Origin of the sequence: Streptomyces sp. MBT53, assembly GCF_016654115.1 — a bacterium.
GTDB lineage: Bacteria > Actinomycetota > Actinomycetes > Streptomycetales > Streptomycetaceae > Streptomyces.
Genome location: NZ_JAEQAZ010000017.1, coordinates 56090 through 113074 on the forward strand (window position 1 = coordinate 56090; position 56985 = coordinate 113074).

50 protein-coding genes (2 of these 50 only partly in view) are annotated in these 56985 nt (G+C 70.5%); 24 read left to right on the forward strand and 26 right to left on the reverse strand.

Going from position 1 to position 56985, the window contains the following annotated elements:
- From JHN45_RS09320 to JHN45_RS09340, 5 genes are all read right to left on the reverse strand, one after another.
- Positions 1 to 325, reverse strand: partial view of a CoA ester lyase gene (locus JHN45_RS09320; RefSeq protein ID WP_200711544.1) — the beginning only. The gene continues 647 nt to the left of window position 1, outside the view; the window shows 325 of its 972 coding nt (coding positions 1–325); its start codon is at positions 323 to 325; the stop codon falls past the left edge of the window.
- A complete protein-coding gene (locus JHN45_RS09325; RefSeq protein WP_201048660.1) occupies positions 322 to 2361 on the reverse strand; it encodes a protein meaA in 2040 nt (679 codons plus the stop codon). The genes JHN45_RS09320 and JHN45_RS09325 overlap by 4 nt, the downstream gene beginning before the upstream one ends.
- Before the next feature lie 17 nt (positions 2362 to 2378).
- A complete protein-coding gene (gene ccrA, locus JHN45_RS09330; RefSeq protein WP_307783062.1) occupies positions 2379 to 3722 on the reverse strand; it encodes a crotonyl-CoA carboxylase/reductase in 1344 nt (447 codons plus the stop codon).
- A gap of 418 nt (positions 3723 to 4140) precedes the next feature.
- Positions 4141 to 4950, reverse strand: coding sequence for a TetR family transcriptional regulator (locus tag JHN45_RS09335; protein WP_200711542.1), 810 nt, complete (start codon positions 4948 to 4950; stop codon positions 4141 to 4143).
- Between the two features lie 148 nt (positions 4951 to 5098).
- Positions 5099 to 6904 carry a 3-hydroxyacyl-CoA dehydrogenase family protein gene (locus JHN45_RS09340; protein WP_201048661.1) on the reverse strand — a complete coding sequence of 602 codons (1806 nt, stop codon included), beginning with the start codon at positions 6902 to 6904 and terminating at the stop codon, positions 5099 to 5101.
- Between the two features lie 340 nt (positions 6905 to 7244).
- Here JHN45_RS09340 and JHN45_RS09345 point away from each other — a divergent pair, with 340 nt between their 5' ends.
- On the forward strand, positions 7245 to 7820 hold the full coding sequence (locus JHN45_RS09345) for an adenylosuccinate lyase (RefSeq protein ID WP_201048662.1): 576 nt from the start codon (positions 7245 to 7247) through the stop codon (positions 7818 to 7820).
- Positions 7821 to 7837: 17 nt separating this feature from the next.
- Here the strand turns inward: JHN45_RS09345 and JHN45_RS09350 are convergent, their stop codons facing one another.
- The 4 genes from JHN45_RS09350 to JHN45_RS09365 form a co-directional block, all read right to left on the reverse strand.
- Positions 7838 to 8371: a GNAT family N-acetyltransferase gene (locus tag JHN45_RS09350; protein WP_201048663.1), complete on the reverse strand. Its 534-nt coding sequence runs from the start codon at positions 8369 to 8371 to the stop codon at positions 7838 to 7840.
- Between the two features lie 41 nt (positions 8372 to 8412).
- Positions 8413 to 8811 carry a RidA family protein gene (locus JHN45_RS09355; protein WP_201048664.1) on the reverse strand — a complete coding sequence of 133 codons (399 nt, stop codon included), beginning with the start codon at positions 8809 to 8811 and terminating at the stop codon, positions 8413 to 8415.
- Positions 8812 to 8877: 66 nt separating this feature from the next.
- Positions 8878 to 10458 (reverse strand): alpha/beta hydrolase, encoded by a 1581-nt coding sequence (locus JHN45_RS09360; protein ID WP_201048665.1) that lies wholly within the window; start codon positions 10456 to 10458, stop codon positions 8878 to 8880.
- A gap of 165 nt (positions 10459 to 10623) precedes the next feature.
- Positions 10624 to 11670: an Rv2578c family radical SAM protein gene (locus JHN45_RS09365; RefSeq protein ID WP_201048666.1), complete on the reverse strand. Its 1047-nt coding sequence runs from the start codon at positions 11668 to 11670 to the stop codon at positions 10624 to 10626.
- A gap of 168 nt (positions 11671 to 11838) precedes the next feature.
- Here JHN45_RS09365 and JHN45_RS09370 point away from each other — a divergent pair, with 168 nt between their 5' ends.
- The 4 genes from JHN45_RS09370 (at position 11839) to JHN45_RS09385 (ending at position 18401) form a co-directional block, all read left to right on the forward strand.
- A complete protein-coding gene (locus JHN45_RS09370) occupies positions 11839 to 12282 on the forward strand; it encodes an SRPBCC family protein (protein WP_200711535.1) in 444 nt (147 codons plus the stop codon).
- A 166-nt stretch (positions 12283 to 12448) separates the two neighbouring features.
- Entirely contained in the window at positions 12449 to 14839 is a 2391-nt protein-coding gene (locus JHN45_RS09375) for an MFS transporter (RefSeq protein ID WP_200711534.1), read from the forward strand.
- 150 nt (positions 14840 to 14989) lie between these two features.
- The gene (locus JHN45_RS09380) at positions 14990 to 17491 is read left to right on the forward strand and encodes a SpoIIE family protein phosphatase (protein ID WP_201048667.1); all 2502 of its coding nucleotides are present in this window, start codon (positions 14990 to 14992) and stop codon (positions 17489 to 17491) included.
- 181 nt (positions 17492 to 17672) lie between these two features.
- Entirely contained in the window at positions 17673 to 18401 is a 729-nt protein-coding gene (locus tag JHN45_RS09385) for a class I SAM-dependent methyltransferase (RefSeq protein ID WP_201048668.1), read from the forward strand.
- Between the two features lie 48 nt (positions 18402 to 18449).
- Here the strand turns inward: JHN45_RS09385 and JHN45_RS09390 are convergent, their stop codons facing one another.
- The 6 genes from JHN45_RS09390 to JHN45_RS09415 are packed head-to-tail and all read right to left on the reverse strand — an operon-like array spanning position 18450 to position 23364.
- The gene (locus JHN45_RS09390; protein WP_201048669.1) at positions 18450 to 19367 is read right to left on the reverse strand and encodes an SDR family NAD(P)-dependent oxidoreductase; all 918 of its coding nucleotides are present in this window, start codon (positions 19365 to 19367) and stop codon (positions 18450 to 18452) included.
- A 36-nt stretch (positions 19368 to 19403) separates the two neighbouring features.
- Positions 19404 to 20645: a cytochrome P450 gene (locus JHN45_RS09395; RefSeq protein ID WP_201048670.1), complete on the reverse strand. Its 1242-nt coding sequence runs from the start codon at positions 20643 to 20645 to the stop codon at positions 19404 to 19406.
- 49 nt (positions 20646 to 20694) lie between these two features.
- On the reverse strand, positions 20695 to 20889 hold the full coding sequence (locus JHN45_RS09400; protein ID WP_019071312.1) for a ferredoxin: 195 nt from the start codon (positions 20887 to 20889) through the stop codon (positions 20695 to 20697).
- An 18-nt stretch (positions 20890 to 20907) separates the two neighbouring features.
- Positions 20908 to 22125 carry an NAD(P)/FAD-dependent oxidoreductase gene (locus JHN45_RS09405; RefSeq protein WP_201048671.1) on the reverse strand — a complete coding sequence of 406 codons (1218 nt, stop codon included), beginning with the start codon at positions 22123 to 22125 and terminating at the stop codon, positions 20908 to 20910.
- Positions 22126 to 22169: 44 nt separating this feature from the next.
- Positions 22170 to 22910: an SDR family NAD(P)-dependent oxidoreductase gene (locus JHN45_RS09410; protein WP_200711528.1), complete on the reverse strand. Its 741-nt coding sequence runs from the start codon at positions 22908 to 22910 to the stop codon at positions 22170 to 22172.
- A gap of 58 nt (positions 22911 to 22968) precedes the next feature.
- Positions 22969 to 23364, reverse strand: a complete 396-nt coding sequence (locus JHN45_RS09415) for a carboxymuconolactone decarboxylase family protein (protein ID WP_200711527.1) — start codon at positions 23362 to 23364, stop codon at positions 22969 to 22971.
- 228 nt (positions 23365 to 23592) lie between these two features.
- Between JHN45_RS09415 and JHN45_RS09420 the strand changes: the two genes are divergently transcribed.
- Positions 23593 to 25221 carry an NAD(P)/FAD-dependent oxidoreductase gene (locus JHN45_RS09420; RefSeq protein WP_200711526.1) on the forward strand — a complete coding sequence of 543 codons (1629 nt, stop codon included), beginning with the start codon at positions 23593 to 23595 and terminating at the stop codon, positions 25219 to 25221.
- Between the two features lie 17 nt (positions 25222 to 25238).
- Here the strand turns inward: JHN45_RS09420 and JHN45_RS09425 are convergent, their stop codons facing one another.
- Positions 25239 to 25637: a nuclear transport factor 2 family protein gene (locus JHN45_RS09425; protein ID WP_201048672.1), complete on the reverse strand. Its 399-nt coding sequence runs from the start codon at positions 25635 to 25637 to the stop codon at positions 25239 to 25241.
- Positions 25638 to 25689: 52 nt separating this feature from the next.
- Entirely contained in the window at positions 25690 to 26088 is a 399-nt protein-coding gene (locus tag JHN45_RS09430) for a nuclear transport factor 2 family protein (RefSeq protein ID WP_200711524.1), read from the reverse strand.
- A gap of 157 nt (positions 26089 to 26245) precedes the next feature.
- On the opposite strand from JHN45_RS09430, the gene JHN45_RS09435 reads away from it, so the two are divergent.
- A complete protein-coding gene (locus tag JHN45_RS09435; RefSeq protein WP_200711523.1) occupies positions 26246 to 27295 on the forward strand; it encodes a cyclase family protein in 1050 nt (349 codons plus the stop codon).
- 66 nt (positions 27296 to 27361) lie between these two features.
- Here JHN45_RS09435 and JHN45_RS09440 read toward each other — a convergent pair whose 3' ends face one another.
- On the reverse strand, positions 27362 to 29350 hold the full coding sequence (locus JHN45_RS09440) for a pyruvate dehydrogenase complex E1 component subunit beta (RefSeq protein WP_200711522.1): 1989 nt from the start codon (positions 29348 to 29350) through the stop codon (positions 27362 to 27364).
- Positions 29351 to 29491: 141 nt separating this feature from the next.
- On the opposite strand from JHN45_RS09440, the gene JHN45_RS09445 reads away from it, so the two are divergent.
- Positions 29492 to 30205: a TetR/AcrR family transcriptional regulator gene (locus JHN45_RS09445; protein WP_201048673.1), complete on the forward strand. Its 714-nt coding sequence runs from the start codon at positions 29492 to 29494 to the stop codon at positions 30203 to 30205.
- Between the two features lie 49 nt (positions 30206 to 30254).
- On the opposite strand, the gene JHN45_RS09450 is transcribed toward JHN45_RS09445, so the two are convergent.
- The 3 genes from JHN45_RS09450 to JHN45_RS09460 all read right to left on the reverse strand — a co-directional run bounded on the left by JHN45_RS09450 (position 30255) and on the right by JHN45_RS09460 (position 33307).
- On the reverse strand, positions 30255 to 31409 hold the full coding sequence (locus tag JHN45_RS09450; RefSeq protein ID WP_201048674.1) for an acyl-CoA dehydrogenase family protein: 1155 nt from the start codon (positions 31407 to 31409) through the stop codon (positions 30255 to 30257).
- Between the two features lies 1 nt (position 31410).
- Positions 31411 to 32469, reverse strand: a complete 1059-nt coding sequence (locus tag JHN45_RS09455) for a 2,3-butanediol dehydrogenase (RefSeq protein ID WP_201048675.1) — start codon at positions 32467 to 32469, stop codon at positions 31411 to 31413.
- A 73-nt stretch (positions 32470 to 32542) separates the two neighbouring features.
- The gene (locus tag JHN45_RS09460) at positions 32543 to 33307 is read right to left on the reverse strand and encodes an enoyl-CoA hydratase-related protein (protein WP_307783063.1); all 765 of its coding nucleotides are present in this window, start codon (positions 33305 to 33307) and stop codon (positions 32543 to 32545) included.
- Between the two features lie 222 nt (positions 33308 to 33529).
- On the opposite strand from JHN45_RS09460, the gene JHN45_RS09465 reads away from it, so the two are divergent.
- The 3 genes from JHN45_RS09465 to JHN45_RS09475 all read left to right on the forward strand — a co-directional run bounded on the left by JHN45_RS09465 (position 33530) and on the right by JHN45_RS09475 (position 38894).
- Positions 33530 to 35065, forward strand: a complete 1536-nt coding sequence (locus tag JHN45_RS09465; protein WP_200711518.1) for a long-chain fatty acid--CoA ligase — start codon at positions 33530 to 33532, stop codon at positions 35063 to 35065.
- 3 nt (positions 35066 to 35068) lie between these two features.
- Positions 35069 to 35866 carry an SDR family NAD(P)-dependent oxidoreductase gene (locus JHN45_RS09470; RefSeq protein ID WP_201048676.1) on the forward strand — a complete coding sequence of 266 codons (798 nt, stop codon included), beginning with the start codon at positions 35069 to 35071 and terminating at the stop codon, positions 35864 to 35866.
- A gap of 250 nt (positions 35867 to 36116) precedes the next feature.
- Positions 36117 to 38894: an AAA family ATPase gene (locus JHN45_RS09475; protein WP_201048677.1), complete on the forward strand. Its 2778-nt coding sequence runs from the start codon at positions 36117 to 36119 to the stop codon at positions 38892 to 38894.
- 54 nt (positions 38895 to 38948) lie between these two features.
- On the opposite strand, the gene JHN45_RS09480 is transcribed toward JHN45_RS09475, so the two are convergent.
- Positions 38949 to 39350, reverse strand: a complete 402-nt coding sequence (locus JHN45_RS09480; RefSeq protein WP_201048678.1) for a hypothetical protein — start codon at positions 39348 to 39350, stop codon at positions 38949 to 38951.
- A gap of 200 nt (positions 39351 to 39550) precedes the next feature.
- On the opposite strand from JHN45_RS09480, the gene JHN45_RS09485 reads away from it, so the two are divergent.
- The 7 genes from JHN45_RS09485 (at position 39551) to JHN45_RS09515 (ending at position 47275) form a co-directional block, all read left to right on the forward strand.
- A complete protein-coding gene (locus JHN45_RS09485; protein ID WP_093630121.1) occupies positions 39551 to 40384 on the forward strand; it encodes a M55 family metallopeptidase in 834 nt (277 codons plus the stop codon).
- On the forward strand, positions 40377 to 41687 hold the full coding sequence (locus JHN45_RS09490; protein ID WP_201048679.1) for a M20/M25/M40 family metallo-hydrolase: 1311 nt from the start codon (positions 40377 to 40379) through the stop codon (positions 41685 to 41687). Before JHN45_RS09485 ends, JHN45_RS09490 begins: the two co-directional genes overlap by 8 nt.
- Before the next feature lie 15 nt (positions 41688 to 41702).
- Positions 41703 to 43655 carry a prolyl oligopeptidase family serine peptidase gene (locus tag JHN45_RS09495; RefSeq protein WP_201048680.1) on the forward strand — a complete coding sequence of 651 codons (1953 nt, stop codon included), beginning with the start codon at positions 41703 to 41705 and terminating at the stop codon, positions 43653 to 43655.
- A complete protein-coding gene (locus tag JHN45_RS09500) occupies positions 43652 to 44581 on the forward strand; it encodes an LD-carboxypeptidase (RefSeq protein WP_201048681.1) in 930 nt (309 codons plus the stop codon). Before JHN45_RS09495 ends, JHN45_RS09500 begins: the two co-directional genes overlap by 4 nt.
- Before the next feature lie 79 nt (positions 44582 to 44660).
- Entirely contained in the window at positions 44661 to 46418 is a 1758-nt protein-coding gene (locus JHN45_RS09505; RefSeq protein WP_201048682.1) for a CocE/NonD family hydrolase, read from the forward strand.
- A 43-nt stretch (positions 46419 to 46461) separates the two neighbouring features.
- The gene (locus JHN45_RS09510) at positions 46462 to 46710 is read left to right on the forward strand and encodes a LapA family protein (RefSeq protein ID WP_200715078.1); all 249 of its coding nucleotides are present in this window, start codon (positions 46462 to 46464) and stop codon (positions 46708 to 46710) included.
- A 13-nt stretch (positions 46711 to 46723) separates the two neighbouring features.
- On the forward strand, positions 46724 to 47275 hold the full coding sequence (locus JHN45_RS09515) for a GNAT family N-acetyltransferase (RefSeq protein ID WP_201048683.1): 552 nt from the start codon (positions 46724 to 46726) through the stop codon (positions 47273 to 47275).
- Here the strand turns inward: JHN45_RS09515 and JHN45_RS09520 are convergent.
- Positions 47247 to 47594: a DUF6204 family protein gene (locus JHN45_RS09520; RefSeq protein ID WP_200715080.1), complete on the reverse strand. Its 348-nt coding sequence runs from the start codon at positions 47592 to 47594 to the stop codon at positions 47247 to 47249. The two genes, JHN45_RS09515 and JHN45_RS09520, sit on opposite strands and share 29 nt — an antisense overlap.
- A gap of 144 nt (positions 47595 to 47738) precedes the next feature.
- Here JHN45_RS09520 and JHN45_RS09525 point away from each other — a divergent pair, with 144 nt between their 5' ends.
- Complete coding sequence (locus JHN45_RS09525; protein WP_201048684.1) at positions 47739 to 49712, forward strand: DUF5107 domain-containing protein; 1974 nt, start codon at positions 47739 to 47741, stop codon at positions 49710 to 49712.
- 52 nt (positions 49713 to 49764) lie between these two features.
- On the opposite strand, the gene JHN45_RS09530 is transcribed toward JHN45_RS09525, so the two are convergent.
- From JHN45_RS09530 to JHN45_RS09540, 3 genes are all read right to left on the reverse strand, one after another.
- Positions 49765 to 50112 (reverse strand): VOC family protein, encoded by a 348-nt coding sequence (locus JHN45_RS09530; protein WP_200715082.1) that lies wholly within the window; start codon positions 50110 to 50112, stop codon positions 49765 to 49767.
- An 82-nt stretch (positions 50113 to 50194) separates the two neighbouring features.
- On the reverse strand, positions 50195 to 51016 hold the full coding sequence (locus JHN45_RS09535) for a class I SAM-dependent methyltransferase (protein ID WP_201048685.1): 822 nt from the start codon (positions 51014 to 51016) through the stop codon (positions 50195 to 50197).
- Positions 51017 to 51094: 78 nt separating this feature from the next.
- A complete protein-coding gene (locus JHN45_RS09540) occupies positions 51095 to 52612 on the reverse strand; it encodes a bifunctional phosphatase PAP2/diacylglycerol kinase family protein (protein ID WP_201048686.1) in 1518 nt (505 codons plus the stop codon).
- Positions 52613 to 52731: 119 nt separating this feature from the next.
- Here JHN45_RS09540 and JHN45_RS09545 point away from each other — a divergent pair, with 119 nt between their 5' ends.
- The 5 genes from JHN45_RS09545 to JHN45_RS09565 all read left to right on the forward strand — a co-directional run.
- The gene (locus JHN45_RS09545; RefSeq protein WP_200715085.1) at positions 52732 to 53403 is read left to right on the forward strand and encodes a histidine phosphatase family protein; all 672 of its coding nucleotides are present in this window, start codon (positions 52732 to 52734) and stop codon (positions 53401 to 53403) included.
- A 65-nt stretch (positions 53404 to 53468) separates the two neighbouring features.
- Complete coding sequence (locus tag JHN45_RS09550) at positions 53469 to 55088, forward strand: ABC-F family ATP-binding cassette domain-containing protein (RefSeq protein ID WP_201048687.1); 1620 nt, start codon at positions 53469 to 53471, stop codon at positions 55086 to 55088.
- 31 nt (positions 55089 to 55119) lie between these two features.
- Positions 55120 to 55392, forward strand: a complete 273-nt coding sequence (locus JHN45_RS09555) for a DUF6158 family protein (protein WP_234469184.1) — start codon at positions 55120 to 55122, stop codon at positions 55390 to 55392.
- 114 nt (positions 55393 to 55506) lie between these two features.
- Positions 55507 to 56301: an RNA polymerase sigma factor SigF gene (locus tag JHN45_RS09560; protein ID WP_201048688.1), complete on the forward strand. Its 795-nt coding sequence runs from the start codon at positions 55507 to 55509 to the stop codon at positions 56299 to 56301.
- Positions 56302 to 56490: 189 nt separating this feature from the next.
- Positions 56491 to 56985: the 5' portion of a hypothetical protein gene (locus JHN45_RS09565; RefSeq protein WP_201048689.1), read on the forward strand. 99 nt of this gene lie beyond the right edge of the window; only the first 495 of its 594 coding nucleotides appear in the window; it begins with the start codon at positions 56491 to 56493; its stop codon lies beyond the right edge, outside the window.

Genomic DNA, 56985 nt, shown 5'->3' on the forward strand with positions numbered 1-56985 from the left:
CCTGCACCTTCGGCAGCATGATGCAGTCGAGGTTCTGGCCCGCGCCCTCGACGACCGTGACGACGTCGCGGTACGTCCACTCGGTCGTCCAGTCGTTGACGCGCACGACCCGCGTCTTGCCCGTCCAGTCGCCCTCGTTGAGGAACTTGACGATGGTGTGCCGCGCGTCGGGCTTGGCCAGCGGCGCGCACGCGTCCTCCAGGTCCAGGAAGACCTGGTCGGCCGGGAGGCCCTGCGCCTTCTCCAGGAAGCGCGGGTTGCTGCCCGGGACCGCGAGACAGGAGCGCCGCGGGCGAAGCCGGTTGACGGGGGCGGGCGTGGTCATGCGGGGACCTCCAAGGGGTCGAGCAGGGGGTCGAGCTTGTTCGCCTTCCGGATCTCGTCGACGATGCGGCCGATGATTCCGGTGATGTCGAAGTCCTTCGGGGTGAAGACCGCGGCGACCCCGGCAGCCCTGAGCTGCTCGGCGTCGCCATTGGGGATGATCCCACCGGCGATGACAGGTATGTCTGTGGCACCGGCCACACGGAGCCGTTCGAGCACGTCCGGCACCAGCTGGGCGTGCGAGCCGGACAGGATGGACAGGCCGACCGCGTGCACGTCCTCTGCGAGTGCCGCGTCCACGATCTGCTCCGGGGTCAGCCGGATGCCCTGGTACACCACCTCGAAGCCGGCGTCACGCGCGCGGACGGCGATCTGCTCGGCGCCGTTGGAGTGCCCGTCCAGGCCCGGCTTGCCGACCAGGAAGCGCAGCTTGCCGACGCCCATCTCGCGCGCCGTCACGTCCACCTTGCGGCGGACCCCGGCCATCGCCGAGCCCTCCTCCGCGGGGACCGCGACCGGTGCCGACGAGACGCCCGTGGGCGCCCGGAACTCGCCGAACACCTCCCGCAGGGCCCCGGCCCACTCGCCGGTCGTGACACCGGCGCGGGCGCACTCCAGGGTGGCCTCCATGAGGTTGTCCGTGCCCTTGGCGGCCTCCTTCAGCCGCTCCAGCGCCTTGCACGGGCGCGGGTGGTTGAACGGCGGCTGGTAACGCGTGTCACGCCACCGCTGCAACGACGCGACGACCCGGGCCTCGACGGCCGGGTCGACCGTCTGGATCGCTTGATCAAGGTCGGCGGTGAGTGGATTCGGCTCGGTCGTGTTGAAGATGTTGACTCCGACGATCTTCTCTTGACCGGACTCAATACGGCCCCGCCGCTCCGCGTGCGAGGACACGAGCTGCGACTTCAGATAGCCCGACTCGACGGCGGCCATCGCGCCGCCCATCTCCTCGATGCGGTCGATCTCGGCGAGGGACTCCTCGACCAGGGAGGCCACCTTCGCCTCGATGACGTGCGAGCCCTCGAAGATGTCCGCGTACTCCAGCAGGTCGCTCTCGTGCGCCAGCACCTGCTGGATGCGCAGCGACCACTGCTGGTCCCAGGGCCGGGGGAGCCCCAACGCCTCGTTCCACGCCGGGAGTTGCACGGCACGCGCGCGTGCGTCCTTCGACAGCGTCACGGCCAGCATCTCCAGCACGATCCGCTGGACGTTGTTCTCCGGCTGCGCCTCGGTCAGGCCGAGCGAGTTGACCTGGACGCCGTAGCGGAACCGGCGCTGCTTCGGGTCCTCGATGCCGTAGCGCTCGCGCGTGATCTCGTCCCAGATGCGGCCGAAGGCGCGCATCTTGCACATCTCCTCGATGAAGCGGACGCCCGCGTTCACGAAGAAGGAGATACGGGCGACGACATCGCCCCTGCGGTCCTCGGGGATCTGCCCGGACGCGAACACCGCGTCCAGGACGGCGATCGCCGTGGACATCGCGTACGCGATCTCCTGGACCGGCGTGGCTCCCGCCTCCTGGAGGTGGTAGCTGCAGATGTTGATCGGGTTCCACTTGGGGATGTGGTTGACCGTGTAGCAGATCATGTCGGTCGTCAGCCGGAGCGAGGGGACCGGCGGGAACACGTGCGTGCCCCGCGACAGGTACTCCTTGACGATGTCGTTCTGGGTCGTCCCCTGGAGCTGGGTGATGTCGACGCCCTGCTCCTCGGCGACGACCTGATAGAGCGCCAGCAGCCACATGGCGGTGGCGTTGATGGTCATCGAGGTGTTCATCTGGTCCAGGGGGATGTCCTGGAACAGCCGGCGCATGTCACCGACGTGGGCCACCGGCACGCCGACCCGGCCGACCTCGCCGCGGGCGAGGATGTGGTCGGAGTCGTAGCCGGTCTGCGTCGGCAGGTCGAACGCGACCGACAGACCGGTCTGGCCCTTGGCGAGATTGCGCCGGTACAGCTCGTTGGACGCCTCGGCCGTGGAGTGACCGGCGTACGTGCGCATGAGCCACGGCCGGTCTTTCTGGCGCTCAGTCATGTAGGGGACCTCAGCCCTCAGATGTTCCGGAAGCGGTTGATGGCGTCGATGTGCTGCGCGCGCTTCTCCTCGTCGCGCACACCGAGGCCTTCCTCGGGGGCGAGGCACAGGACGCCGACCTTGCCCTGGTGGAGGTTGCGGTGGACGTCGTAGGCGGCCTGGCCGGTCTCCTCCAGGGAGTACACCTTGGAGAGCGTCGGGTGGATCTTGCCCTTCGCGACCAGCCGGTTGGCCTCCCAGGCCTCGCGGTAGTTGGCGAAGTGCGAGCCGATGATCCGCTTCAGGGACATCCACAGGTAGCGGTTGTCGTACTCGTGGTTGAACCCGGAGGTCGAGGCGCAGGTGACGATCGTGCCGCCCTTGCGGGTGACGTAAACGCTTGCGCCGAAGGTCTCGCGGCCCGGGTGCTCGAAGACGATGTCCACGTCCTCGCCGCCGGTGAGTTCACGGATACGCTTGCCGAACCGCTTCCACTCGCGCGGGTCCTGGTTGTGCTCGTCCTTCCAGAACCGGTAGTCCTCGGCGTTGCGGTCGATGATCGCCTCGGCGCCCATCGCCCGGCAGATGTCCGCCTTCTGGGGCGAGGACACGACACAGATGGGGTTGGCGCCGCCCGCGAGCGCGAACTGCGTGGCGTAGGAGCCGAGTCCGCCGCTCGCGCCCCAGATCAGGACGTTGTCGCCCTGCTTCATGCCGGCGCCGTTGCGGGAGACCAGCTGCCGGTAGGCGGTGGAGTTCACGAGCCCCGGGGCGGCGGCCTCCTCCCAGGAGAGGTGGTCCGGCTTGGGCATCAGCTGGTTGGACTTGACGAGCGCGATCTCGGCGAGCCCGCCGAAGTTGGTCTCGAAGCCCCAGATCCGCTGCTCCGGGTCGAGCATCGTGTCGTTGTGCCCGTCGGAGGACTCCAGCTCGACGGACAGGCAGTGCGCGACGACCTCGTCGCCGGGCTTCCAGGCGTTGACGCCCGGGCCGGTGCGCAGGACGACGCCCGCGAGGTCGGAGCCGATCACGTGGTACGGCAGGTCGTGCCGCTTGGTCAGCTCGCTGAGCTTGCCGTAGCGCTCCAGGAAGCCGAAGGTCGACAGCGGCTCGAAGATCGAGGTCCACACGGAGTTGTAGTTGACACTCGATGCCATGACGGCCACGAGGGCTTCGCCCGGGCCGAGTTCGGGCACCGGGACGTCGTCCAGGTGGATCGACTTGCGGGGGTCCTTGTCGCGGGTGCTGAGGCCCGCGAACATCTCCGTCTCGTCCTTGTGCACGGTGATCGCGCGGTACGACTCGGGGAGCGGCAGGGCGGCGAAATCGGCCGGAGTCGAGTCCGGCGACTGGATCGCGGCGAGGATGTCCTTCACGGTCACGGTGTTGCCTCCGGCGAAGTGCGCCCTGAGGGAGGGGCGCCGATGGTTACGTCGGTGCTGCTGCTGAGGGTGGGTGGAGAGGTGCCGTCGGTTCGGCGGGTGGTGCTTCGGCAGCGCTTTGTGGCGCGGGAGGGTGCCTGTGACGCAGGCGTCCGGGCGCGCAGCCCAGTGGTGGGTTGCGGGGACAGCCGACGTACGGGAGATCTCTGTACGCCGGCCGCCCGGACACCTTCAACGTATGACACTGCGTGTCACCCCGCAAGGCACCGAGTGCCATGAATCGCTCTCAGGTGAAATCTTTACGTAACAAATGAGCGATGATCGATCGAACGGGGTCTGAAAGGTGCGTGAAAAGGGGCTCTGACATGCCAAAACGGCCACCCCGGAGGGTGGCCGTCATCACATGGTGCAGGGCGGGTCAGCGGTCCCTGAGTGCCTCTTCGATGGTCCGCATGACCTCATCCAGCGGGGCGTCGGTGCGGGCGACCGTCACCAGGACCTCACCCTGCTGGTGCACCATCGCCGTGGCCGGCTTGGGGGTCGTGGTGCGGCCGGCGCCGATGCCGCTGCCGAAGGTCTTCCGTACGATCCCGAAGGCGTGGTCGAGCTGTGCCTCGACGTCGCCCTGGCCGCCGGCCCGCAGCCAGCGCCGCAGCACGTGGTTGTGGGCGGTGACCACGGCCGAGGCGGCGACCTCGGCGAGCAGCGGGTCGTCGTTGGCGTCGTCGTCGTGCGCGTGCTCGTCGAAGTGGCCGAGGAGATAGCGGGTGAACAGCCGCTCGTAGCGGGCCACCGACGCGATCTCGGCCTCGCGCAGGGTGGGCACCTCGCGCGTCAGCTTGTAGCGGGCGACCGAGATCTCCGGCTGCGCCGCGTACATGCGCATGACTTCCTTGATGCCCCGGCACACCGTGTCGAGCGGGTGCTCGTGCGCGGGGGCGGCGTTGAGGACCGCCTCGGCCCGGATCAAGGTGTCGTCGTGGTCCGGGAAGATCGCCTCTTCCTTGGAGCGGAAGTGGCGGAAGAACGTCCGGCGTGCGACCCCGGCCGCGGCGGCGATCTCGTCGACGGTGGTCGCCTCGTACCCCTTCGTCGCGAACAGCTCCATCGCCGCGGCCGCCAGTTCGCGCCGCATCTTGAGGCGCTGGGCGGCGGCACGACTCCCCGCGGCACTCTCCGGTGCGTCGGGCGCGGCTGCGGTACGTGAGGGCTTGGCGGGCTGGGGCATGACCCGAACGTACTGCATGTGCGCAGCCTGCCGCGCACGTCGGGGGTTTCCCCCGCCCGCCAGGGGCAGGGGCCCTCCGGTGGGGTCGAGCAGCCCGCCCCAGTCCCCGTCGCCGTCCTCGTCGTCCCCGAACCAGTCGCCGGGACGATCAGCGGCGGGCATATTCGCGGAAGCCGCGGCCCGTCTTGCGGCCGAGGCAGCCCGCGGCCACCAGGTGCTCCAGGAGCGGCGCCGGAGCCAGGCCCGGGTCGCGGAACTCGCGGTGCAGGACCTTCTCGATGGCCAGGGAGACGTCGAGCCCGACGACGTCCAGCAGCTCGAAGGGGCCCATCGGGTAGCCGCCGCCCAGCTTCATCGCCGCGTCAATGTCGTCAAGAGATGCATAGTGCTCCTGCACCATCTTGATCGCGTTGTTGAGGTACGGGAAAAGCAGTGCATTGACGATGAATCCAGCTCGGTCACCACAGTCGACGGCATGCTTCTTGATCTTGACGCAGACCTCGTGAACTGTTGAGTGGACGTCAACATCCGTCAACACTGTACGGACGACCTCGACCAGCTTCATCGCCGGTGCGGGGTTGAAGAAGTGCATGCCGATCACGTCCTGCGGACGCGAGGTGGCACGGGCGCACGCGACGACCGGCAGCGACGAGGTCGTGGTCGCCAGGACCGCCCCCGGCTTGCAGACCTTGTCCAGCGTCGCGAACAGCTGCTGCTTGACCTCCAGATCCTCGGCGACCGCCTCGACGGCCAGATCGACGTCCGCGAACGCGTCGTAGGAGCCCGCCGGAGTGATCCGCGCCAGGGTCTCCGCGGCGGCCTCGGCGGTCATCCGCCCCCGGTCGACAGAGCGCGAAAGCGACTTGCCGATACGGGACTTGGCGACCTGCGCCTTCTCCTCGCTGCGCGCGGCGAGCACGACCTCGTACCCGGCCTTGGCGAAGACCTCGGCGATACCCGACGCCATGGTCCCGGAACCGGCGACCCCGACCGAGCGGACCGTACGGCCCGGGGTGAGCCGCGCGCCCTCCGGCGGGGTGAGCGCGTCTCGCACGACGGTCGCGCTGCCGGGTGCCTCGTAGGAGTAGAAGCCGCGGCCCGTCTTGCGGCCGGTCAGGCCCGCCTCGCTGAGCTGCTTGAGGATCGGCGCGGGGGCGTGCAGACGGTCGTGGGACTCGGCGTACATGGCCTCCAGGACCGTGCGCGCGGTGTCGACGCCGATCAGGTCGAGCAGCGCGAGCGGGCCCATGGGCAGTCCGCAGCCGAGCCGCATCGCCGCGTCGATGTCCTCGCGGGAGGCGTACTTCGCCTCGTACATCGCGGCGGCCTGGTTGAGATAGCCGAACAGCAGCCCGTCCGCGACGAAGCCGGGGCGGTCGCCGACCGCGACGGGCTCCTTGCCCAGCTCGATCGCCAGCTCGGTGACGGCGGCGACGGCGGTGGGCGCCGTCAGCACCGAGGAGACGACCTCGACCAGCTTCATCGCGGGCGCCGGGTTGAAGAAGTGCAGCCCGAGCACCCGCTCAGGCCGCGCCGAGTCGGCGGCAAGACGCGTGACGGACAGGGCGTTCGTGCCGGTCGCGAGAATCGTCTCGGTGCGCACGATCCCGTCCAGCTCACGGAAGATCTGGTGCTTGATCTCGTACGACTCCGGGGCCACCTCGATGACCAGGTCGGCGTCGGCCGCCGCGCTCAGGTCGGTGGAGGTGCGGACCCGGGCCAGGGCGTCGGTGCGCTCCTGCTCGGTCAGCCGGCCGCGCCGCACGGCGTGGGCGGTCGCGGTCTCCAGGGCGGCGACGGCGTGCGCGGTCGCGGCCTCGCTGACGTCGATGCCGACGACCTCGCGGCCGGCCCGGGCGAGGACCTCGGTGATACCGGTGCCCATGGTGCCGAGACCGACGACGGCAATGGTCTTGAACGGGGACAGGGGAGCGTCGGACAGGGGAGCTGCCATCGCGGGACTCCTGGAATGAGGGTGACGACTGGGAGCGCGCGCCGTACGCCGAAGGGGCGCACGGAGTGCGAGAAGGAGTGCGGGTGGTGCCGGGCAACGAGCGCACACGCCCGGCGAGTTGAGAGTTCCGACCGGCCCTGTCCCAAGCCGTGTCGTACTGCGGCACACGAGGTGCCGAACCGACTGCACTCGCCGCGGCTGCGTCACCAGGCCACGGCAAGGAGATACACGAGTGGGTAACTCGCTCACCTGAGCTTAACCGGTGGGTAACGAGCGCGCCAGCCCCCGGAGTTTGTGATGTAGGTCCCGTCTGTCCCGCGACCCCCATAGGCTCGGTTTCATGGACGAAGAGTTGCGATCACTCACGGAGCGCTTACGGCAGGAGTCGGGAGGAGCGGCGCCGTACGAGCGACTTGTGTCGACCGACGACCTCGACGAACTGGCGGAGGTGCTCACGGCCGTCGGACAACCGCTCTGGGCCCGGGAGTTGGCCGCGTTCCGGCTCGGCCTCGCGGGCGACCCGCGCGCCTTCGAGTCCCTCGTCCTGTTCCTCAACCACCGCGACCCACCGCGCTGCGCCTCCGCCGCGTACGCCCTGGCCCGCCTCGACGACCCCCGCACCGCCCGCGCGGCAGCCGCCCTCGCCACCAACGAACTCCGCGTCGCCTACGCCCTCCACCCCGTCCGACTCCTGGCCGACCTCCACGCCCCCGAGTCCGTCCCCGCCCTCATCACCACCCTGGAGCGACGCCTGCGCCCCCACGACCCGTACCGCCGCGTGGCCCTCGCCTGCGTACAGGGCCTCGGCGAACTGGGCGACCCCCGCGCCAGACCCGTCCTGAACGACGCCCTCGCCCACCCCGCACTGGCGGAGGCGGCGGTGCACGCACTGGGGCGGATTCCACGCCAGGGCTGAGCCCGCCTACCGCCCCCTCAACGCGTCAGCTTCCTTACGTACCGGATCTCCGGCACCAGGACCCCGTCCACCTCGTACGGCTCCTCCGTCCCGTCCGCCCGGAAGCCCGCCCGCTCGTAGAAGCGGCGGGCGCGGGCGTTGCCCCGGACCACCCAGAGGTACACGCGGTCGTGACCGAGGGCCGCGCACCGCCGTAGCGCCTCCTGCATCAGGGCCCGTCCGGTGCCGGTGTTCAGGTGGTGCGGGTCGAGGTAGATCGCGTACAACTCGGCTTCCCCGGTGCGGACTTCGCCGTCCCGGTAGGGCCCGAACGCGGCCCAGCCGACGATCTCCTCGCCCCGCTCGGCGATCAGGTTCACCACGCTGCCGTCACCCCGCGCGAAACGGGCCCGGCGGCGCTCGGCGTCGTCCTGCGCGCTGAGGGTGTCGAGGAAGGGCTGCGGCATGAGGCCCCGGTACGCGAACTGCCAGCCGAGGACGCGGATTTCGGAGACGCGGTCGCAGTCGGCGAGGATCATGGGGCGGATCTGAAGGGGGTCGGCATCGTCCATGGCGGGCACCCTAGGGACTCGGCCGCCGGGTCGGCGCCTGATTATTCGCCGATCACCGCGAACGCCTCGATCTCCATCAGGAACTCCGGTCGCACCAGCCCGGCTACCTGTACGGCCGACGCGGCGGGGAGCCGGTCGTCGGGTATGTGGGCGGCGCGGGCCGCGCGGATGGCCGGCAGGTGGGCCATGTCCGTGACGAAGAAGGTCAGTTTGACCACGTCGTCGAAGCCGGCGCCCGCTGCGGCGAGGCAGCGGCGGAGGTTCTCGAAGACCTGGCGGGCCTGGGCCGCCGCGTCGCCCTCGCCCACGAGCCTGCCGTCCTCGTCCAGGGCGAGCTGGCCGGAGATCGCGACGAAGCGGCCGGTGCCCATGACGACGTGCGTGTAGGCCGTCGCGGGGGCGACGCCGTCGGGGGCGGGAATCCTCGTCAGCTCACTCATGCGTCCATGGTGGACCATGGGTCTGACAACGAGGATTCCCGCCCCCGTGGGACCGTCAGGCGGGGCTCAGCCGCGGAAGCCCAACAGGCCGTGCAGCGTCGAACCGTGTGCCGTGCTCGTCGCCGACTTCGCCGTGGTCAGCGGTTTCGGGTCGGGCGTCTTCTGGCACACCGCGTCGACCTCGCCGCCGCTGCGCGGCACCGTGCCGTCGGTCAGATAGGTCGCCAGGTACTTGTCCAGGCAGGCGTTCCCGCTCAGCGTGATGCCGTGGTTGCCGCCGCCCTGCTCGACCACGAAGCTGGAGTCGGCCAGCAGCTGGTGGACCGTCGCGCCGCCCTGGTAGGGGGTCGCCGCGTCGTTCGTCGCCTGGAAGAGCAGCACCGGTGGCAGCTTGCCGTTGGCGATGTTGACCGGCTGCTCGGACTTCGTCGGCCAGAACGCGCACGGCGCGTTGTACCAGGCGTTGTTCCAGACCATGAACGGCGCCTTCTCGTAGACCGCCCAGTTGTCCTTGCGCCACTGGTTCCAGTCGCGCGGCCAGGACGCGTCTCGGCACTGCACCGAGGTGTAGACGCTGTACCCGTTGTCCCCCGAGGCGTCGATCGCGGCGAAGTTGTCGTAGGCCTCGACCAGGGGATCGGCGTTCTTGTCGTTCACGTACGCCGCGAACGCCTCGGCGAGGTAGGGCCAGTAGCCGTTGTAGTAGCCGCCCGGGATGAAGGTGTCCTCCAGTTCGGAGGCGCCCACCTTGCCACCCGCCGGCTTCTTGGCCAGCGCCTTCCGCATCGCGTACCACTTGGCCTCGATCCTGGCCGGGTCGGTGCCGAGCTTGTACGTGGAGTCGTACTTCGCGATCCACGCCATCAGCGCCTGCTGGCGGTCGTTGAAGGCGTAGTCCTGCCCGAGGTTGTCGTCGTACCAGACACCCGTGGGGTCGACGATCGAGTCCAGCACCAGGCGGCGCACGCGCTCCGGGTAGAGCTTCGCGTACACGGCGCCCAGGTAGGTGCCGTACGAGTAGCCGAAGTAGTTGATCTTCTTGGCGCCGAGTGCCGCCCGGATCGAGTCCATGTCCTGCACCGCGCTGATGGTGTTGATGTACGGCAGCACGCTCGCGTACTTCTTGCCGCAGGCCGCCGCGTAGGCCTCCACGCGCGTGAGGTTGGCCTTTTCCAGCACCGGGGTGCTCGGCACGGAGTCGGGGCGCACCGGGTTGAAGTAGCCGGGCTTGCAGTCCAGGGCCGGGGTGCTCTTGCCGACGCCGCGCGGGTCGAAGCCGATGACGTCGTACTGGGACGCCACCGCCTTGGGCAGCGAGGAGGCCACGAAGCCCGCGAGGGTCAGTCCGCTGCCGCCGGGGCCGCCGGGGTTGACCAACAGGGGTCCCTGGTACGTCTTCGCGGTGTGCGGGACCCGGGACAGGGCGAGCGTGATCTGCGTGCCGTGCGGGTTCGCGTGGTCGAGCGGCACCTTGACGCTCGCGCACTGGAGCGTCGGATAGCCGGTGGTGGCACAGCTCTTCCAGCCGAGCTTCGCCGTCTGGACGGTGGTCGTGGGATGCGTGGTGCTCGCGTCTGCGGGGAGAGCGGTGACCGTCCCGGCCACGACGACGGCGGCACCGCACAGTACGGCTGCGCGTTTTCTCATGAGTCCTCCCAGGACGGAGAGGCAGCCGACCGCGGTGCTCGCGGTCGCTCCTCGCCGCATAGTCCCGAAAAGCCGGGGCGGAAGAACCTGTTCATCCGATACTTGACCCAATTGGGCCGCCGGATGCGCTCGAACGCCCTCGGATCAGCTCATTGAGAAGCGCCTTCAGATCAGCGAGAGCTGCGTCGGCTCGCTCACCGGCTCGTCGACCGGGTCCGCCGGTTCGGGAATCCGGCGCGGCATGCCCGCGCGCGCGGGACCGATGCCGTACTCCTGCGCCAGGTCGTGGACCTGACGGGTGATCCGGCGCTGGTACCACTTCGGGGCGTACGAGCCCTCCGCGTACAGCCGCTCGTAACGGCGCACCAGATGCGGGTGGTGCTGCCCGAGCCAGGCCATGAACCACTCGCGCGCACCGGGCCGCAGATGCAGCACCAGGGGAGTCACGGAGGTGGCCCCGGAGGCGGCTATCGCCCTTACGGTGGCGCGGAGTTGGGCCGGGTGGTCGCTCAGGAAGGGGATCACCGGGGCCATCAGGACGCCGACGTCGATGCCGTGCTCGGTCAGCGTCCTTACGGTGTCCAGGCGCCGCTCCGGGGAGGGCGTGCCGGGCTCCACCGTGCGCCACAGCGCCGGGTCCGTGAAGCCGACCGAGACCGAGATGCCGACGTCGGTGACCTCGGAGGCCTGCACCAGGAGGTCCAGGTCGCGCAGGATCAGCGTGCCCTTCGTCAGGATCGAGAAGGGGTTCGCGTGGTCGCGCAGGGCGCCCAGGATGCCCGGCATCAGCCGGTAGCGGCCCTCCGCGCGCTGGTAGCAGTCGACGTTCGTGCCCATCGCGATGTGCTCGCCGAGCCAGCGCCGGGAGCCGAGCTGGCGGCGCAGCAGGTCCGGCGCGTTCACCTTGACCACGATCTGCGAGTCGAAGCCGAGGCCGGTGTCGAGGTCCAGGTAGCTGTGCGACTTGCGGGCGAAGCAGTACACGCACGCGTGGGAGCAGCCCCGGTACGGGTTGACCGTCCACTCGAAGGGCATGCGGGAGGCCCCCGGCACGCGGTTGATGATCGAGCGGGCCCGCACCTCGTGGAAGGTGATTCCGCGGAACTCGGGCGTGTCGAAGGTACGGGTGGTCACCGCGTCCGCGCCGAACAGCGCTACGTCGGCCGTCCGGCTGTGGCCGTCGGACTCCAGGGTGAGGTTCTCCCAGCGCATGACGCCTCCTAGGTAGGCCTGCCCCCCGAGTGAAACACTTGTTCGAATTACTGTGCAAGTGTCATTCCCTACCTCTTCCGACGCCCTGGGGTACCCCGATTTGGGTGACCGAGTGCGGGGGTGGTTGGCTTGCCCCGACCCCGAGAACGCAAGTCCTGGAGGAACGAAATGGCGCAGGTCGAGGCCACCACCGAGCGGGTCGTCGCAGCCGACGCGGAGAAGGTGTTCGACGCCCTCGCCGACTACACCGGCACGCGCGCGAACCTGCTGCCCGAGCAGTTCAGCGAGTACGAGGTGCGTGAGGGCGGCGACGGCGAGGGCACCCTCGTCCACTGGAAGCTCCAGGCCACCAGCAAGCGCGTCCGCGACTGCCTCCTGGAGGTCAGCGAGCCGACCGACGGCGAACTGGTCGAGAAGGACCGCAACTCCACCATGGTCACCACCTGGCGGGTCACCCCGGCCGGCGAGGGCAAGTCCCGCGTCGTCGTGACGAGCACCTGGAACGGCGCGACCGGTATCGGCGGCTTCTTCGAGCGCACCTTCGCGCCCAAGGGCCTCGGCCGCATCTACGACCTGGTCCTCGACAAGCTCGCCACCGAGGTCGAGAAGTAGACCCCAAGGGCCAAGCCTCCAGGGCGCGTTGACGCCCTGACTGCTTCCCTCACCGGTTCGAGTGGATCTCCGTTCGAGCCGGGCGTACGCCGTAACTCGTCACGCTTGCTCACAGTTGTCGCCTAAAGCGGGAATTGTGCGGCAGGCGCGACGAGGGGAGCGGTACGTGGGCGGGACGACTCTGGTGCAGGACGAACGGCCCTCGACGCCCCCGGAGACCCCGGTCCCCGCACCCGTCGAGAAGGCCGAACTCAGCCCGCGCCGCGTGCGGTTGGTCTTCCTTGGCCTGATGCTCGCGCTGCTCCTCGCCGCCCTCGACCAGATGATCGTCGCCACCGCGCTCCCGAAGATCGTCGGCGAACTGCACGGCCTGGAGAAGATGTCCTGGGCGATCACCGCCTACCTCCTCACCTCCACGGTCGGCCTGCCGGTCTACGGCAAACTCGGCGACCTCCTCGGCCGCAAGAGCGTGTTCCAGTTCGCGATCGCGGTCTTCGTGATCGGCTCCGCACTGGCCGGCCGCGCCCAGTCCATGGACCAACTCATCGCGTTCCGCGCGGTGCAGGGCATCGGCGCCGGCGGACTCATGATCGGCGTGCAGGCGATCATCGCGGACATCGTGCCGCCCCGGCAGCGCGGCCGTTTCATGGGCCTGATCGGCGCCACCTTCGGACTCGCCTCCGTGGCGGGCCCGTTGCTCGGCGGCTACTTCACGGACCACCTCTCCTGGAGGTGGTGCTTCTACATCAACGTGCCTTTCGGCGTGGTGACGTTCGCCGTCGTGACCGTCGTACTGAGACTGCCGAAGCCGACCGCGAAGGCGCGTCTCGACATCCTCGGGGCGCTGCTGCTGGCCGCCGCGTCAACGTGTCTTGTCCTGCTGACCAGTTGGGGCGGGACCGAGTACGCCTGGGGATCGCGCGTCATCCTCGGGCTCGGCGCGGGAGCCGTGGCCGCCGCCGTCCTCTTCGTCGTCGCCGAGCGGTTCGCGCCCGAACCCCTCATCCCGCTACGGCTGTTCAGGGACGCCGTCTTCAACGTCACCGCTCTGGTGGGCCTGGTGATCGGGGTCGCGCTGTTCGGGGCCGCCAGCTATCTGCCGACCTTCCTGCAGATGGTCGACGGGGCGAGCGCCACCGAGTCCGGACTGCTGATGCTGCCCATGATGGGCGGCATCGTCGGCGCGTCCATCGTCTCCGGCCAACTCATCAGCCACACCGGCCGGTACAAGATCTACCCGATCCTCGGCAGCGCGCTCTCCGTCCTCGGCATGTGGCTGCTGTCCCGGCTCGAAGTCGACACGTCCCGGCTGCAGTACAGCGTCTGGATGGCCGTCCTCGGCGCCGGCATCGGCCTGGTGATGCCCGTTCTCGTCCTCGCCGTGCAGAACTCCGTACGACCCGCCGACCTCGGCACCGCCACCAGCGCCAACAACTACTTCCGGCAGATCGGCGGCAGCGTCGGCGCCGCAGTCTTCGGCACCCTCTTCGCCGACCGGCTCACCGACGCCCTGCGCGACCGCCTCCCCACGCGCGCGGGGGCGGGCCTCCCCGACCCCGAGTCCATCACCCCACAGCTCGTCCACGCGCTGCCCCCGGCGCTGCGCGACAGCTACATCCGGGCCTACGCCGACGCGATGCCCCGGATCTTCCTCTACCTGGTGCCGGTGCTCGCCCTCGGCCTGCTCATCGCCTTCTTCCTCAAGGAGAAACCGCTGGTGTCCCACAACGCCCCCGCCGAGACGGCGGAGACCGCGCCCTTCAACTCCCCGATCCCGCAGGCCCGTTCGGCGTACACCCCCGGAATTCCCGTCTGCGGCACGGTGCAGCACCCCGACGGGACCGTCGTGCCCCGGGCCGCGCTCACCCTCATCGACGTCGCCGGGCAGCAGATCGGGCGCGGCGCCAGCGGAGCGGACGGGCGGTACGCGCTGTCGACGCCCGGCTCCGGGTCGTACGTCCTGATCGCGGCGGCCGGCGGGCACCAGCCGCAGGCGGTGTCGGTGACCGTGGGGGAGCGGCCCGTCGAACTCGATGTCGTCCTCGGCGGCGCCGGACGCCTCGCCGGGAGTGTGCTGACCGCGGACGGCACCCCGGTGCGGGAGGCCGCCGTGACGCTCACCAATGTGCACGGCGAGGTGGTGGCCAGTACCCGCAGCGGGCGCGAAGGCACCTATGTGATCAGCGAGTTGGTGGCCGGCGAGTACACCCTCGCGGCCAGCGCCCCCGCGTTCCGCCCGGCCGCGCTCCCCGTCAGCGTGCAGGCGTCCCGCGAGACCCGCCAGGACGTCGAACTCGCCGGCGGCGCCGTGCTGCGCGGCACCGTCAGGGCGAGCGGCGGGCGGCCCGTCGAGGACGCGCGCGTGACGCTCCTCGACGCGGCGGGCAACGTCGTCGACACCCTCACCACCGGACCCGACGGCACCTTCCGGTTCGTCGACCTGTCCTCCGGCGAGTACACGGTGATCGCCGCCGGGTATCCGCCCGTGGCCACCGTGCTCCAGGTGGCGGGCGGGGGACGCACCGAGCGCGATCTGCAACTCGGCCACGAGGACTGATCAGCCGCCCCACGGGGCGCGCAGGCGCACGCCGGTGCGGATTGGATGGAACCAATTCCAGGAATGCCGCACATCGCCACCGGCCGCCCCCGTAGCGTGGTGGGTGGCGGCACAGATCTTGCGGAGCCGTGGGGAGAGAGGGCCTGGGCCATGGACCGTGGCACCGAGCGGGAGGCGCCTCCCGGCCGCGGAGCCGGGGACGACGTGGTGAGCGAGCACACCGCGGCGGGCCGTATCCCGCTGGCTGTGATCCTGATCGACCGCGACGGACTCGTCTCGCACTGGAGCCGAGGCGCCCGACGGCTGTTCGGCACCACCAAGGAAGAGGCGATCGGCCAGACGGCCGTCGACCTGCTCCCCGTCTCCGGCGCCCTGCCCGACGAGGAGGAGACCAGCCCCTACGGCGCGTTCGCGTCCTACGACGGACTCGGCCCCGACCTGGAGTCCTCCCTCGACGGCCAGCTGTCCTACCCGGCCGCCGGACGCGCCCGCCTCACCGTGCCCGAGCGAAGCGAGATGGGGGTCACCCCGGCCGAAGGCTGGGGGAGGGACCGGGTGGACGTCCTGTGGTGGGCGTACCCGCTGGTCGGCCCCGGTCAGGAGCGGCTGCTCGTACTCGCCGCCGACGCGGACGGACTGCGCCAGGACCTCCCCGAGGCGGACGGCGCCTTCGAGCGCATAGCACCCGCCTTCGCCCACCACACCGACTTCTCCGGCGCCGACGAACTCGCCCGCAGGCTCCCCGAGATCCTGCCCAGCATGAGCGTCGACGAGAGCGCCCGCATCGTCGCCCAGGTACTCGAACTGGGCTACCCCGTCCTGGAGTTCAGCCAGAACGAGCGGGTGCCCGTGACCCCGGACTGGGGCGTCGCCCGCCGCGCCGAGCGCAAGGCGCGCCGCGAGCGGGCAGCGGCGGCGGTCGCCGAGGGCCTGCCGGTGCCCGAGGAGGTCGTGGACGAGCGCGAGGACCTCGAATACGTCGCCGTACGCGAGCGGTTGGAGTTCCTCAACGAGGTCAGCGGATGCATCGGCACCTCGCTCGACCTCGCCACCACCATCGTCGAAGTCAGCCGGGCCGTCGTACCCCGCTTCACCGATGTCGCCGGCACCTATCTGCGCGAACAGGTCGTCGCCGGCGAGGGGTTCCCGGACGGTGTGCCGGACACCACCACCATGTGGCACCGGGTCGCGCTGGAGCACACCGACGAACCCGGCCGCTGGGACGACGTCGTACCGGTCGGCGAGGCCATGCCGTTCCCCGCGCACACCCCGTTCTTCCAGTGCATGACCAGCGGCGAACCCGTCCTCGTGCCGCGCATCAGCGAGCAGATGGGGCACATGATCGCCTCGCAGTTCGAGAAGCGCGACATCCGGCCGCTGATCACCGGACGCTCCATGCTGGTCGTCCCGCTCAAGGCGCGCAATGTCGTCCTCGGCTTCATGATCCTGCTGCGCCACCCGGAGCGCGTCGAGTTCAACGACATGGACCGCGTCACCGGCGCCGAACTCGCCGCCCGCGCGGGCCTCGTGCTCGACAACGCCCGCATGTACACCTACCAGGAGAGTGTCGCCGAGACCCTCCAGGACAGCATGCTGCCGCACATCCCGGCACGCATGGCGGGCTGCGACATCGCCACCCGCTATCTGCCCGGCACGCTCCTCGGACGCGTCGGCGGCGACTGGTTCGACTCGGTGAAACTGCCCGGCGCCCGCACCGCCCTCGTCGTCGGCGACGTCATGGGCCACGGCCTCAACTCGGCAGCGATGATGGGCCAGTTGCGCACCGCCGTGCAGACCATGGCCGCCATGGACCTCCCGCCCGCCCAACTCCTGCGCAACCTCGACGACTTGGCCCAGCGCCTCGGCGACACCTATCTCGCGACCTGCCTGTACGTCGTCTACGACCCGATCGCGGGCGAACTCCACATCGGCAACGCGGGCCACATCCCGCCGGTGATCGTGCGGGCCCGGGACGGCCGCAGCGAGCTGCTCGACCTGCCCACGGGCGCGCCCATCGGCGTCGGCGGGGTGCCCTTCGAGGCGGTCCGCGTACGCGTGGAGCCCGGCGACCGGCTGGTGATGTGCACGGACGGTCTGGTCGAGGTGCGCGGCGAGGACATCGGCGTAGGACTCGCGACGCTGAGCGAGTCGGCCGCGCATCCGGCCGCGTCCATGGACGACGCCTGCGACACGATCATCCGCTCCCTCAACACCCGCGGTGGCCGCAAGGACGACGTCGCCCTCCTGATGGCCCGTCTGAACGGCATCGAGCCGGACGACGTCGCCGAGTGGCGGCTCGCCCTCGACCCGGCCGAGGTCGGCCGGGCCCGCGCGGTGGTCCGCGAACAGCTCCACGAGTGGGGCCTCGCCAAACTCGCCGACACCGCCGCCCTGTTGGCCGACGAACTGGTCACCAACGCCGTACGCCACTCTCACGGCCGCCGGATCGAACTGCGCCTGGTGCGCGGCGACACCCTGCTGTGCGAGGTGGACGACGACGATCCCACCCTGCCGACCCTGCTCAGCGCGGGTCCCGACGACGAGTTCGGGCGCGGACTGCACGTGCTCGGCACGCTCGCCCGTGAGTGGGGCGCCAGCCGTACCACCGCGGGCAAGACCGTCTGGTTCGAACTCACGCTGCCCCGCCGCTGAAGCCCTGCCTCGCCGCTGAAGCGCAGGTGACCGAGGGGGCGCGCGAGGCGCACATCGGCGTACACGTGTCGAATGAGCGGTGAAGGAATGCGCCGTGTGCTTGTGAGCGGGACCCGGGCGCGATAAACCGTACTGGCCCGTCACTTACGGCGGAACGGCCTTGCATCCTGGGGAGTTGGGCATGAGCGTGACCAGTCGGTACCGGGACGCCTGGGAAGGTTTCTGGCGCGAGGCGCCCGAGGAACAGGGGGCCGTCTTCTGGGACGCGTCACCGACACAGACGGTGGGACTCCATCTCGCCCTGTTCGAACCGAAGTTGCGCGACCCCGGCCTCCAGATGATCGACCTCGGCTGCGGCAACGGCACGCAGACCCGGTTCCTCGCCGACCGCTTCAACCATGTCATCGGCGTCGACCTGTCCGCCGCGGCCATCGACCACGCCCGGCACGCGGACCCTGCCGGGCAGGCGACCTACCGGCTGCTGGACGCCACCGACAAGACCGAGGTCGAGACGCTGCACGCCGAACTCGGCGACGCCAACGTCTACATGCGGGGCGTGCTGCACCAGGTCGACCCCGACGACCGGCAGCCGCTGGTGGACGGGATCGCCACGCTCGTCGGGGAGCGCGGCCATGTCTTCCTCGTCGAACTCGCCGAGGCCGCCCGCCCGATCATCGGAGGCCTGGCCCAGGATCCGGAGGGGCCGCCCGCGAAGCTCGCCCCGATCCTCCGCCACGGCATCGCCCCCGGAGAGGTGGCCGACGACGAGGTGCCCGAACTCCTCCGCGCGGCCGGCCTCACCATCCTCGCCAGCGGTGAACTCCCTCTGATCACCACCGAGTTCAGGCCCGACGGCGCGCGCATCGAGCTGCCGTCGAAGTGGCACATCGCGGGCCGCGCGACCAGCTGAGGCGACAGGGGGGAGGCGGGGCGGCTCACCGCCTCCCCCCTGCCCGTCCTATCCGAACTGGTGCTTGAGGAACGACCCGGACCACGCCATCAGGTCCGCGGGCACGTAGTACCCCTTCTCGTCGTTGATCGCGTCCCAGTTCTTCGCGACGTCCTCGACGGAGGCATCGCCCCGCTCGTGCGCGTACCCCTCCGTCGAGGCCAGGAAGACCCGCGCGAAGCGGCCCGCGCCGGCCGTGTAGATCTCGCCGCTCACCGGGACGCTCTCGTGCGCGAGGTAGGCCACCATCGGCGCCACCGCCGACGACGGCATGTACGGCATACCCGCCGCGGTCGCGGCGGGCTCCTCGTCGGGGCCGCCGCCCATCCGGGTCATCGCGGCCGGCGCGATCAGGTTGACCTTGATGTTGTGCGGCTCGCCCGCCAGCTTCGCGCTGCGTGCCATGCCGACCGTGCCCGCCTTCGCGGCGGCGTAGGACAGGTTGTTGTCCATGCCGAACATGCCGCTGGAGGTGGTGAGCACGACCCGGCCGTAGCCCTGCTCGACGAAGTGCGGCCAGGCGGCCCGCATCGTGTTGAAGGAACCGAGGAGGTGGACGGCCAAGTGCCGTTCCAGGTTGTCGAGTTCGATCTCCGGCAGGCCCGCGTAGCGGATGATCCCGGCGTTGTTGACGAGGACGTCGATCCGGCCGAAGTTCTCGATCGCGGTGTCGATGATGGCCTCGCCGCCCGCGGTCGTGGACACGTCGTGGGTGTCGGCGACGGCCTCACCGCCCGCGGAGACGATCCCGTCGACGACCTTCTGCGCGGGTCCGGCGTCCGAGCCCTCGCCCTCCATCGACCCGCCCAGGTCGTTGACGACGACCTTCGCCCCGCGCTCCGCCAGCAGACGGGCGTAGGCGCGGCCGAGGCCACGGCCCGCGCCGGTGACGACGGCGACGCGTCCTTCGAAGCCGAACTCGCTCATGGGTGACTCCAGTTGTGTGCGGGAAAGCGTGGGTCGCTACCAGGTGACCGGCAGCTCGTGAATGCCGTAGGCGAGCGCGTCGTCCCGGCGGAACCTCAGCTCGTCGAAGCCGACGGCGAGGCGCAGGGTCGGGACGCGGCGGTACAACGTGCCGTAGACGACCTGCAGTTCGATGCGGGCGAGCTGCTGGCCGAGGCACTGGTGGATGCCCCAGGCGAAGGCGTGGTGGTGCCGGGCCTCGCGGGTGATGTCGAACTTCTCCGGCTCGGGGAAGGCCGCCGGGTCCCAGTTGCCGGCCGGCAGCGCGGCGATGATGCCCTCGCCGGCCTTGATGGTGACGCCCTCGATCTCGATGTCCTCGGCGGCGATCCGCCGCTGCCCGAGGGCCGGGATCGTCAGATAGCGCAGGATCTCCTCGACCGCGTTCGCGACGACCTTGGGGTCGTCCGTCTCGCGCAGCAGGGCGAGTTGTTCGGGGTTCTGCAGGAGCAGGGCGGTGCCCAGGGTGATCATGCTGGCGCTGGTCTCGTGACCGGCGATCAGCAGGATCATGCACAGCATGACGGCCTCGGGCAGCGTGACCTCGCCCGCCTTGATCCGCCCGGCGAAGTCCGAGATGACGTCGTCGCTCGGCTCCTCGATCCGCTTCTGGAGCAGCCCGGCCAGATAGCCGCCGAGCGCCTCCATGGCCGCTCGGTCCTGCTCGGCGGTCTTGTCGCTGCGGGTCGCCAGCGAGGCGTGCTCCTGGAAGAACGCGTGGTCCTCGTACGGCACTCCGAGCAGCGCGCAGATCATCAGCGAGGGCAGCGGCAGCGCGAGCGCCTCCACCAGGTCGACCGGTTTCGGGCCCGCGAGCATGGTGTCGATCAGCTCGTCGGTGAACCGCTGGATCTCCGGCCGCAGCTTCTCCATCCGGTTGCGCGTGAACGGAGCCGTCATCATGCGGCGGATCCGCGTGTGGTCGGCGCCGTCGGCGTTGAAGATGGTCAGCGGGTGGTGGGGGGAGTTCTCCGCCATGGCCTGGTTCGGGTGCGGGAACCCGGCCTGCTTGTCGTTCGAGCTCACGCGCGGGTCGGACAGGATCACGCGCTGCGCGGCGTGCCCGGTCACCAGCCACGGGGTGCTGCCGTCCCAGAGCCGGCCCCGGGACACGGGCGCCGTCTCGTTCAGGGCGCGCAGCCCGGCGGGCGGGGCGAAGGGGCAGCCGCGGTCCCGCGCGCCGGGGTAGTCGAAGAGCTCCGCGTCAGGGGCGGCGAGTTCCGTCTCGGCCTCGGACATGGTGGTTCCTCCAGATGAGGGTGGGGTGGGGGGAAGACAGCGGCTGGGGTCATTCCTCGATACGGATCGCGAGCGCCGGGCACACGGCCGCCGCGTTCCGTACGTCGTCGGCCAACTCGGCCGGCGGGTTCTCGTCCAGCAGGACGACGATGCCGTCCTCGTCCCGCTGGTCGAACACGTCCATCGCGGCGGCGACGCACTGCCCGGCGGCGACGCATTTGTCCTCGTCGACGACAACCTTCATGACAACTCTCCTGATCGTTCAGTGGGCCGGGGAGGAGACGGGGGCGGGGGAGGAGACCGAGTCGACGATCTCCTGACGGCGCTGCCTGGCCTGCTTGGGCATGTTCCAGCCGAGGATCCCGGTCACCCGGCCCCCGCTGCGGTACCGCGTGACGAACCGACGGGTCGTCAAGTCGCCGTCCACGACGTCGACTTCGGCGTCGGCCGGCAGGAAGCCGTGCACCTGGAGCTTGGCGTCGAACTGGTCGGTCCAGAAGTACGGCACCGGCTCGTACGGTCGGTCCTCACCGAGGATCGCGCCGGCCACCGCCATGGCCTGCTCGGTGGCGTTCGTCCGGTTCTCCAGCCGGATCAGCCGGCCGAGCTGCTCGTGGTGCCAGCGGGCCACGTCACCGACGGCGTAGATCCCGGGCGCGGCCTGGCAACGCGAGTCGCACACCACGCCGTTGTCGAGTTCCAGCCCGCTGTCGGCCAGCCACTCCGTCGCCGGACTCGCCCCGATCGCGACGACCACCACATCGGCGGGCAGTACCTCGCCGGTGCTCAACTCGACGCCGGAGACGCGCCCTTGGGCGCTGGTGAACCCCGAGACGCCGTTCCCGAGCCGGAGCCGGACGCCCCGCTCGGTGTGCAGCTCCGCCAGCAGCCCCGACACCAGCGGGCCCACCTGAAGGGCCAGCGGTCCGGTGAGAGGCCCGGCGAGAGTGACGTCCAGGCCCAACGTCCGTGCCGTGGCGGCGATTTCGGAGCCGAGGACGCCCTCACCGACGACCACCAGACGTGACCCGGCGAGCAGATCCGTGCGCAGGGCGAGCGCGTCGTCGAGGGTGCGCAGCACATGCACACCGGTCAACTCGCCCTGCCCGGGCAGCACTCGGGGCCGTACACCGGTGGCGATCACGATCGCGTCCGCGCTCAGCTCGCGTCCGGACTCGGTGCGCACGGTCCGGGTCGCCGTGTCGAGACCGACCGCCGGATCGCCGTACACGAACTCGGCGTCCAGGCCGGTCAGCATGTCCTCGGTGCGCAGCGCGGCCCGGTCGGGCTCCCAGGCGCCGGAGAGGATCTGCTTGGACAGCGGCGGCCGGTCGTACGGGGCGTGCGGCTCGGCGCCGAGCACCGTGATCCGGCCGGTGTACCCCTTGCGGCGGAGGGCCTCCACCGTGGTCAGCCCGGACGCGGAGGCGCCCACCACCAGCACGTGGGCCACGGCCCCGGTGTCGTCCTCGATGCTCATGTGCGGCTCCGTTGCAGCGTCGTTGCGATGTACTTTGCGGGTGCTCACACGAGGTAGCGTCCGCCGTTGGTGCTGAGGGTCTGGCCGGTGACGTAGGACGCTTCCTCGGAGGCGAGGTAGGCCACCGCGTAGGCGACGTCCTCCGGCTGCCCGGCGCGCTTCATCGGCATGGTGGCGGCGGCCGCGTCCACGTCGACGGGGCCCTGGCGGACCAGCGGGGTGTCGATGAAGCCGGGCGGCACGTGGTTGACCGTGATGCCCTTCTCGATGTACTCGATCGCGAGGGCGCGGGTGAGGCCGATGACACCGCCCTTGGAGGACACGTAGTGCGCCATGGCGGGTGCGCCGGTCTGGGTGGAGGACGAGGAGATGTTGATGATCCGGCCCCAGCCCGCCGCGAGCATGTCGGGCACGATCTCCTGGGTGACCAGGAACGGGCCCTTGAGGTTGATCCCGATCATGCGGTCCCAGGACGCCTCGGAGATGCTGGTGAACGGCTCGTAGGCGGTGATGCCGGCGTTGTTGACGAGGATCGTGATCGGACCGAGGTCCTCGCGGGTGCGGGCCGCGGCCGCTGCCACCGCGCCGGCCTCGGCCGCGTCGCCCGAGACGGCGATCGCCGTACCGCCCGCCTCCTGGATGGCCGCCGCGGTCTTCTCGGCGCCCTCGGTGTTGAGGTCCCACACCGCGACCGCGGCTCCCCTGGCCGCGAGCACCTTCGCGATCGCCTGGCCGATGCCCCGGCCGCCGCCGGTGACGACCGCGACCTTTCCCTGCAGTGACATGTGCGCTCCCTTGCGCTCGTGCGCGGTGCCGGAGAACGGGCACCGGTGGTTCGTCCGGCTATTCGCCCAGGGCCTCGCGGGCCGCGGTACGGGCCGCCACGGCCTTGGGGAAGCCGGTGTACCCGGCGGAGTGGTAGATGACCTCGGCCAGCTCGTCCCTGGTCACCCCGTTGGTCAGGGCGACCCGGACATGGGTCTTCAGCTCGGTCTCGGCGCCGAGCGCGATCAGGATGCCGAGGGTGACGAGGCTGCGGTCGCGCGGGGCCAGACCCTCGCGGCCCCACAGCGCGCCCCACACGGTGGACAGACCGATCTCGACGAGATCCTCGCCGAACTTGCCGTCCCGCATGTCGAGATCGCCCTCCGCGGGCACCACCCCGGGCAGCGCGGCACGAAGGGCTTTCAGCCCCGCGGCGCGCAGATCGGTGGTTTCCTTGACGTCTTCGACGCTCATGCGTGACTCCCGGTGCATGCGGATTGCATTCGTCCCAAACGAAAGTTAGATCAAACGGTCGGTACAATCAATGCCTGTCGCGGATATGGCTGGTCCAAGCTCTCTCCGTCATCGCCATTGATCGGGCCAAGCCCCTCATCTACTCTCGGTCTGAATATTCGACCGACTGGTCGAACTATCAAACCAGGCTCATGTGGGAGCCGCAGCCCCAGTCACCATGGAGCGCAAATGAGCGAATCTTCGAAGCCGGCGGTCCAGGACCGGGTCGACGTCCTCGTCATCGGGGCCGGCGTCACCGGCATCTACCAGCTGTACACCGCCCGCGAGGCGGGCTTCTCGGTGCGGCTCCTCGAAGCGGGCACGGGTGTGGGCGGCACCTGGTACTGGAACCGCTACCCGGAGGCGCGCTTCGACTCCGAGAGCTACACCTACGGCTACCTGTTCTCGAAGGAGCTGTGGGAGGAGTGGGAGTGGTCGGAGCGGTTCGCGGGCCAGCCCGAGATCGAGCGCTACTTCAACCACGTCGTCGACAGGTTCGACCTGCGCCGCGACATCCGCACCGGCGTCAAGGTCACCTCGGCCGTCTTCGACGAGCCCTCCGGCACCTGGACCGTCCGCGGCAGCGACGGCACCGAGGTCAGGGCCCGCTACGTCGTCGCGGCCACCGGCAACCTCTCCGTGCCGTTCATCCCGGGCATCCCCGGCCGTGAGGACTTCCGCGGCGAGCAGCACCACACCTCGCGCTGGCCGAAGACCCCCATCGACTTCACCGGCAAGCGGGTCGCGCAGATCGGCACCGGCTCCAGCGGGGTGCAGATCATCTCCGCGATCGCCGACGACGTAGCACAGTTGACGGTGTATCAGAAGGACGCCGACTGGCTCACCCCGCTCAACAACGCGCCGATCACCGCGGAGGAACAGGCCGAGCTCAAGGCCAACTACGAGTCCATCAGGGACACGTTGAACACGTCACCCAGCGGCTTCCTGCACCAGATCGTCATGCGCTCCGGCCTCGACGACAGCCCGGAGGACCGCCAGGCGTTCTACGAGGAGCGTTGGAACGGTCCAGGCTTCACCAAGCTCACCGAGCACTACATGGACATGCTGTCGAACGAGACCGTCAACGCGGAGTGGTGCGCGTTCATGGCCGACAAGATCCGCAGCATCGTCAAGGACCCCGAGACCGCCGACAAGCTGATCCCCAAGGGGCATGGCTACGGCGGCCGCCGGCCCCCCTTCGGCACCGGCTACTACGAGACGTACAACAAGCCGAACGTCTCCCTCGTCGACATCAACACGACGCCGATCACCCGCATCACCGAGGACGGCATCGAAACCGCCGACGGTGTCGAGGAGTTCGACATCATCATCTGGGCCACCGGCTACGACTTCGGCACCGGCGCCCTCAACAGGCTCGGCGTACAAGGCCGTCAGGGCCTGTCGCTCAAGGAGTACTGGTCGGACGGCCCGCGCACCTACCTCGGTGTCGCCACGGCCGGCTTCCCCAACTTCTTCTTCCCCGGCGGCCCGCACGGCGCGACCGGCAACAACCCGCGCTACGCCGGCGACCAGGTGGAGATCATCACCGACGCCATCGTCCACGCGCGCGACCACGGCTACGACGTCGTCGAGGTCACCGAGGCCGCCGAGGAGGAGTGGACGGACAGCATGAACAACAGCAAGATGTCCTCCTTCCTGGAGAGCAGCTACTTCTACGGCGGCAACATCCCCGGCAAGCCGGTCAAGCAGCTCCTCAACCCGACGGGCCGCTGGGCGCTCCAGGAGGCGATCAACACGGTCAAGCAGAACGACTTCCCGACCTTCGTCCTCACGAAGGCCGAGCAGCCGGACGCCTGAACGCCCGGACGCNCGCGCTACTCCGCGAAGGTCGTGACCCGCTGCTTGAAGAGCCAGGTGCCGTCCTCGCGCCGCAGGACGTCGTCGTAGCGCCCGACCATCTGCACGGTCCAGCCCGCCTCGCCGCGCGCGAAGAACGCCAGGTTGCTGGTGGCCGTCGCCTCGTCCTCGGTCGCCGAGGTGACGACGGTGTTGGCGATCAGGTGCAACTGCGGTGCCTGGGGCGAGAATCCGCCGAAGCCCTGCCGTATCGCCTCCCGCCCTTCGAACTTGGCCATACCGACGATCTCGGCGACGCCGTCGTCGGTGTACAGGGCGGCGATGTCGTCGGTGCGTCCGGCGTCCAGGGCTTGGGCGTAGGCCGCGATGGCGGTCTGTACGGCAGCCGTGACGGACGGGTCGATCGAGGTGGTCATCTCACTCCAAGGTCTGGGTCAGGAAGGTCAACTGGCTCGCTGAGGGCGGCTGTTACGCCTGGTACGTCGTCTTCCTGCGGTGCAGCAGCCAGGTGCCGTCCTGGCGGCGCAGGGTGTCGTCGTAGTGCCCGACCACGCCGATCGCCCAGCCCGCCTCGCCGCGCTGGAGGAAGGCCACGTCGCTCAGCGCGCGGGCCTCGTCCTCGCCCGTGGACGTCACGACGGTGTTGGTCACCAGGTGGAGCTGCGGCTGGACCGGCTCCCATCCCTTGAAGGCCGCGTGGATCGCGTCGCGCCCCTCGACCGGGTCCATGCCCGGTATCTCCAGGACGGCGTCGGGCGTGTACAGGACGGCGATGTCGTCGGTGCGGCCGGCGTCCTGGGCCTGGGTGTGCGCGCCGAGCACGGCCCGTACGCCCGCCACGACCCACGCCTGTGTGGATTCGCTCATTCTTCGCTCCAAGGTCAGGGTGTTTCGACCACTCAGTCTATTGATGAGTCGAAGATAAAGGGAGGGGGGTGCGCCGGATTCGTTGACCGATCGGTACAATCACAAATAACATGCGGGCGGCTGGTCAACGGGGACTGTCGCCGAAGGAGGCGTGATCATGACGAAGCGTTGGAAGCAGCGTCCGCCGGGCTCTACGTGGGGCGATTGGGGCGATGACGACGAACTGGGCCGCATCAACCTGCTCACCCCCGAGAAGGTGCTCCAGGGGGTCCGCGAGGTCGAGCACGGCATCAGCTTCAGCCTGAGCCTGCCGCTCGACTATCCGGGCGGGAGCGAGCTGAACCAGCGGCGCTACCCTCCGATCCTGCGGCCCACCGAGGACCTGGAACACAAGCAGGACGTCTTCTACAACATCAAGGCGCGCGAGCACTTCTCGCCGCACCTCAGGGACGTCTGGTCCGACGACGTGGTGACCCTGTGGCTCCAGTACTCGACCCAGTGGGACGCACTCGCCCACCAGGGCCAGGAGTTCGACGCCGACGGTGACGGCGTCGAGGAGGCGGTCTACTACAACGGCTACCGCGCGGACACCGACATCGTCGGACCGCAGGAGGACGCCAAGGGCGACGGCAGCGGCACCCTCGGCTTCGCCCGCCATCTGGGCCTCGAGCACATGGCGGAGCACGGGGTCCAGGGCCGGGGCGTCCTGGTCGACCTCGCCCACCACCTGGGCAACACCTGGCAGCCGGTCAACCTGAAGACCCTTCAGGAGATCATGGCCGCGGACAACATCGTCGTCGAACCCGGCGACATGCTCCTCCTGCACACCGGCTTCGACACCGCGGTCCTCGGCTGGGGCAAGAACCCGGACCCCGTGGGCATCCACACCACGGCCTCCTACCTCGACGCGTTCGACCCGGCGCTGCTGGAGTGGATCGCCGACTCGCAGATCTCGGCGCTGATCTCGGACAACTACGCCGTCGAGGGCGTCGGCGTCGGCCCCGAGGACAACACCCCGCACTCGCTGCTCCCGATCCACAACCTCTGCCTCTTCAAACTGGGCGTCCCCCTGGGCGAGTTGTGGTACCTGGAGAAGCTCGCGGCCTGGCTGCGCGAGCATGACCGCAGCCGCTTCCTGCTCACCGCGCCCCCGCTCAACCTGCCCGGTACGCAGGGCAGTCCGCTGACACCGGTCGCGACCGTCTGACCGCCTGACAGCCGCTACGACGGGAAGGGCCCCCAGAGATTCTGGGGGCCCTTCCCGTGCGCCTCGTCATACCGCGGCGATCCGGCGGACCGTGTCCGCGATCGTGTCCCGCGAGGGCAGCCAGACGTGCTCCAACGAGGGTGCGTATGGCGCCGGGACGGACGGCGGGGCCACGCGGGTGACCGGGGCGTCCAGGTGCCAGAAGCCCTCGTCGACGGCCATCGCGGAGAGTTCGGCGCCGACGCCGAAGTCCCGTACCGCCTCGTGCGCGATGACGAGACGGTTGGTCTTGGCGAGGGAGGCGAGGACGGTCTCGCGGTCCAGCGGGGCGATCGTGCGCAGGTCGATCACCTCGACGCTGATGCCCTCACCGGCGAGCAACTCGGCTGCCGCCAGGGCGTCCTGGACCATCCGCGACCAGGAGACGAGGGTGATGTCGGTGCCCTCGCGGATCACCTTCGCCTTGCCGAGGGGGATGAGGTGGTCGGCCGGAGGCTTGGGGCCCTTCAGGCCGTACTGGAGCCGGTTCTCCACGAACACCACGGGGTTGGGGTCCTGGATCGCGGCGCGCAACAGGCCATACGTGTCAGCCGGGTTGGACGGCATCACGACCGTCAGCCCGGGGATGTGCGCGAGGATGGCCTCCAGGCTCTGCGAGTGCTGGCTGCCCGAGGAACGGCCGGCGCCGAACTGCGTGCGGACGACCAGGGGCATGGAGGCCCGGCCGCCGGTCATGAAGCGGAGTTTGGCGGCCTGGTTGAGGAGCATGTCGAGGCAGACGCCGATGAAGTCCATGTACATGATCTCGACCACCGGCTTCATCCCGGCCATCGCCGCCCCCACCGCCGTACCGACGATGGCGCTCTCGCTGATCGGCGTGTCCCGCACCCGGCCGGGGAAGGCCTGCGCGAGTCCGCGCGTGAGTCCGAAGACGTTGCCGCCCGCGCCGACGTCGATGCCGGCGACGAACACACTTGGATCGGCGGTCAGTTCGTGCTCCAGGGCCAGTCGTACGGCGTCCATGGAGCGGAAGATCTCGGCGTCGGCCGGGAGCGGCGCGGGCTCGGGGATGGGGAGGCGGGGCGCGGAGACGTAGTCGTGCAGGGTCTCGGGGGCGGGTTCCGGCAGGCTCCTCGCCCAGTCGATCGCCGCCTCGATCTCCTTGTCGATCTCCTCGTCCACGGCGTCGGCAGCCGCCGAGTCGAGCTGGCGGCGGGCGATCAGCAGCGGGTCGCGTTCCTTGGCGGCGGCGACCTCCTCGGCGGGGCGGTAGCGCTCGGGGTCGCCCTCGTAGTGGCCGTGCCAGCGGTAGGTCTCGGCTTCCAGCAGGACCGGGCCGCCGCCCGCGCGCAGCCGCGCGACCAGTCCGGTCATGGTCTGCGCCACCGCCAACACGTCGTTGCCGTCCACGTGTTGGTACTCGATGCCGTATCCGGCGGCGCGCGCGGAGAGCGGCGCGCGGTGCTGCTCGGACTCGGGGGAGAACTCGGAGTAGTGGTTGTTCTCACAGAGGAAGACGACGGGCAGATCCCATACGGCGGCCAGGTTCACGGCCTCGTGGAACATGCCCTGGGCCACCGCCCCGTCCCCGAAGAACGCCACCACCACGTCACCGGCCGCGCGGAGTTTCGCGGCGGTCGCGACCCCGGCGGCGATCGGGAGGCCCGCGCCGACGATGCCGTTCGCGCCGTAGATCCCGAGGCCGGGGTCGGCGATGTGCATCGAGCCGCCGCGGCCGTGGCAGGTGCCCGCGTCCTTGCCCATCAGCTCGGCCATCATCGACGCCGAGTCCAGGCCCTTGGCCAGGACGTGGCCGTGGCCGCGGTGGGTGGAGGTGATGCCGTCGCGGGCGCCGAGCGGCCAGCAGGCGCCGACGGCGCTCGCCTCCTGGCCGATCGACAGATGCAGGAAGCCCGGGATCTCCGTCGCCTTGTAGAGGTCGGAGGCCCGCTCCTCGAAGCGGCGGATGCGGCGCATCCGCCGGTACATCTCCAGGAGCTGGTCCGTCCGCGCGGTGCCGGTGGCGGTTCCGATGTGGTGCGATGCCTGAGTCATACGGTCCTCGCTTTAATGTACCGTTTGGTCTAGCAAACTAGAGCGACGTCCCCGGGGCCGCTTCCCCCAGGCGTGCCGCAGCGCGGCGCCTGTGCGGGCCCGGGACAGCACGCACGTCGTCACAGCCAGGGGAGAGAAGACATGCCACGACCGCCGGGTCATGGGCCGGGCTTCGAAGTCAGACGCCAGAAGATCATCGACACCGCGGCGTCCCTGTTCGCGCAACAGGGCTACGCGGCGACCTCCATCAACGACCTGGGCCGCGCGGTCGGGCTCGCCAAGGGTGCCCTGTACTACTACATCGGCTCCAAGGAGAACCTGCTGATCGAGATCCAGTCGCGGGTGCTCGGCCCGCTGCTGGCCCGCGCCAAGGAGATCGCGGCCCTCGACGAGGTGCCGCTGCTGCGGCTGCGCCTGCTGTCCGAGTCGCTGCTGACGATCATCTTCCGCCGGCTCGACCACATCTGGGTCTACGAGCACGACTACCGCAGCCTCAGTGGCAAGGAGCTGGAGATCGTGCTGCGGCAGCGCGCCGACTTCGAGCACCTGATCACCGGCCTGCTCACCGACGCCGTGGAGGAGGGGACCTTCCGTGCGGTCGAACCGCACCTGGCCACCCTCCAGTTCCTCAACCTGCACAACCACACCTACCAGTGGGTGCGGCCGGGCGGCAGCTGGGACGCCGCGTTCCTGTCCGGCGAGTACTGCGCGACCCTGTTCCGCGGTTTCGCCGCGTCCGTCGGCGACTTGCCCGATGTCGAGGCGCTGGCCGCCGAGTTCAAGCGGGGCAGGCCCGAACTGCCCCTGGATCCCGAGGCGTTGTGGGAGTCGGAGTCGGTCTCCGTCGCGAGCTGACCGGATCCGCGGTGCGCCGCCGCTTCGGCGCACCGCGGGACCCGTCGCCTCACGCGCCCTTGACGAGGGCCCTGGCGATGACATTGCGCTGGATCTCGTTCGTGCCCTCGCCGATCTCCAGGATCTTGGCGTCGGCGTAGAAACGGGAGATCTCCGACTCGCGTACGTACCCGTAGCCGCCGTGGATCTGAACCGCCTGCGAGGCGGCCCGGTTGGCGACCTCGGACGCGTACAGCTTGGCCATCGCGGCCTCCGTGCTGTGCGGGCGGCCCTGGTCGGCGAGCCACGCGGCGCGGTACACCATCCAGCGGGCCGCCTGGTACTCCGTACCGATGTCCGCGATCTTGTGCGCCACGGCCTGGAAGTCGGAGAGCGGACGCCCGAACTGGTGCCGTTCCTTGGCGTGTTTGATCGCGAGGGCCAGCGCCGCCTTCGCGAGCGAGAGGCCCAGCGCGGCCACGCTGATCCGGCCGCCGTCGAGCACGGACAGGAACTGCCGCAGCCCGTTGCCCTCCTCGCCGATCAGATGGTCGTCGGAGACCCAGCAGTCGGTGAACACCAACTCCCGTGTGTCCATGGCGTGCCAGCCGAGCTTCTTCAGCTTCGCGCCGACCGTGTAACCGGGCGTGCCCGTCGGGACGTAGAAGGTCGCGTAGCCCTTGCGGCCGTCCGCGCCCTTGCCCGTCGTGGCCAGCAGGGTGACGCCCTGGCTGATGTCGGTGCCCGCGTTGGTGATGAACATCTTCGTGCCGTTGATCACCCAACCCCCGTCCGCGCGGCGGGCGGTGGTCGCGATACCGGCGGCGTCGGAGCCGGCGTCCGGCTCGGTCAGCCCGAACGCGCCGATCGCCTCGCCCTTCGCCAGCGGGGTCAGCCAGCGGTGCTTCTGCTCCTCGGTGCCGTACGCGAGCAACGGCAGCGTGCCGATCGTCGAGTGCGCGTTCCACGAGGAGGCCACCGACTGGTCGGCGGCGCCGAGTTCCTCCATCACCGCGACATAGGTGACCGTGTCCGAGCCCGCCCCGCCGTACTCCTCCGGCACGAGCATGCCCATCAGGCCGAGTTCGCCGAGCTTGGTGAAGATCTTGGTGGGGAAGATCTCGTTCTCGGACCACTCGGCCGCGTGGGGCGTGATCTCGTTGGCCGCGAACTCGCGGACCATGTCCTGGAGAGCGAGGGTCTCCTCGGGCAGGTCGAAGTCCATGTCACAGTCCCTTCGGGGTCAGCAGCACCTTCAGGTGCTTGGCCCGGTCGGCGGCCAGGTCCTCGAAGACACCGGCTCCTCCCGAGAGCGGAAAACGGCCGGTGATCAGGGCGGAGGCGTCCAGCCGTCCGGTGCTCATCAGATCGATCACGCGCGGGATGTCGAAGTTGTAGCCGAGCGTGCCGACCACCGACCGCTCGTAGAACACGAGTTGGCCCATGTCGAACTCGACGCTGCCGTGTCCGACGCCGGCGAGTACGACCCGTCCGCCGCGCCTGACGATCGACACGGCCTGGCCCGCGAGGGCGGGTACGCCGGTCGCGTCGATCACGACGTCCGGGCCGATGCGGTTCGTTCGCACGAACACCTCGCGCCGTACGTCGCTCGCGCGCGGGTCGAAGGCCTCGGTGACGCCGATGCCGAGCAGCATCTCGCGGCGCCCTGCGAGGGGTTCGCTCACGAACAGGCCCGCGGCGCCCGCGATCTGGGCGGCCAGGACGACTGCCACGCCGATCGGGCCGCCGCCCACCACGAGAACGTTGTCGCCTGGTTTGACGCCGGCGCGGGTCACTGCGTGCAGGCCTACTGCCAACGGCTCTGCCACGGCGGCGAGTTCGTCGCTGACGTTGTCCGGGAGGCGGGTCAGGCCGGCCAGCGGCACGGTGACGCGTTCCGCGAAGCCGCCGGGGGAGGCGAGGCCCACGGAGCCGCTCTTGGGGCAGACGTGGTACTCGCCGCGCGTGCACCAGAAGCAGGTGCCGCAGCGCCAGACGGGGTCTGCGGTTACTCGGTCGCCGACCTCGATGCCGGGTACTGGTGTGCCCAACGCGGTTACTGTGCCGCTGAGTTCGTGGCCGAGGGCGAGGGGTGGCTTGGTGCCGGTGAGAGGGTGGGGGCCCTCTCGGATCATGTGGGGGCCTTCTAGGTACTCGTGCAGGTCTGTGCCGCAGACTCCGCACCAGGACACTTCTACGACGGCTTCGTGTGGGGCTGGGTCCGGTGGTTCGGGTACCTCTTCGAGACGTAGGTCCTGTGCACCGTGCCAGACGAGTGCCTCCATGTTTGTCCACCCCTTTCATGTCGATTTTTGGCTGCCGGCCGGTGGGGGCTGGTCGCGCAGTTCCCCGCGCCCCTTAAGGGGCGCTCTTCTTAGGCCTGTTGAGAAATGAGCGGAGGCCCGTCGTCGCGTCCTCTGTGCCGAACACCCCTGTGAACAAGGCGCGTTCAAGAGCCAGGCCCGCCGACATACCCGCGTCCGTGCCGTGGTCCACCGCCTCTTTGATCGCCTCCAGGGCGGCCGGTGGGCCCTCGGACAGTTGGCGGGCGTAGGTCTGGGCGGCCTTCAAGGCATCGCCCACCGGGACGACCTCGTCCACCAACCCCAGCCGTAGCGCCTCGTCCGCCTTCACTCTGCGGCCGGTCATCAGGAGGTTCTTCGCTCGGGACGGGCCGATCAGACGCGCGAGGCGTTGTGTGCCGCCCGAACCCGGCATGATGCCCAGCTGGACCTCCGGCTGGGCGAAGATCGCGTCCTCTGCCGCCACCCGGTAGTCCGCGGCCAGGGCCAGTTCCATGCCGCCGCCCAGCGCGTAGCCGGTGACCGCCGCGATCACCGGCATGGGCAACCGCGCCACCTCGTCGAAAGTGCGCTGCAACGCGCGGTTCCAGCCGCGTATCTCCTCCGGGCCCATCGCGGCCAGGGCCTTGATGTCGGCGCCCGCGGCGAAGAGCCGTTCGCCGCCGTAGAGGACTACGGCCCGTACCGAGGGGGAGTCGGCCAGCTCGCGTACGCGGGCGGACAGCTCCTCTCTCTGCAGGGAGTCGAAGGCGTTCATCGGCGGGTTGTCGAGGCGGAGCGTGACGACCGGACCGTCGGTGTCGAGCCGGATGCGTGGCACGTAGAACCCTCCTCGTCGGCGGAAGCGGCGGAAGCGGCGGCACGTGCGCCCGGGTGGTTGTCGATGCGCACGTGCCGTCGTAAAGTGCGGCTCATAGGTTTTATAGACCAAGGGGTACACTAAATTATGTGAGTGGGCAACCGACCGGTCGGGATCCGGTTTGCCCCATGAGCCGTGGTCGAGCCGTGTTCAGCGCCGAACACCACAGAGCGAGAGTGAGCCGTGCACAATTTCGCGAGCATCCTCGATTACCACCTGGCGCAGCGGCCCGAGGCCGTCGCCGTCGTCCAGGACGAGCGTTCTCTGACCGTCCGTCAACTGCATGAACGGGTGAACCAGTTGGCGGCCGGCCTGGCGGAGCTGGGCGTCGGGCGCGGCGATGTCGTAGGTCTGCTGCTCTACAACCAGCCCGAATTCCTGGAGCTGGTGTACGCCACCAACCGGCTCGGCGCGGTCTTCCTGCCGCTCAACTACCGCCTCTCGGAAGAGGAGTGGCAGTACATCCTGGGGCACGCCCAGGCCAAGGTGATCGTCACCGAGCCGGAGTTCGTCCGGGCGGTGGAGCGCAGCGCCGGGTGTCTGACCGATCTGGAGCACCGGGTGCTGATCGGCGGGGGCGAGCCCTCCGAGGAGCCGTGGACCGACTACGAGGAGTTGCTGGCCCGGCACAAGGGGGAGCGGGTGGAGCCCGTGGACGTCGAACTCGACGATCTTCAGCGGCTCATGTACACCTCGGGGACCACCTCACGGCCCAAGGGCGTTCGGATCACCTACGGGAACCTTGAGGCGAAGAACCTCGCGCACATCGTCCACTTCGGTCTTACGGCGGCGGACACCACGCTGGTGTGCGGGCCGCTCTACCACGTGGGCGGGCTGGACATGCCGGCCCTCGGGGTGCTGCACGCGGGCGGGAGTGTCGTACTTCAGCGGAAGTTCGACCCGCAGGGCGTGCTGGACGCGATCGAGAAACACCGGGTCACCAATGTGTGGCTGGCGCCCGCCATGGTCAACGCGGTGCTTGAGGTCCCGGATCGTGGGGAGTACGACACCAGCTCGGTGCGTTTCATTCTCGGCGGTGGTGAGAAGACACCCGAACCGGTGCTGCGGCGCATCATGACCGCGTTCCCCAACGCCTGGTTCGCCGACGCCTACGGGCTGACCGAGACCGTCTCCGGTGACACCTTCCTCGACCGCGAGCACTCGCTGTCCAAGCTCGGGTCGGTCGGGCGGCCCGTGCCGCAGACACGCGTGCGGATCGTCGACGACACGGGCGTCGAGGTTCCGGCCGGTGAGCTCGGGGAGATCACGCTGCGCGGGCCGAAGGTCTTCGCCGGGTATTGGAGGGATGAGAAGGCCACGGCCGCCGCGCTGCGGGACGGCTGGTTCCACACCGGTGACATCGGGCACGTCGACGAGGACGGCTTCCTCTATATCGACGACCGGAAGAAGGACATGATCGTCTCGGGCGGAGAGAACATCGCCACGCCCGAGGTGGAGCGTGTGCTGTACGAGCACCCGGCCGTTCTGGAGGCCGCCGTGGTCGGGCTCAACCACCCCCGGTGGGGTGAAGTCCCGCGCGCCTTCGTGGTGTTCAGGCCCGGCGAGGACGCCGGCGTGGAGGAACTGAGGGAGTTCTGCCGGGCCCGGCTCGCCAAGTTCAAGGTGCCGGCCCGCTTCGACATCGTCGACGAGCTGCCCCGTACCCCGTCCGGCAAGGTCCTCAAGCGGACCCTGCGCGACATCCCCGCGGAGGGCTGAGCCATGGCGGAATCCAAGGACGTGAACGACGCGAACGACGTGAATGCCCAACTCCGGCTCGACGGGCGGACCGTGTGGGTGACGGGTGCGGGGAAGGGGCTCGGGCGGGCGATCGCCGTCGCGCTGTCCCAGGCCGGGGCGACCGTGGCCGCAACCGCCCGTACCGCGGCGGACCTTGAGAGTCTGGAGGCCGAACTCGCCGCCCATGGCGGCAAGGTGCTGGTGCTGCCCGGCTCGGTCGCCGACTCCGCCGTCGTGCGGACCGTCGTCGAGCGCATCATCGACGGCACCGGCCGTCTCGACGCGGTCGTCAACTGCGCCGGTACGAGTCCCCACTTCACCCGCAGCGAGCGCGTCACCGACGAGGACTGGCAGCAGGTCATCGACGTCAATCTCCAGGGCACCTTCTACTGCTGCCGCGAGGCGGGGAAGGTGATGCTGGAGCAGCGTTCGGGTTCGATCGTCAACGTCTCCTCGGTGCACGCCCGTACCGGCTTCGAGCGGATCGCCGCCTACGCGGCCAGCAAGGGCGGGGTCGAGGCGCTGACCAAGTCCCTCGCCGTCGAGTGGGCCGACCGCGGGGTGCGGGTCAACGCCCTCGCGCCCGGCTACTTCCACACCGACCTCAGTTCGGGGCTGCTGGCCAGCCGCTGGGGCGAACGCATCGTCGACAGCACGCCGTTGGGCCGTGTGGGAGATGTGGAGGAGCTCGGCGGTGCCGCCGTCTTCCTCGCCTCGGACGCCTCGCGGTTCGTCACTGGGACGACCCTCACGGTGGACGGCGGGTGGACCGCGCGGTAGGAGGCGGATCGACCGCGCGGTCGGGGCGGGCGGACCGTACGGCAGTTGGCCGATTCGCCTGCGGTGGCTGGGGCTTCAGGTGTGCACGGGGGCGCTCGTCCGTGCGCCGTTCTGTCCGTGAACTGGCTTGAAGAAGCCCGGCCACCCCGGCATCGTGAAGTCGGGGGACGCGGTCCGAATCGTTGGTGGCAGTGCGACTTCGTGGCCTGAACTCTTCCGTTGACGCGGTGCTCAAGGGGGAGGGATCCGCATGCCGGGACGGATGCCCGAAACGGTGTTTCTGGGCCGTGAGGACGAACTCGCGCGGATGGCCGCCCGGTTGCGCCGCGCCGGGCACAGCGAACCCCAGGTCGTGGTCGTCGACGGACCCGCGGGGATCGGCAAGACCTCGCTGGTGCGCAGGTTCCTGAAGGATCTGGGGGCGGCCTACCGGGTGCTGCGGGCCAGCGGCTCGGAGGGCGAGGCGGATCTGCCGTACGGCGTACTGGCCCAGCTGGTGGCGGGCCTCGCCGACGAACCGGACGCCCCACTGCGGGACTTGAACGGCTGCGGGCGGGCCGGCTCCGCACTGCCGGATCCGATCGGCGTCGGCTCCGCGCTCATCGACGCCCTCGGCCGGGCCCAGGACCGTTCCCCGGTCGTCCTGGTCATCGACGACATGAACTGGGCCGACACACCCTCGCTGCACGCGCTCACCTTCGTTCTGCGCAGGCTGCGCGTGGACCGGGTGCTGACGCTGCTGGCGGCCCGCGACACCGTCGACCCGCGACTGCCCGCCGGACTGCGCCGTGTCCTGGCCGAGGACAGCACGCTCAAACTGACGCTGGACGGACTCGGCGTCGACGAACTGGCCGAATTCGGCCGCGCGTTGGGCACGGCCCCGCTCTCGCGGCGGGCCGCCACCCGGCTGCAGGCGCACACCCACGGCAACCCGCTGCACACCCGCGCCCTGCTCGACCAGGTCCCCCGTGACGTCCTCGCGGCGAGCGACGCGACCCTGCCGGCCCCGCGCAGCTACGCACGCCTCGTCAACGACGGACTGGCCGCATGCACCTTCCCCGCCCAGCGGTTGGTGGCCGCGGCCAGCGTGCTCGGTATGTCCAGCCCGCTCCACAAGGCCGCGCGGGTCGGGGAGGTGGCCACCCCGCTGGACGCCCTGGAGGAGGCGGTGGCCGCCGGACTACTGGCCGAGGAACCGGCCGTGGACCTGCCCCGCGCGACCTTCGCCCATCCACTCCAACGGGCCGCCGTCTACCAGGGGTTGGGGCCGCGCCGGCGCTCGCATCTGCACGAGGCGGCGGCCCGGCTCGCGGACGAACCCGCCGAGGCGCTGCGCCACCGGGCCCGCGCCGCCGTCCAGCCCGACGCGGGCCTCGCGGACGAACTGGCCGCGTACGCCGCCCGGCAGGCCGACGAGGGCGCCTGGTCGGCCGCTGCCGCCTACCTCATGTCGGGTGCCCGACTGACCGCCGACCGCACCCGCGCCGAGGAACGCACCGTCCAGGCGGTGGAGTACCTCCTGCTCGCGGGAGACGTCGGCCAGGCCGTCGAACTCACCGACACCGTACGGGCGTTGCCGCGGACCGCGCAGCAGCAGTACGTGCTCGGACGCCTCGCCCTGGAGTCCGGCCGCCAGGACGAGGCCCGCCGGGAACTGACCGCAGCCTGGCGCAGCCGGAGCGCCGACACCGAGCCGGAGACCGTGCGCTGCGTCGCCGAACAGATGGCCTGGTTGTGTCTCATCCAGAGCGACGCGCGCGGCGCGGTCAGCTGGGCCCGCCGGGGACTCGACACCGGACCCGGCGACCGGGCCTCGCTCCTGCGCGACGAACTCACTCTCGCGCTCGCGCTGACCGGACGGTTCGACGAAGGGCTCAAAGCCGTCGCGGACCTGCCCGAACACGGCCCCTACTCGGGCGCCAAGGAACTCGACGGACTGTTCGCGCGCGGCGCGCTGCGCATGTGGAACGGGGAGTACGACGCCGCCTGCCGCGACCTGAGCGAGTCCTGCGCCGCGCACCGCAAGGGCGGTCTGCCGTCGGTGGTCGCGCCCTCCCTGGGCTATCTCGCCGACGCCGAGTACCGCGCCGGACGCTGGGACGAGGCCATCGCCCACAGCACCCAGGCCGTGTCCCTGGCCGAGGACACCGACCACAAGTCGATGCTGGCCCTGGCCCACGCGGTCGCCGCGTACCCGCTCGCGGGCCGCGGCGACTTCCCCGCCGCGCGGGAGCACGTGCGGTGTGCGATCGAGTACGCGAACCGGCTCGCCGACGCCAACGACCTGGCGTACGCGATGAGCGCGCTGGCCCTGCTGCGGGCCGCCGAGAGCGACCACGCGGGCGTGGTCGAGGCGCTGAGTCCGCTGCTCGGCCCGGAACTCGCCTACCGCGACGCCATCGACGAACCCGGGGTCTTCCCGTGGCGCCACCTCCTCGTCGAGGGCCTGGTCCGCACGGGCCGTACGCGCGAGGCCGAGGCGGTGCTCGTGCCGTACGAGACGCTGGCCGAGGCCCGTGGCCGCCGGCCCGACATGGCCGCCGCCGCCCGCTGCCGCGGCATGGTCGAAGGGGCGCGCGGCGACACCGACGCCGCCGAGCGGGCCTTCCGGGCGGGACTGCGCCACTGCGGCCAGGACACCACCTGCTGGGAGCGGGCACTGCTGCACCTCGCCTACGGCGCGTTCCTGCGCCGCGGCTCCAAGCGCGGTGCCGCCGCCGTCGAACTCGACGTTGCCTGGGCCGCGTTCACCCGCCTGGACGCCGTGCCCTTCCTGGAGCAGTGCCGTACGGAACTCGCCGCCTGCGGACGCGCCTCGGCCCGCCCGCGCACCGCCTCCCACTCGGTGCTCACCCCGCAGGAACTCACCGTGGGCAACCTCGCCGCCCAGGGCCTGAGCAACCGGCAGATCGCCCGGGAGCTGGCCCTCAGCATCAAGACCATCGAGTACCACCTCGGGCACATCTACGCGAAGCTCGGCCTCACCTCACGCGTGGGCCTCGTCGCCGCCCTGGCTCCCGCACCTTGAGAGCCCGCCGGCCCGGGGCATCCCCCGGGCCGGCCCACAGCGCTGCCCTCGTGCCTACGGCTCGATCAGGAACATCTCGCTGGTCTTGAAGTCGGCGTCGAAGTTCCGCACACCGACGAGGAGGTAGGCGTACACCTGGCACAGATGCCCACCGCGTCCCGCCAGCGCGGCCGGCTCCACGGTGTAGAGGAACGCCTGGTCCTCCTGCGGCCAAGTGGCGTCCATGAAGGCGCCGTTCGTGGGTCCTGCCACCTTGAAGGGGATGTTGTCGTTCGCGGTGATGTCACGGACGAGGATCTCCACCCGGTACTTGCCGCCGCCCCCCAGGAGCGTCGATCCGCACTCCCCCTCCAGGACGATCTCGATCTCCCCGTTGGCTTCGAACGTCACGTCGGCGATGGTGCTCTTGGGCCGTCGGGTGAACACCCGCGCCAGTTCGGCATTGTTCGGTCCCATGGTCGTCTCCCTCGCGTTCCCCGAAGACGGCGAGCGGCTCGCGGATGGAGCGGCTTCGACCGTCACCTGCACGCGGACTCTAGGAACGGTCCAGGGTGCCGCGCCCCAGAGGCGAGGTCGGGGATAACCCTGGCGTGGGGACACCAGGGGGTGCGGCGCTTCCTGGTGGGCCGCATCGTCGGCGCGTAACGTGACGCAGCATGAAGATCCTCATCAGCGCCGACATGGAGGGTGCCACCGGCGTCACCTGGCCCGCCGACGTGTTGCCGGGGACACCGCAGTGGGAGCGGTGCCGTTCGCTGTTCACCTCGGACGTGAACGCCGCCGTCCTCGGCTTCTACGACGGCGGAGCCGACGAGGTGCTCGTCAACGAGGCGCACTGGACGATGCGCAATCTGCTCCTTGAACGGCTGGACGAGCGGACGCAGATGCTCACCGGGCGGCACAAGTCGCTGTCCATGGTGGAGGGCGTGCAGCACGGCGACGTCGACGGCATCGCGTTCGTCGGCTACCACGCGGGCGCCGGCATGGAGGGCGTCCTCGCCCACACCTATCTCGCCAACTCGATCACCGGGGTGTGGCTGAACGACGTCCGCGCGAGCGAGGGACTGCTCAACGCGCATGTCGTCGCCGAGTACGGGGTACCGGTGATCCTTGTCACGGGTGACGACGTGGCCTGCGAGGACGCCCTCGGGTACGCGCCCGGGGCACTGAAGGTCGCCGTCAAGGACCATGTGTCGCGGTACGCGGCCGTGTGCCGGACACCGGCCAGGACGGCCGCCGACATCCGCGCGGCGGCGAAGGAGGCGGCGAAGCTGGCGGTCCGTCAGGAACCGGTGCGGGGCGGTCCGTTCACCGTCGCCCTCGAATTCGACGCCGAGCATCTCGCGATGGCCGCCACCGTCGTGCCCGGTGTCGAGCGGGTCGGGGAGCGGAAGGTCGCGTACACCGGCGACACCATGTACGAGGGGATCCGAACCTTCAAGGCGGTCACCACGATCGTCTCGGCCGCGGTGGAGGAGCAGTATGGCTGACATCGACGCGCGGGCCCTGGACGAGGTCGTCACCTTCACCTCGGACCTCATCCGCATCGACACGACCAACCGGGGCGGCGGCGACTGCCGGGAGCGCCCCGCCGCCGAGTACGCCGCCGAACGACTGGCCGGCGCGGGCCTCGAACCCATCCTCTTGGAACGCTCCAAGGGCCGCACCAACGTCGTCGCCCGCATCGAGGGCACCGACCCCTCGGCGGACGCGCTGCTCGTCCACGGTCACCTCGACGTCGTACCGGCGCAGGCCGAGGACTGGACCGTGCACCCCTTCTCCGGCGAGATCCGCGACGGCGTCGTGTGGGGGCGCGGCGCGGTCGACATGAAGAACATGGACGCGATGATCCTCGCCGTCGTCCGCGCCTGGGCCAGAACGGGCGTACGACCGCGCCGCGACCTCGTCATCGCGTTCACCGCCGACGAGGAGGCCAGCGCCGAGGACGGCTCCGGCTTCCTCGCCGACCGGCACCCCGGGCTCTTCGAGGGCTGCACCGAAGGCATCAGCGAATCAGGGGCGTTCACCTTCCACGACGGCGGCGGCCGGGAGATCTACCCCATCGCCGCCGGCGAACGCGGCACCGCCTGGCTCAAGTTGACCGCGCACGGCCGGGCCGGCCACGGCTCCAAGGTCAACCACCAGAACGCGGTGACCCGTCTCGCCGCCGCGATCACCCGCATCGGCGAACACGCATGGCCGCTACGGCTCACCCCGACCGTCCGCGCGGCCCTCACCGAACTCGCCGCCCTGTACGGCATCGACCCCGATCTCGACGACGTGGACGGCCTCCTGGCCAAGCTCGGACCCGCGGCGAAACTCGTCGAGCCCGTCGTCCGCAACAGCGCCAACCCGACCATGCTGAACGCCGGTTACAAGGTCAACGTGATCCCGGGCGAGGCCGTGGCCCACGTCGACGGACGGTATCTGCCGGGCGGCGAGGACGAGTTCCGCACCACCCTGGACCGCCTCACCGGACCCGACGTCGACTGGGAGTTCCACCACCGAGAGGTCGCCCTCCAGGCCCCGGTCGACTCCCCGACGTACGCCCGAATGCGGGCCGCCGTCGAGGAGTTCGCGCCCGAGGGACATGTGGTGCCGTACTGCATGTCCGGCGGCACCGACGCCAAACAGTTCTCCCGCCTCGGCATCACCGGCTACGGCTTCGCACCGCTGAAGCTCCCCGAGGGCTTCGACTACCAGGCGCTGTTCCACGGAGTCGACGAACGGGTTCCCGTCGAAGCACTCCACTTCGGCGTCCGTGTTCTGGACCGCTTTCTGAGGTCGGCCTAGCAAGTGGGGGACAACATGCGGACGTTGGCGTACGGCTCGTGGCCCTCGCCCATCGACGCGGCGCTCGCCGCCGCCCACGACGGACATCCCGAGTGGGTCGGGTTCGTCGGCGACGAGGTCTGGTGGACCGAACCACGGCCCACCGAGGCAGGCCGTCGCACCCTGGTGCGGCGGCGCGCGGACGGCTCCCAGGAGTCGGTGCTGCCCGCGCCCTGGAACGTCCGCAGCCGCGTCATGGAGTACGGCGGACAGCCCTGGGCTGGAACGGTCCACAACGGTCAACCTCTCGTGGTGTTCGTCAACTTCACCGACCAGCGCCTCTACCGCTACGAGCCGGGGAGCGTACCGGAGCCTCTGACGCCGGTCTCTCCCGTGGGCGGTGGACTCCGCTGGGCGGAGCCGCGGGTGCGCCCGGACCTGGGTGAAGTGTGGTGCGTTCTTGAGGAGTTCACCGGCGAGGGGCCCGGTGATGTGCGGCGCGTCCTGGCCGCCGTACCGTTGGACCGGTCCGCCGCCGAGGACCGGCATGCCGTACGCGAACTCACCGACGACCGGCACCGGTTCGTGTCCGGGCCGTGCGTCTCGCCCGACGGACGGAAGGCAGCCTGGCTCGCCTGGGACCATCCGCGTATGCCGTGGGACGGCACGGAGCTGCTGCTCGCCGAGGTGGCGGACGACGGCACGTTCGGTGAGCCGCGAGTGGTGGCCGGTGGGCCCGAGGAGTCGGTCGCGCAGGTCGACTGGGGGTTCGACGGCTCGCTGTTGTACGCGAGCGACCGCACCGGCTGGTGGAACCTGTACCGCGACCACGAGCCGGTGTGCCCGCGCGAGGAGGAGTTCGGCGGGCCGTTGTGGAAGCTCGGCCAGCGCTGGTTCGCACCGCTGGAGAGCGGCCTGATCGCCGTCGTGCACGGCCGGGGCGCCGCCCTGCTCGGCGTCCTTGACCCGGAGACCGGCGAGGTCGTCGACGCGGCCGGTCCCTGGACCGAGTTCACGTCCACGCTCGCGGTGCACGGCGACCGGATCGTCGGCGTCGGCGCAAGCCCGCGCAGCGCCCACGAGGTCGTCGAACTCGACACCCGCATCGGCAGAGCACGGGTCATCGGCGCTCCCCACGACGACCCGGTGGACCCCGCGCACTATCCCGAACCCCAGATCCGCACCTTCACCGGCCCCGCCGGACGCGACATCCACGCCCACATCTACCCGCCGCACAGTCCGAGTTGGACCGCTCCAGGCAATGAACTACCTCCGTACGTCATCTGGGCGCACGGCGGACCCACCAGCCGGGCGCCGCTCGTCCTCGACCTGGAGATCGCCTACTTCACCTCCCGGGGCATCGGCGTCGCCGAGGTCAACTACGGCGGCTCCACCGGGCACGGCCGGGAGTACCGCAACCGGCTGCGCGAACAGTGGGGCGTCGTCGATGTGGAGGACTGCGCCGCCGTAGCCCTCGCCCTGGCCGACGAAGGCACCGCAGACCGGGCCCGGCTCGCCGTCCGGGGCGGCAGCGCGGGCGGCTGGACCAGCGCCGCGTCCCTGGTGACGACCGACGTCTACGCCTGCGGCACCATCATCTATCCGGTCCTCGACCTGGCCAACTGGGCCTCGGGGGAGACCCACGACTTCGAGTCCCGGTACCTGGAGACCCTGGTCGGACCCCTCGCCGACGTGCCCGCCCGCTACACCGAGCGCTCACCCGTCGAGCACGCCGACCGCATCACCGCACCCTTCCTGCTGCTGCAGGGCCTGGCCGACGTGATCTGCCCGCCCGTCCAGTGCGAACGCCTCCTGGAACGGATGCGCGGACGCCAAGTACCGCACGCCTACCTCGCGTTCGAGGGCGAGGGCCACGGATTCCGCCGCGCCGACACCATGATCCGCGCCCTGGAGGCCGAACTCTCCCTGTACGCACAGGTCTTCGGCATCGAACCGCCCGGCATCCCCACCCTGGAGCTCAGCAAGTGACCGCACTCGTCCGCCCTTACCGACTCGCCCCCGGCGCCCGCGTGGCCGTCGTCGCGCCCAGCGGGCCGGTGTCCGAGGAACGGCTGGAGGCGGGCCTGGACATCCTGCGCGGCTGGGACCTCGACCCCGTCGTCGCACCCCATGTCCTCGACCGGCACGGCGAGTTGGGCTATCTGGCCGGTACGGACGCGGACCGCGCGGCCGATCTGCAGAACGCCTGGTGCGATCCGTCCGTGGCCGCCGTCCTGTGCGCCCGCGGCGGCTACGGCGTACAGCGCATCGTCGACCTCCTCGACTGGGACGCGATGCGCGCCGCGGGACCGAAGGTGTTCGTCGGCTTCAGCGACCCCACCGTGCTGCATCAGGCGTTCGCCACCCGGCTCGGCCTGGTCACCCTGTACGGGCCCGCAGCGGCCGGCGCCGACTTCGTCAAGAACACCCGTACGCAGGAGCACTTGAGGGCGACCCTGTTCCACCCGGAGTCCGTGCGGACCCTCCGGGCCGCCGCGGGCGGCGGTGCGCTGGTGCCCGGGCGGGCCCGGGGCGTCACCCTCGGCGGCTGCCTGGCCCTGCTCGCCGCCGACCTCGGCACCCCGCACGCACCGGCGAGCGCGCGCGGCGGACTGCTGGTCATCGAGGACGTCGGCGAACAGGCGTACCGCATCGACCGGATGCTCACCCAACTCCTGCGCAGCGGCTGGCTGGACGGGGTCGCGGGCATCGCCCTCGGCTCCTGGTCCGGCTGCGGACCCTACGAGAAGCTGCGCCCGGTGTTCGTCGACCGGCTGGGCGGGCTCGGGGTGCCCGTCGTCGAGGAGTTGGGGTTCGGGCACTGCGAGGGGGCGCTCACGATACCGCTCGGAGTGGCGGCCGAACTGGACGCGGACGCGGGCACGTTGACGCTGGACGAGCCCGCGCTGCGGTAGCCGCCCACCCGCCTGTCGTATCGCTGCCCGCAAACTCCCTTTGTTCTCCGCCGGGTTGTCCTCACTGTGGAGGTCCCCTTTGTCCCGTCGTGTGCTCGGACTCCGCACCGCACTTGCTCTCGCGCTCACCCTCACCGCCCCGTTCGCCCTCGCCGGCCGTGCCGCCGCCACGGACCAGTACACCGTCACCGCACTGAAGTTCACCGTCCGTGCGGGCGGCCGGGACTGCGCGGTCGACGCCGACCTCTACCGGCCAGCGGGCGTGGACCGCGCCCATCCCGCGCCCGCCGTACTGGCGACCAACGGCTTCGGCGGCAGCAAGTCCGACGGGTCCACGGACGCCATCGGCAAGACCTTCGCGCGGCGCGGTTATGTCGGACTCGTCTACTCCGGGCTCGGGTTCGGCAAGTCGGGGTGCCTCATCTCGCTCGACGACCCGGACATCGACGCGGCGGCCGCGTCGGGACTGGTCGACTTCCTCGCGGGCACACGTGCCGCGGACGACGGGACCAGGGCGGACTTCGTGACACTCGACGCGAAGGGGGACCCCCGGGTCGGGATGATCGGCGGATCGTACGGCGGCGCCGTCCAGTTGGCGACGGCCGCCGTGGACCACCGGGTGGACGCCCTGGTCCCCATGGTCACCTGGCACGACCTGGCTTACTCCCTCGACCCCAACAACGGTGGGAGCGTGCCCGGAGTCTTCAAGTGGCAGTGGACCAACGGCTTCTACCTCATGGGCGAGACCCAGCCCCTGACCGTGCCGGGCCTCGACCCGACCCGGATCAACTCCCTCGCCTGCGTGCACTTCGTCAGCAAGGCCTGCGCCCTGATCCGCAGGCTGAACTCCGGGAGCTATCCGGCGAAACCGACGGCGGATGTGCTCGGCTACGCCCACAGCGTCTCACCGGTGTCGTATCTCAACCGGGTCGAGGCGCCGACACTCCTCGTCCAGGGGCAGGCCGACAGCCTGTTCAACCTCAACGAGGCGACGGCGACGTACAAGACGCTGAAGGCGCAGGGGACCACGACGAAGATGATCTGGCAGTCCTGGGGACACAGCGGTGGGTCGACCGCCGGTGAACTCGACCTGAGCCAGGGCAAGTTGGAGTCGAGCTATGTCGGGCGGCGGATCGCGGCCTGGTTCGACCGCTATCTGCGCGGGCGGACGAACGTGGACACCGGACCGGCCTTCGCCTACTACCGCGACTGGCTCACGAACCCGGCCCGCACCTACGCCATGGCGAGCCAACTCCCCGTACTGGACGAGAAGTTGTATCTCTCCGGCGACGGCAAGCTGGTGGACGACCGGGCGAAGGTGGCGCGCGGCAGCCGCGAGTACACCAACGGGCCTGTCCCCACGAGCCATTCGGAGAACTCGCTGAGCGCCATGACCGGCCTGCCGGACCCGGCGCCGTACGACACCCGTGGCACCTACCTCGGTTGGACCGGTCCACCCCTGAACCGTACGACGGACGTGGTGGGCGCCCCGAGGGCGACCCTCAAGGTCGTCTCCTCGGCCGCGCGGCGCGTCCAGAACTCCGGCGACGCCGCCGACAAGCTCGTCCTCTTCGCCAAGCTCTACGATCTCGCGCCCGACGGCACCGCGACCCTGGTCCACCGGCTGGTCGCCCCGGTCCGGATCCCGGACGTCACGAAGAGCTTCACGGTCACCCTGCCGGGGATCGTGCACCGGTTCGCGAAGGGGCACCGGCTGCGGTTCGTGATCGCGGCGAGCGACGACGCGTACACCGGGAACCGGGGGATCAAACCGGTCACGGTGGTCAGCTCGCCGCGGGACACGGGGGTGCTGGAGCTGCCGGTCGTCGCGGACTGAGTCTCACCGTGCGTGATGGCCGATTCGGGCTCACCCTGGAGACATGAGCCCGAAGACCACCGAGAGCGGCACCGGCACCGGCCATCGGGAACGGCTGCTGACGCCCGCCCGGATCACTGTTCTGCTGCTCGCCGTCCTGGCCCTGATCTTCATCTTCGAGAACACCCACGACACGAAGATCCGCCTGCTGATCCCCGAGGTCACCATGCCGCTGTGGATGGCACTGCTGGCCACGGCGATCATCGGCGCCCTCTGCGGTGCCTATTTCATGCGCCGGCGCCGCCGACCCTGACTAGGGTGACGGGATGCCGCATGCCACTTCCCGTTATCTCGCCCAGGGCCCCCGCGTGGGGATACGTCACTTCACCTACGAGGACGGCGCCGAGTTCACCGCGCGGGCCCGGGAGAGCAAGGATCTGCACCAGCCGTGGCTGTTCCCGCCGGCGAGCGGGGACGCGTACACCGCCTACGCGGGACGGCTGATCCAGGATCCGACCAAGGCCGGGTTCCTGGTGTGCGAGCTGGACGGCGGGGGCATCGCCGGGTTCATCAACATCAACAACATCGTGCAGGGCGGCTTCCAGTGCGGTGCGCTGGGATACGGCGCCTTCGCGCACGCGGCCGGGCGCGGGCTGATGCGCGAGGGGATGAACCTCGTGGTGGACCACGCCTTCGGGCCGATGCGGCTGCACCGGCTCGAAATCAATGTGCAGCCCGGCAACGCCGGGTCGATCGGGCTCGCCCGCAGCTGCGGATTCCGGCTCGAAGGCCTCTCGCCGAAGATGATCTACATCGACGGCGCCTGGCGCGACCACGAGCGCTGGGCGATCACCGCCGAGATGCGGACTTCCGGTTGACCTTCATCGTGTCCAGGTCCGTGACCGTCGACCTCAGATCCCGGAAGCCGTAGCCGAGGCCCTTCAGCGCGGTCTCGGCGCGGTCCTCCGCGAGCGCCGCCGCCATCTCCACGCCGTCCGCCGCGTCCGACACCACCACATACCGCCACGAGAAGTGCTTGAGCGGCGACGGTTCGTAACTGAGCGAGCCCTCCTCGGTGAACCGCATGCTCAGCATCCCGTGCTCCGACGCCTCGCCCAGCAGCCGCTGCCGCGCCTCGTCCGTCAGCCCGTCCCAGGTGCCCCGGACGATCACCCGGTACGTGTGCTGCTCGCTCATCCGCCGTTCCACTCCTCGCTCCGTGCCGTCGATCGCCCGACTCTACGTCGACCCGGACGCACCGCACGCGGAATTTCCGGCGCCCCGCCTTTGCGGAATCCTGACCGGCGGCGCCCCTGGCCACCGCACCCGTTGCCGGGTTCCATGGTGATCGTGACGACGATCCGACGTGAGGTACTGACCCTGCCCACCGCGGAGTTGGGTCCGGACAACCCGCTGCCCCCACTGAGTCCGCTCGACGAGGCACACCGCATAGACGACCGGGACCGCGAGGCCCTGCCCCGGGACATGGCCCGCCAGATCGGCTACGAACCCCTCCGCAGCCTGCTGCCGACCCGCGTCCGCGACGGCTACGACAGAGACCGCGCACCCCGCCGGATCGACGCCCTGGTGATCGAGAACGACCGGCTGCGCGCCACCGTCCTCCCCGCCCTCGGCGGCCGCATCGCGTCCCTCGTCCACAAGCCCACCGACCGTGAACTCCTGTACCGCAACCCGGTGTTGCAGCCCGCCAACTTCGCCCTCAACGGCGCCTGGTTCTCCGGCGGCATCGAATGGAACATCGGCGCCACCGGCCACACCTCCCTCTCCTGCGCACCCCTGCACGCCGCCCGCGTCCCCGCCCCCGACGGCGGCGAGATGCTCCGTCTGTGGGAGTGGGAACGGCTGCGCGACCTCCCGTTCCAGGTCGACCTGTGGCTCCCGGACGGCTCCGACTTCCTCCACGTCGGCGTCCGCATCCGCAACCCGCACGAGAAACCCGCGCCCACCTACTGGTGGTCCAACATCGCGGTACCGGAGCAACGCCGGGTCCTCGCACCGGCGTCGGAGGCCTGGCACTTCGGCTACGAGCGGCGACTGCGCCGGGTGCCCGTGCCGTCGTACGACGGAGTGGACCGGTCCCATCCCCTCAACAGCCCTTACGCAGCCGACTACTTCTACGAGATCCCGGACGCGCGGCGCCGCTGGATCGCCGCGCTCGACGAGGACGGGCACGGTCTGGTGCACACGTCCACCGACGCACTCCGGGGCCGCAAACTCTTCGTGTGGGGCACCGGCAGCGGCGGCCGCCGCTGGCAGGAGTGGCTCACCGAACCGGGCACGGGCGGCTACTGCGAGATCCAAGCGGGCCTGGCCCGTACCCAGTTGGAGCACATACGCCTCGACCCGGAGAGCGAGGTGTCCTGGCTGGAGGCCTACGGTCCGCTCGACGCCGAGGCCGACGTCGACGCCGAGGGGGAGTGGCCCGCCGTTGTGGACGGGGTCGAGGCCCGCCTCGAAACCGCCCTGCCCCGCGCCGACCTGGACGCGGCCTACGCCGCCTGGAAGCCGTACGCCGACACCGAACCCGGCGAGATCCTCGCCACCGGCTCCGGCTGGGGTGCCCTCGAAGTCCTGCGCACCGACTGGAAGTTGCCCGGCACCCCCTTCGACGAGTCCACACTCGGCGAGGCCCAGGCACCCTGGGCGGCGCTGCTGCGCAGCGGTGCGCTGCCAGAGCCGCGCCGGGTCCGGCCGCCCGGCGAGACGCTCGTCGCCCCGCACTGGCGGGACATGCTGGAGACGGCGCCCGCCACCCCGCTCACCGAGTACCACCTCGGCGTCGCCCAATGGCACGCCGACGACCGGGCGCAGGCGGTGCGCAGCTGGGAACGGGCCATCGAACTCGCCCCGTCCCTCTGGCCGTTGCTGCGCTGTCTCGCCGTCGCGGACCAGGAGTCGGGCAACCACGAACGGGCCGCCGACCGCTACACCGAGGCCTTCGCCGACCTCTGCCACGAGCGGCGCGACGCCGGCGAGAGCTGGACCGCCGCCACGGCCGCGCTCGGCCGCGAGGCCGTCGAGGCGCTGCTGCGGGTACGGCGGGTCGCGGACGCCCGCGCCGTCTGGGAGATGCTGCACCCCGCCACCCGCGAACGCGGCCGATTCCTGCTGCTCCAGGCCGAGTTGCTGCTCGCGGAAGGGCGGCGCGACGACGCGTGGGCGGTCTTCGCCGACGGCTTCGAGGTCGCCGACCTGCGCGAGGGAGCCGAGTCGATCGGCCGGCTCTGGACCCGCCTCACCGACGAACCACTGCCCACGCGCTACGACTTCCGGATGCGGCCGGAGACGCCCTGAGGTGCGGTGAGATGAGATGAGATGAGGTGAGACGTGGACCGGCGGTCGGCCGTCAGCCCCGCCGGTCCACGTACTCGTAGACCGTTCCATCCGGATGCACGGCGATCAGGTTGCGCCCCACCGGTGTTGCCAGTGGGCCCGCAATGACCCGGGCACCGAGTTCGGTGAGGAGTGTGTGCGCCTCGTCGACGTCCTTGACGGCGATGGTCGCCGAGACCTTGCGCAACACCTCCAACTCCGCCTCGGGCCCGCTCATCAGCAGGAAGAACCCGACCGCGGCCACCGACACCCCGCCGCGCTCGAAACGGAGCGCCGAGGCACCCGTGAGGCGTTCGTAGAAGGGGACGGCGGTCTCCAGGTCGTCGACGCAGATCCGCAGCGTGGCTCCCAGAATGTCCATACGGACGAGCCTAGTTGGGACGGCCGGGCCGAGGTGATCCTTTCGGACGAATCCCGGCCCGGCGGCGTCGCCGGCGTCGTTCTCAGGCGGGCTTGCGGCAGAGGATCTCGCCGTGCAGCACGGCGAACCAGCCGTCGTCCTGCTTTCCCCACTCCCGCCAGGCGTCCGCGATGGCATGCAGTTGCCCGGTGGTCGCATGCCCGCCCTCGGTCGCGATCCGCGCGTACGACGACTGGACGGTGCGGTCCGCCCACAGGCCGCTCCACCAGGTCCGCTCGTCCGGAGTCTGGAACGTCCAGGTGCTCGACGTGGACGTGATGTCGTTCAGCCCCGCCTGCATGGCCCACGATTTGAGACGGCGTCCGGCATCCGGCTCGCCCCCGTTGGCGCGGGCCACCCGCCGGTACAGCTCCAGCCAGTCGTCCAGTCCCGGCACCAGCGGGTACCACGTCATCACCGCGTAGTCGCCGTCGCGGGCGGCGATGAACCCGCCAGGCTTGGTCACCCGCACCATCTCCCGCAGCGCCTGCACCGGATCGCCCACGTGCTGGAGCACCTGATGGGCGTGGACCACGCAGAACGTGTTGTCGGGGTAGTCCAGCGCGTGGACGTCGGCGACCGCGAAGTCGACGTTGGTCAGGCCGCGTTCGGCGGCGACCTCCCGGGCCGGTTCCAGGACGCCCGCGGCGTGGTCGACACCGGTGACATGGCCGTCGGGGACCAGTGCCGCCAGGTCGGCGGTGATGGTGCCCGGGCCGCAGCCGATGTCCAGGATCTTCATGTGCGGCTTGAGCGAACCGAGCAGGTAGGCGGCGGAGTTGGCGGCGGTCCGCTGACGGTGCGAACGCAGCGCGGACTCGTGGTGCCCGTGCGTGTAGACGGCGGTCTCCTGCGGTTTCGGCATGGCTCTACCTACCCCTTCGCGTCTTCTTCGGCGTAAGCAGAACGGTACGCGCGCATGTCGCATGATGAGACCTGCGTTTTACGATGTGGACTGACGGGTGGTCAGGGACTCCGTCAGCGGCCGGTACACCGTCAGCCCCTCGGGCAACTCCTCCAAGGTCAACTCGCCTTCCACGTCCGTGACTTCACCGTCGTAGGCGAGCAGCGTGCCCGGCGTGAGACCGGTCAGGTGCAGGCGATGGACCTGGACCGCCGCGTGGACGGGAGAGCGGGAGAAGGGGCCGGCGAGGGCCGCGGCGAGGAGTCGTAGTGCGGGCCTGCGGCCGCCGTGCACGACCCGTACGTCGAGGCGTCCGTCCGCCAGGTCGACCCGGCGGCCCGAGGCGATGCCCATCCGGTGGTAGGTGCCGTTGCCGGCGAACAGCAGCCACAACGGGCGGACGCGGCCGCCGAGTTCGGCCTCCAGCGGATGCCGGTCGGCGCGCAGCACCCGCAGCGCCGCCAGCACGCCCGCCGGCCAGCCGCCGATCCGGGGCGCCCAGCGCTCCCGCTCGCGCACCAGCTCCGGATAGACGCCCAGACTCAGGGTGTTGAGGAAGATGCCCCGGGTGGCGCCGGAGCTGAAGCGGCCGACGTCCACGCGGACGGCGTCGCCCTGCTTGATCGCCCGGCTCAGGTCCCGGGGGCCCTCCACACCGAGGTCGTAGGCGAAGTGGTTGAGGGTGCCGCCGGGGAGGACCGCGAGGGGCAGGCCGTGGCGCAGGGCGACCTCGGCCGCCGCGTTCACCGTGCCGTCGCCGCCGCACACCCCGAGGACCCGGGCGCGGGCCGCCGCCTTCTCCAACTCGGCCTGGATGTCCGCCGGTTGACAGGCAACGATCTCCGTGCCGGGCAGGAGGTCCGTCAGCGCGTCCGCCCTGTCCGCGGTGCCCGACGCCGAGTTGACCACCATGACCAGGCCCTCGCCGTCCTCCAGCGCCGGGACCTCGGCGCGCGGACGGGCCGGCGGCACGACCTGCCCGCGGGTCGGCACCATCCCGCGCACCGCGAACGCCGCACACGCTCCCAGCGCCGCCCCGGCCAATACATCGCTCGGGAAGTGCACACCGGTGTAGACCCGGGACACGGCGACCGAGAACGCGATCGGCGCCACCACCGCCCCCCAGGCCGGCGACTCCAGGGCCACCCCGGTCGCGAAGGCCGCCGCCGACGCCGCGTGACCGGACGGGAACGACGTGGTGATCGGCTGCCGTTTCAGCCGGCGCCCCGGCGGGACCGGGTCCAGGACGGGCCGGGGGCGGCGCACGCTCCGCTTCCCGAGGGTGTTGATGGCGAGGGAGGCGACGCTCAGCGAGGCGAGGCCCCGGGCGGCGGCCCGGCGGGCGCGCGGCGTTCGGCTCGCGGCCACGGCGGCGGCCGTCGCGAACCACAGCACGCCGTGATTGGCACTCCGGCTCAGCCTGGGCAGCACCGGTTCACCGGCGGGCCAGTTCCGCTCGGCCGCGGTTTCGAAGAGACGGGAGTCCAGGGAGAGCAGCCATGCGTGCAGGGCGTGGCGGCCGGGAAGGGGGACCGTGAGGTCGACGTCGGGGCTCATGCGGTGCCGGGTACCCTGAAATGGCCGTTTTGCTGCCCGGCGGACCGTCGGCGAGCCGATGCCGCCGTCGGTGGACCGTTCCAACCGTCGGCGGACCGTTTCATCGGAGGAACCCCCGCATGCGCCTGCTCCTCATCCGCCACGGCCAGACCACGGCCAACGTGGACTTCCTCCTCGATACGGCGATCCCCGGCGCGGAGCTGACCGACCTCGGCCGCCGCCAGGCCGCCGCCCTCCCCGAGGCCGTGGCCGGCGAGGACATCGAGGCCCTCTACGCCTCCACCCTGATCCGCACCCAGCACACCGCGGCCCCGCTGGCCGCCGCCCGCGGCCTCGACGTGCGCGTCCGGGACGGCATCCGCGAGCTGACCGCCGGTGACCTGGAGATGCTGCCCGGCGACCGGGAACCCGGCCACGAGTACATGCGGATCGTGTTCGCGTGGGCATCCGGTGACACGGAGTTGCGGATGCCCGGCGGCGAGAACGGCGTGGAGGCCCTCGCCCGCTACGACGGCGTGATCGCCGAGGCCGCCGACAGCGGCGCCGGCACCGTCGCCATGATCAGCCACGGCGCCGCGATCCGGATGTGGACGGCCGCCCGCGCCGACAACGTCGACGTGTCCTTCGCCGCCGCCCGCCCCCTCGACAACACCGGCATCGTGATCCTGGACGGCTCACCGGCCGACGGCTGGAAGGTGCTGTCCTGGCAGGGCGCCGCCATGGACACCGCCGGACCGGACACGGACGCGGGCCCGACCGGACAGCCGCTCGACGAGGACCAGAAGCCGTAGCGAGGCCCCGGCGGGCACAATAAGGGTTTGCCCGGCCGCGAGGCCGCCCCACAGAATGCGTGGTCATGGGACATCTGGAAGCCGCACACCTCGAGTACTACCTCCCCGACGGGAGGCCGCTCCTCGGCGATGTGTCCTTCCGGGTCGGCGAAGGCGCCGTGGTCGCCCTGGTCGGGCCCAACGGCGCCGGCAAGACGACCCTGCTCCGGCTGATCTCCGGCGAGCTGAAACCGCACGGCGGCACCGTCACCGTGAGCGGCGGCCTGGGCGTGATGCGCCAGTTCGTGGGCTCCGTACGCGACGGGAGCACCGTACGGGACCTGCTCGTTTCGGTCGCCCCGCCCCGCATCCGCGCGGTCGCGGCGGAGGTCGACAAGGCCGAGCACGGCATCATGACCGTCGACGACGAGGCGGCCCAACTCGCCTATGCGCAGGCCCTGTCCGACTGGGCCGAGGTGCACGGCTACGAGTTCGAGACCCTCTGGGACATGTGCACCATGGCCGCGCTCGGAGTGCCGTACGACAAGGCGCAGTTCCGGCAGGTCAGCACGCTCTCCGGCGGTGAGCAGAAGCGGCTCGTGCTGGAGGCGCTGCTGCGCGGGAGCGAAGAGGTACTGCTCCTCGACGAGCCCGACAACTACCTCGACGTGCCCGGCAAGCGGTGGCTTGAGGAGCGACTCAAGGAGACCCGCAAGACGGTCCTGTTCGTCTCCCACGACCGCGAACTCCTCGCCCGCGCCGCCGAGAAGATCGTCTCCGTGGAACCCTCGCCGACCGGCGCCGACGCCTGGGTGCACGGCGCCGGCTTCGCCACCTACCACGAGGCCCGGCGCGAACGCTTCGCCCGCTTCGAGGAGCTGCGCCGCCGCTGGGACGAGAAGCACGCCCAGCTGAAGAAACTCGTCCTGAACCTCCGTCAGGCCGCCTCCATCTCCCACGAGTTGGCGTCCCGCTACGCGGCCGCCCAGACCCGCCTGCGCAAGTTCGAGGAGGCGGGCCCGCCCCCCGAGCCGCCCCGCGAGCAGGACATCACCATGCGCATCAAGGGCGGCCGCACCGGAGTAAGGGCCGTCACCTGCAAGGGACTTGAACTCACGGGCCTGATGAAACCCTTCGACCTGGAGGTCTTCTACGGCGAACGCGTCGCCGTCCTCGGCTCGAACGGCTCGGGCAAGTCGCACTTCCTGCGCCTCCTCGCCGGCGACGACGTGAAGCACACGGGGGAGTGGAAGCTCGGCGCACGCGTCGTGGCAGGCCACTTCGCACAGACCCACGCCCACCCCGAACTCCAGGGCCGCACCCTCCTCGACATCCTGTGGAAGGAGCACGCGCAGGCCCAGGGCCCCGCCATGTCCCGGCTGCGCCGCTACGAGCTGACCGGCCAGGCCGAGCAGAGCTTCGACCGGCTCTCCGGCGGCCAGCAGGCCCGCTTCCAGATCCTGCTCCTGGAACTCCAGGGTGTCACCGCCCTGCTCCTCGACGAGCCCACCGACAACCTCGACCTGGAGTCCGCCGAAGCCCTCCAGGAGGGCCTCGAGGCCTTCGACGGCACAGTCCTCTCCGTCACGCACGACCGCTGGTTCGCCCGCTCCTTCGACCGCTACCTCGTCTTCGGCAGCGACGGCAGGGTCCGCGAGAGCACCGAGCCCGTGTGGGACGAGCGGCGGGTGGAGCGCGCGCGATAGGTCGGTGCAGTGCGGAGGCCGCGGGGCCCGAATGTTCGTAGAGTGGTCTCAGGACCGTGAGACTCGACGAGCGGGGCACACCATGACCGGAGTCGACCCTGCGCGCCTGGACGACTCCCAGCTCATGAAGGAGCTGGAGACCATCCACCGCACGCGCCACGACACCCTGCTGTACGGCTCGAACGACGCGCTGCGCGCCCACAACGACCGCATGGCCCGGCTGGAGGGCGAGTACCTGCGCCGCCATCCACGACGCCTCGTGGCCCCCGGCCGCACCCGGCAGGGGGCACGCGAGCGGGACTGACGCGTGTTTGTGCCCCGAGGTCGGGGGCAGGCGAACCGACAGCGCTGGATCGCAGACGCGTTCCCACCGGTGACCGTCCAACCCGGAGCATGCTCAAGGGAGTTGTGACGCACCATGCCCACTCGAACCCACACGCAACGCCGTTCCCACCCGGACGCCCCCGACACCGCGGAGGCGTTCCGCACGCTGGTCGCGCTGCCGCCCGGACCGCGGCACGACACCGTCCGCGACCACATCGTGGAGGCCTGGCTGCCCATGGCCGACCGGCTCGCCGGACGGTTCCGCAACCGGGGCGAGAGCACCGAGGACTTACGCCAGGTCGCCGCCCTCGGCCTGGTCAAGGCCGTCGACCGGTACGACCCCGGGCGCGGCAACGCCTTCGAGAGCTATGCCGTGCCGACCATCACCGGCGAGATCAAACGGCACTTCCGCGACCACATGTGGACGCTGCACGTGCCGCGCCGGGTGCAGGAACTGCGGAACCGGGTGCGGGTCGCCGGGCAGGAGCTGGCGCAGACGGTGCCGGGGCGGCGGCCGACCGTGGCGGAGCTCGCCGCGCACGCGTGCCTCTCCGAGGAGGAGGTGCGGGCCGGGCTTGAGGCGCTGGAGAGTTTCAGCGCGTTGTCGTTGGACGCGGAGGCCTCCGGCGGTGGGGACGGGTGGGCGTTGGGGGACGTGCTCGGGGCCGCTGATCCGGCGTTGGACGTCGTGGTGGATCGGGAGGCTGTGCGGCCTCGGCTTGCCGCGTTGTCCGCGCGGGAGCGGGAGATCTTGTTCCTGCGGTTCTTCGGGGACATGACGCAGAGTCGGATCGCGGAGGAGTTCGGGATTTCGCAGATGCATGTGTCCCGGTTGATCAGTCGGTGTTGTCGGCGGATTCGGGAAGAGGTTCTTGAGGACGCCGCGTAGGGGTTGTCTGTCGGCTGCGGGCCGGTGGGGGCTGGGCGCGCCCACGCGGCGGAGCCGCACATGGACACAGCCCCGCGCCCCTGTCTGAGCTCGGCCGGTGTTCACTCGCTCGGGTCTCGCCGCGCGCGCCCCTCTCCTGACCGGGCTTCGATGGTGTTGCCGTCGTCCTCGGTCTAAGGAGACCCGCTCATGCGTCGCACCGCCCTTGTGCTGTCCGTCGTCGCCCTGGTCGGCGTCGCCGGTCCAGCTCTGGCCGTCGATTCCGCCGCCGAGGTCAGCCCGAGTACCGCGCAGGCGGGCGGGAACGTGACCGTCTCCGTGTCCTGCGAGGTGGTCGGGGGGATCGCGCCCGAGACCCTGGACGCCTCGTCCCAGGCCTTCGACGGCGGGAGTGTCCAGCTGCAACGTGTGCCCGGCAACGGCGACCGGGCCACCGGAACCGCTTACCGGGGGACCGCGCGGATCTCCACGGACGGGGTCGAGCGCGACGCCGCGTGGACCGTCGACGGGACCTGCCCGGCGCCGCCCGGCGGCCAGGGCAGGCCCTGGAGCGGGACCTTCAGCGTGGAACGCGGCAGTGGGGGCGGAGGCGGGCAGCGGCCTTGTCAGGAACCCCGGGCCGACTCCTGTGCCGGTGCCGCCGTGATCGAGCGCGGGGTGCGGGCCGGGGAGGGCGGCACCTTC

Coding starts and splice junctions, on each gene's coding strand:
- JHN45_RS09325 (WP_201048660.1), bottom strand. CDS start 2,361: ATGACTGAGCGCCAGAAAGACCGGCCGTGGCTCATGCGCACGTACGCC.
- JHN45_RS09335 (WP_200711542.1), bottom strand. CDS start 4,950: ATGCCCCAGCCCGCCAAGCCCTCACGTACCGCAGCCGCGCCCGACGCA.
- JHN45_RS09340 (WP_201048661.1), bottom strand. CDS start 6,904: ATGGCAGCTCCCCTGTCCGACGCTCCCCTGTCCCCGTTCAAGACCATT.
- JHN45_RS09345 (WP_201048662.1), top strand. CDS start 7,245: ATGGACGAAGAGTTGCGATCACTCACGGAGCGCTTACGGCAGGAGTCG.
- JHN45_RS09350 (WP_201048663.1), bottom strand. CDS start 8,371: ATGGACGATGCCGACCCCCTTCAGATCCGCCCCATGATCCTCGCCGAC.
- JHN45_RS09355 (WP_201048664.1), bottom strand. CDS start 8,811: ATGAGTGAGCTGACGAGGATTCCCGCCCCCGACGGCGTCGCCCCCGCG.
- JHN45_RS09360 (WP_201048665.1), bottom strand. CDS start 10,458: ATGAGAAAACGCGCAGCCGTACTGTGCGGTGCCGCCGTCGTCGTGGCC.
- JHN45_RS09365 (WP_201048666.1), bottom strand. CDS start 11,670: ATGCGCTGGGAGAACCTCACCCTGGAGTCCGACGGCCACAGCCGGACG.
- JHN45_RS09370 (WP_200711535.1), top strand. CDS start 11,839: ATGGCGCAGGTCGAGGCCACCACCGAGCGGGTCGTCGCAGCCGACGCG.
- JHN45_RS09380 (WP_201048667.1), top strand. CDS start 14,990: ATGGACCGTGGCACCGAGCGGGAGGCGCCTCCCGGCCGCGGAGCCGGG.
- JHN45_RS09385 (WP_201048668.1), top strand. CDS start 17,673: ATGAGCGTGACCAGTCGGTACCGGGACGCCTGGGAAGGTTTCTGGCGC.
- JHN45_RS09390 (WP_201048669.1), bottom strand. CDS start 19,367: ATGAGCGAGTTCGGCTTCGAAGGACGCGTCGCCGTCGTCACCGGCGCG.
- JHN45_RS09395 (WP_201048670.1), bottom strand. CDS start 20,645: ATGTCCGAGGCCGAGACGGAACTCGCCGCCCCTGACGCGGAGCTCTTC.
- JHN45_RS09400 (WP_019071312.1), bottom strand. CDS start 20,889: ATGAAGGTTGTCGTCGACGAGGACAAATGCGTCGCCGCCGGGCAGTGC.
- JHN45_RS09405 (WP_201048671.1), bottom strand. CDS start 22,125: ATGAGCATCGAGGACGACACCGGGGCCGTGGCCCACGTGCTGGTGGTG.
- JHN45_RS09410 (WP_200711528.1), bottom strand. CDS start 22,910: ATGTCACTGCAGGGAAAGGTCGCGGTCGTCACCGGCGGCGGCCGGGGC.
- JHN45_RS09415 (WP_200711527.1), bottom strand. CDS start 23,364: ATGAGCGTCGAAGACGTCAAGGAAACCACCGATCTGCGCGCCGCGGGG.
- JHN45_RS09420 (WP_200711526.1), top strand. CDS start 23,593: ATGAGCGAATCTTCGAAGCCGGCGGTCCAGGACCGGGTCGACGTCCTC.
- JHN45_RS09425 (WP_201048672.1), bottom strand. CDS start 25,637: ATGACCACCTCGATCGACCCGTCCGTCACGGCTGCCGTACAGACCGCC.
- JHN45_RS09430 (WP_200711524.1), bottom strand. CDS start 26,088: ATGAGCGAATCCACACAGGCGTGGGTCGTGGCGGGCGTACGGGCCGTG.
- JHN45_RS09435 (WP_200711523.1), top strand. CDS start 26,246: ATGACGAAGCGTTGGAAGCAGCGTCCGCCGGGCTCTACGTGGGGCGAT.
- JHN45_RS09440 (WP_200711522.1), bottom strand. CDS start 29,350: ATGACTCAGGCATCGCACCACATCGGAACCGCCACCGGCACCGCGCGG.
- JHN45_RS09445 (WP_201048673.1), top strand. CDS start 29,492: ATGCCACGACCGCCGGGTCATGGGCCGGGCTTCGAAGTCAGACGCCAG.
- JHN45_RS09450 (WP_201048674.1), bottom strand. CDS start 31,409: ATGGACTTCGACCTGCCCGAGGAGACCCTCGCTCTCCAGGACATGGTC.
- JHN45_RS09455 (WP_201048675.1), bottom strand. CDS start 32,469: ATGGAGGCACTCGTCTGGCACGGTGCACAGGACCTACGTCTCGAAGAG.
- JHN45_RS09470 (WP_201048676.1), top strand. CDS start 35,069: ATGGCGGAATCCAAGGACGTGAACGACGCGAACGACGTGAATGCCCAA.
- JHN45_RS09475 (WP_201048677.1), top strand. CDS start 36,117: ATGCCGGGACGGATGCCCGAAACGGTGTTTCTGGGCCGTGAGGACGAA.
- JHN45_RS09480 (WP_201048678.1), bottom strand. CDS start 39,350: ATGGGACCGAACAATGCCGAACTGGCGCGGGTGTTCACCCGACGGCCC.
- JHN45_RS09485 (WP_093630121.1), top strand. CDS start 39,551: ATGAAGATCCTCATCAGCGCCGACATGGAGGGTGCCACCGGCGTCACC.
- JHN45_RS09490 (WP_201048679.1), top strand. CDS start 40,377: ATGGCTGACATCGACGCGCGGGCCCTGGACGAGGTCGTCACCTTCACC.
- JHN45_RS09495 (WP_201048680.1), top strand. CDS start 41,703: ATGCGGACGTTGGCGTACGGCTCGTGGCCCTCGCCCATCGACGCGGCG.
- JHN45_RS09510 (WP_200715078.1), top strand. CDS start 46,462: ATGAGCCCGAAGACCACCGAGAGCGGCACCGGCACCGGCCATCGGGAA.
- JHN45_RS09515 (WP_201048683.1), top strand. CDS start 46,724: ATGCCGCATGCCACTTCCCGTTATCTCGCCCAGGGCCCCCGCGTGGGG.
- JHN45_RS09520 (WP_200715080.1), bottom strand. CDS start 47,594: ATGAGCGAGCAGCACACGTACCGGGTGATCGTCCGGGGCACCTGGGAC.
- JHN45_RS09525 (WP_201048684.1), top strand. CDS start 47,739: ATGGTGATCGTGACGACGATCCGACGTGAGGTACTGACCCTGCCCACC.
- JHN45_RS09530 (WP_200715082.1), bottom strand. CDS start 50,112: ATGGACATTCTGGGAGCCACGCTGCGGATCTGCGTCGACGACCTGGAG.
- JHN45_RS09535 (WP_201048685.1), bottom strand. CDS start 51,016: ATGCCGAAACCGCAGGAGACCGCCGTCTACACGCACGGGCACCACGAG.
- JHN45_RS09540 (WP_201048686.1), bottom strand. CDS start 52,612: ATGAGCCCCGACGTCGACCTCACGGTCCCCCTTCCCGGCCGCCACGCC.
- JHN45_RS09545 (WP_200715085.1), top strand. CDS start 52,732: ATGCGCCTGCTCCTCATCCGCCACGGCCAGACCACGGCCAACGTGGAC.
- JHN45_RS09550 (WP_201048687.1), top strand. CDS start 53,469: ATGGGACATCTGGAAGCCGCACACCTCGAGTACTACCTCCCCGACGGG.
- JHN45_RS09555 (WP_234469184.1), top strand. CDS start 55,120: ATGTTCGTAGAGTGGTCTCAGGACCGTGAGACTCGACGAGCGGGGCAC.
- JHN45_RS09560 (WP_201048688.1), top strand. CDS start 55,507: ATGCCCACTCGAACCCACACGCAACGCCGTTCCCACCCGGACGCCCCC.